The sequence below is a fragment of the Ideonella alba genome, from assembly GCF_018069875.1.
Taxonomy (GTDB): Bacteria; Pseudomonadota; Gammaproteobacteria; order Burkholderiales; family Burkholderiaceae_C; genus Ideonella; species Ideonella alba.
This window is the reverse complement of sequence record NZ_JAGQDF010000014.1, coordinates 1-56,022: the sequence shown is the minus strand read 5'-3', so window position 1 is coordinate 56,022 and position 56,022 is coordinate 1. Positions and strand designations below refer to the sequence as shown.

The 56,022-nt window shown below is 71.1% G+C and carries 51 protein-coding genes (1 of these 51 only partly in view); 27 read left to right on the top strand and 24 right to left on the bottom strand.

Features of this window, described 5'->3' with window-relative positions:
* From KAK07_RS20700 to KAK07_RS20675, 6 genes are all read left to right on the top strand, one after another.
* A protein-coding gene (locus tag KAK07_RS20700) for an adenosylcobinamide-GDP ribazoletransferase (protein WP_210863003.1) crosses the window boundary here: on the top strand, positions 1-749 show its 3' portion. 28 nt of this gene lie to the left of the window's left edge; 749 of the gene's 777 nt are visible here — the last part of the coding sequence; its start codon lies off the left edge, out of view; it ends in the stop codon at positions 747-749.
* Positions 740-1,300, top strand: a complete 561-nt coding sequence (gene cobC / locus KAK07_RS20695) for an alpha-ribazole phosphatase family protein (protein ID WP_210856684.1) — start codon at positions 740-742, stop codon at positions 1,298-1,300. The genes KAK07_RS20700 and cobC overlap by 10 nt, the downstream gene beginning before the upstream one ends.
* Positions 1,297-1,806 (top strand): bifunctional adenosylcobinamide kinase/adenosylcobinamide-phosphate guanylyltransferase, encoded by a 510-nt coding sequence (gene cobU / locus KAK07_RS20690; protein ID WP_210863001.1) that lies wholly within the window; start codon positions 1,297-1,299, stop codon positions 1,804-1,806. Before cobC ends, cobU begins: the two co-directional genes overlap by 4 nt.
* Before the next feature lie 5 nt (positions 1,807-1,811).
* On the top strand, positions 1,812-2,687 hold the full coding sequence (locus tag KAK07_RS20685; RefSeq protein ID WP_247664519.1) for a cobalamin-binding protein: 876 nt from the start codon (positions 1,812-1,814) through the stop codon (positions 2,685-2,687).
* 93 nt (positions 2,688-2,780) lie between these two features.
* A complete protein-coding gene (locus KAK07_RS20680; protein ID WP_210862997.1) occupies positions 2,781-4,274 on the top strand; it encodes a DUF1800 domain-containing protein in 1,494 nt (497 codons plus the stop codon).
* Between the two features lie 10 nt (positions 4,275-4,284).
* Entirely contained in the window at positions 4,285-5,502 is a 1,218-nt protein-coding gene (locus KAK07_RS20675) for a DUF1501 domain-containing protein (RefSeq protein WP_210862995.1), read from the top strand.
* 1 nt (position 5,503) lies between these two features.
* Here KAK07_RS20675 and KAK07_RS20670 read toward each other — a convergent pair whose 3' ends face one another.
* Positions 5,504-5,971 carry a hypothetical protein gene (locus KAK07_RS20670; protein WP_210862993.1) on the bottom strand — a complete coding sequence of 156 codons (468 nt, stop codon included), beginning with the start codon at positions 5,969-5,971 and terminating at the stop codon, positions 5,504-5,506.
* A 152-nt stretch (positions 5,972-6,123) separates the two neighbouring features.
* On the opposite strand from KAK07_RS20670, the gene KAK07_RS20665 reads away from it, so the two are divergent.
* Complete coding sequence (locus KAK07_RS20665) at positions 6,124-6,678, top strand: flavodoxin family protein (RefSeq protein ID WP_210856690.1); 555 nt, start codon at positions 6,124-6,126, stop codon at positions 6,676-6,678.
* Here KAK07_RS20665 and KAK07_RS20660 read toward each other — a convergent pair whose 3' ends face one another.
* Complete coding sequence (locus tag KAK07_RS20660) at positions 6,679-7,842, bottom strand: YbfB/YjiJ family MFS transporter (RefSeq protein ID WP_210862991.1); 1,164 nt, start codon at positions 7,840-7,842, stop codon at positions 6,679-6,681.
* The gene (locus KAK07_RS20655; protein ID WP_210856692.1) at positions 7,842-8,453 is read right to left on the bottom strand and encodes a 2-hydroxychromene-2-carboxylate isomerase; all 612 of its coding nucleotides are present in this window, start codon (positions 8,451-8,453) and stop codon (positions 7,842-7,844) included. The genes KAK07_RS20660 and KAK07_RS20655 overlap by 1 nt, the downstream gene beginning before the upstream one ends.
* A gap of 226 nt (positions 8,454-8,679) precedes the next feature.
* Here KAK07_RS20655 and KAK07_RS20650 point away from each other — a divergent pair, with 226 nt between their 5' ends.
* From KAK07_RS20650 to KAK07_RS20635, 4 genes are all read left to right on the top strand, one after another.
* Positions 8,680-10,137: a WD40/YVTN/BNR-like repeat-containing protein gene (locus KAK07_RS20650; protein WP_210862990.1), complete on the top strand. Its 1,458-nt coding sequence runs from the start codon at positions 8,680-8,682 to the stop codon at positions 10,135-10,137.
* A 71-nt stretch (positions 10,138-10,208) separates the two neighbouring features.
* Complete coding sequence (locus tag KAK07_RS20645; protein WP_210862988.1) at positions 10,209-10,823, top strand: hypothetical protein; 615 nt, start codon at positions 10,209-10,211, stop codon at positions 10,821-10,823.
* A 55-nt stretch (positions 10,824-10,878) separates the two neighbouring features.
* Complete coding sequence (locus KAK07_RS20640; RefSeq protein WP_210862986.1) at positions 10,879-11,118, top strand: ribbon-helix-helix domain-containing protein; 240 nt, start codon at positions 10,879-10,881, stop codon at positions 11,116-11,118.
* On the top strand, positions 11,115-11,435 hold the full coding sequence (locus KAK07_RS20635; protein ID WP_210862984.1) for a type II toxin-antitoxin system RelE/ParE family toxin: 321 nt from the start codon (positions 11,115-11,117) through the stop codon (positions 11,433-11,435). Before KAK07_RS20640 ends, KAK07_RS20635 begins: the two co-directional genes overlap by 4 nt.
* Positions 11,436-11,539: 104 nt before the next feature.
* Here the strand turns inward: KAK07_RS20635 and KAK07_RS20630 are convergent, their stop codons facing one another.
* On the bottom strand, positions 11,540-13,336 hold the full coding sequence (locus tag KAK07_RS20630) for an NAD(P)/FAD-dependent oxidoreductase (protein WP_210862982.1): 1,797 nt from the start codon (positions 13,334-13,336) through the stop codon (positions 11,540-11,542).
* A gap of 206 nt (positions 13,337-13,542) precedes the next feature.
* Complete coding sequence (locus KAK07_RS20625) at positions 13,543-15,447, bottom strand: sigma-54-dependent Fis family transcriptional regulator (RefSeq protein ID WP_210856699.1); 1,905 nt, start codon at positions 15,445-15,447, stop codon at positions 13,543-13,545.
* A 163-nt stretch (positions 15,448-15,610) separates the two neighbouring features.
* Between KAK07_RS20625 and KAK07_RS20620 the strand changes: the two genes are divergently transcribed.
* Positions 15,611-16,921 carry a flavin-dependent oxidoreductase gene (locus tag KAK07_RS20620; protein WP_210862980.1) on the top strand — a complete coding sequence of 437 codons (1,311 nt, stop codon included), beginning with the start codon at positions 15,611-15,613 and terminating at the stop codon, positions 16,919-16,921.
* A gap of 10 nt (positions 16,922-16,931) precedes the next feature.
* On the opposite strand, the gene KAK07_RS20615 is transcribed toward KAK07_RS20620, so the two are convergent.
* Positions 16,932-17,882, bottom strand: coding sequence for a PDR/VanB family oxidoreductase (locus KAK07_RS20615; RefSeq protein WP_210856701.1), 951 nt, complete (start codon positions 17,880-17,882; stop codon positions 16,932-16,934).
* Positions 17,883-17,903: 21 nt separating this feature from the next.
* The gene (locus tag KAK07_RS20610) at positions 17,904-18,599 is read right to left on the bottom strand and encodes a GntR family transcriptional regulator (RefSeq protein WP_210862977.1); all 696 of its coding nucleotides are present in this window, start codon (positions 18,597-18,599) and stop codon (positions 17,904-17,906) included.
* A gap of 70 nt (positions 18,600-18,669) precedes the next feature.
* Here KAK07_RS20610 and KAK07_RS20605 point away from each other — a divergent pair, with 70 nt between their 5' ends.
* Positions 18,670-19,713, top strand: a complete 1,044-nt coding sequence (locus KAK07_RS20605) for a Rieske 2Fe-2S domain-containing protein (RefSeq protein ID WP_210862975.1) — start codon at positions 18,670-18,672, stop codon at positions 19,711-19,713.
* A 56-nt stretch (positions 19,714-19,769) separates the two neighbouring features.
* On the opposite strand, the gene KAK07_RS20600 is transcribed toward KAK07_RS20605, so the two are convergent.
* The 14 genes from KAK07_RS20600 to KAK07_RS20535 all read right to left on the bottom strand — a co-directional run bounded on the left by KAK07_RS20600 (position 19,770) and on the right by KAK07_RS20535 (position 33,710).
* A complete protein-coding gene (locus KAK07_RS20600; RefSeq protein ID WP_210856704.1) occupies positions 19,770-20,900 on the bottom strand; it encodes an acyl-CoA dehydrogenase family protein in 1,131 nt (376 codons plus the stop codon).
* A 31-nt stretch (positions 20,901-20,931) separates the two neighbouring features.
* Entirely contained in the window at positions 20,932-21,606 is a 675-nt protein-coding gene (locus tag KAK07_RS20595; RefSeq protein ID WP_210856705.1) for an SDR family oxidoreductase, read from the bottom strand.
* Positions 21,599-22,147, bottom strand: a complete 549-nt coding sequence (locus KAK07_RS20590; protein WP_210856706.1) for a hypothetical protein — start codon at positions 22,145-22,147, stop codon at positions 21,599-21,601. The genes KAK07_RS20595 and KAK07_RS20590 overlap by 8 nt, the downstream gene beginning before the upstream one ends.
* A gap of 22 nt (positions 22,148-22,169) precedes the next feature.
* Positions 22,170-23,348 carry an acetyl-CoA C-acyltransferase gene (locus tag KAK07_RS20585; RefSeq protein ID WP_210862973.1) on the bottom strand — a complete coding sequence of 393 codons (1,179 nt, stop codon included), beginning with the start codon at positions 23,346-23,348 and terminating at the stop codon, positions 22,170-22,172.
* 15 nt (positions 23,349-23,363) lie between these two features.
* Complete coding sequence (gene can / locus KAK07_RS20580; protein ID WP_210856708.1) at positions 23,364-24,026, bottom strand: carbonate dehydratase; 663 nt, start codon at positions 24,024-24,026, stop codon at positions 23,364-23,366.
* Positions 24,027-24,195: 169 nt separating this feature from the next.
* Positions 24,196-25,116: a hypothetical protein gene (locus KAK07_RS20575; protein ID WP_210856709.1), complete on the bottom strand. Its 921-nt coding sequence runs from the start codon at positions 25,114-25,116 to the stop codon at positions 24,196-24,198.
* A 57-nt stretch (positions 25,117-25,173) separates the two neighbouring features.
* On the bottom strand, positions 25,174-25,641 hold the full coding sequence (locus tag KAK07_RS20570; protein ID WP_210856710.1) for a MerR family transcriptional regulator: 468 nt from the start codon (positions 25,639-25,641) through the stop codon (positions 25,174-25,176).
* A 234-nt stretch (positions 25,642-25,875) separates the two neighbouring features.
* On the bottom strand, positions 25,876-26,796 hold the full coding sequence (locus KAK07_RS20565) for a M48 family metallopeptidase (protein ID WP_210862971.1): 921 nt from the start codon (positions 26,794-26,796) through the stop codon (positions 25,876-25,878).
* Between the two features lie 20 nt (positions 26,797-26,816).
* Positions 26,817-27,572, bottom strand: a complete 756-nt coding sequence (locus KAK07_RS20560; protein ID WP_210856712.1) for a lysophospholipid acyltransferase family protein — start codon at positions 27,570-27,572, stop codon at positions 26,817-26,819.
* An 8-nt stretch (positions 27,573-27,580) separates the two neighbouring features.
* Positions 27,581-28,162: a D-glycero-beta-D-manno-heptose 1,7-bisphosphate 7-phosphatase gene (gene gmhB, locus KAK07_RS20555; protein ID WP_210856713.1), complete on the bottom strand. Its 582-nt coding sequence runs from the start codon at positions 28,160-28,162 to the stop codon at positions 27,581-27,583.
* A gap of 12 nt (positions 28,163-28,174) precedes the next feature.
* On the bottom strand, positions 28,175-30,316 hold the full coding sequence (gene glyS / locus KAK07_RS20550; RefSeq protein WP_210862969.1) for a glycine--tRNA ligase subunit beta: 2,142 nt from the start codon (positions 30,314-30,316) through the stop codon (positions 28,175-28,177).
* Between the two features lie 5 nt (positions 30,317-30,321).
* The gene (gene glyQ, locus KAK07_RS20545; RefSeq protein WP_210856715.1) at positions 30,322-31,263 is read right to left on the bottom strand and encodes a glycine--tRNA ligase subunit alpha; all 942 of its coding nucleotides are present in this window, start codon (positions 31,261-31,263) and stop codon (positions 30,322-30,324) included.
* Between the two features lie 63 nt (positions 31,264-31,326).
* Positions 31,327-32,832 carry an apolipoprotein N-acyltransferase gene (gene lnt, locus KAK07_RS20540; protein WP_310740755.1) on the bottom strand — a complete coding sequence of 502 codons (1,506 nt, stop codon included), beginning with the start codon at positions 32,830-32,832 and terminating at the stop codon, positions 31,327-31,329.
* On the bottom strand, positions 32,829-33,710 hold the full coding sequence (locus KAK07_RS20535) for a CorC family transporter (protein ID WP_310740754.1): 882 nt from the start codon (positions 33,708-33,710) through the stop codon (positions 32,829-32,831). Before KAK07_RS20535 ends, lnt begins: the two co-directional genes overlap by 4 nt.
* Positions 33,711-33,859: 149 nt before the next feature.
* On the opposite strand from KAK07_RS20535, the gene KAK07_RS20530 reads away from it, so the two are divergent.
* The 5 genes from KAK07_RS20530 to hslU all read left to right on the top strand — a co-directional run bounded on the left by KAK07_RS20530 (position 33,860) and on the right by hslU (position 39,530).
* A complete protein-coding gene (locus KAK07_RS20530; RefSeq protein ID WP_210862965.1) occupies positions 33,860-34,900 on the top strand; it encodes a CobW family GTP-binding protein in 1,041 nt (346 codons plus the stop codon).
* Between the two features lie 119 nt (positions 34,901-35,019).
* Positions 35,020-35,742, top strand: a complete 723-nt coding sequence (gene dksA / locus KAK07_RS20525; protein WP_247661326.1) for an RNA polymerase-binding protein DksA — start codon at positions 35,020-35,022, stop codon at positions 35,740-35,742.
* A 35-nt stretch (positions 35,743-35,777) separates the two neighbouring features.
* Positions 35,778-37,463, top strand: coding sequence for an STAS domain-containing protein (locus KAK07_RS20520; RefSeq protein ID WP_210862963.1), 1,686 nt, complete (start codon positions 35,778-35,780; stop codon positions 37,461-37,463).
* Positions 37,464-37,588: 125 nt separating this feature from the next.
* On the top strand, positions 37,589-38,140 hold the full coding sequence (gene hslV / locus KAK07_RS20515; protein ID WP_210856719.1) for an ATP-dependent protease subunit HslV: 552 nt from the start codon (positions 37,589-37,591) through the stop codon (positions 38,138-38,140).
* A 52-nt stretch (positions 38,141-38,192) separates the two neighbouring features.
* Positions 38,193-39,530 (top strand): ATP-dependent protease ATPase subunit HslU, encoded by a 1,338-nt coding sequence (gene hslU, locus KAK07_RS20510; protein WP_210856720.1) that lies wholly within the window; start codon positions 38,193-38,195, stop codon positions 39,528-39,530.
* Between the two features lie 13 nt (positions 39,531-39,543).
* Here the strand turns inward: hslU and KAK07_RS20505 are convergent, their stop codons facing one another.
* On the bottom strand, positions 39,544-40,656 hold the full coding sequence (locus KAK07_RS20505) for a GGDEF domain-containing protein (protein ID WP_210856721.1): 1,113 nt from the start codon (positions 40,654-40,656) through the stop codon (positions 39,544-39,546).
* A gap of 112 nt (positions 40,657-40,768) precedes the next feature.
* Between KAK07_RS20505 and KAK07_RS25470 the strand changes: the two genes are divergently transcribed.
* Complete coding sequence (locus tag KAK07_RS25470) at positions 40,769-41,602, top strand: potassium channel family protein (protein ID WP_247661327.1); 834 nt, start codon at positions 40,769-40,771, stop codon at positions 41,600-41,602.
* Here the strand turns inward: KAK07_RS25470 and KAK07_RS20495 are convergent, their stop codons facing one another.
* On the bottom strand, positions 41,603-42,373 hold the full coding sequence (locus KAK07_RS20495) for a type III pantothenate kinase (protein WP_210856722.1): 771 nt from the start codon (positions 42,371-42,373) through the stop codon (positions 41,603-41,605).
* A gap of 155 nt (positions 42,374-42,528) precedes the next feature.
* Between KAK07_RS20495 and icmF the strand changes: the two genes are divergently transcribed.
* The 3 genes from icmF to KAK07_RS20480 all read left to right on the top strand — a co-directional run bounded on the left by icmF (position 42,529) and on the right by KAK07_RS20480 (position 50,987).
* Positions 42,529-45,819 (top strand): fused isobutyryl-CoA mutase/GTPase IcmF, encoded by a 3,291-nt coding sequence (icmF, locus tag KAK07_RS20490; protein WP_210856723.1) that lies wholly within the window; start codon positions 42,529-42,531, stop codon positions 45,817-45,819.
* A gap of 176 nt (positions 45,820-45,995) precedes the next feature.
* Complete coding sequence (locus tag KAK07_RS20485) at positions 45,996-48,749, top strand: TonB-dependent receptor plug domain-containing protein (RefSeq protein ID WP_210862961.1); 2,754 nt, start codon at positions 45,996-45,998, stop codon at positions 48,747-48,749.
* Between the two features lie 213 nt (positions 48,750-48,962).
* Positions 48,963-50,987, top strand: coding sequence for a M13 family metallopeptidase (locus KAK07_RS20480; protein WP_210862959.1), 2,025 nt, complete (start codon positions 48,963-48,965; stop codon positions 50,985-50,987).
* On the opposite strand, the gene KAK07_RS20475 is transcribed toward KAK07_RS20480, so the two are convergent.
* Complete coding sequence (locus KAK07_RS20475; protein ID WP_210862957.1) at positions 50,988-51,251, bottom strand: hypothetical protein; 264 nt, start codon at positions 51,249-51,251, stop codon at positions 50,988-50,990.
* Between the two features lie 137 nt (positions 51,252-51,388).
* Here KAK07_RS20475 and KAK07_RS20470 point away from each other — a divergent pair, with 137 nt between their 5' ends.
* Genes KAK07_RS20470 through KAK07_RS20450 form a run of 5 tightly spaced genes read left to right on the top strand, consistent with a single transcriptional unit; the run spans position 51,389 to position 55,890 of the window.
* The gene (locus KAK07_RS20470; RefSeq protein ID WP_210862956.1) at positions 51,389-52,555 is read left to right on the top strand and encodes an ABC transporter substrate-binding protein; all 1,167 of its coding nucleotides are present in this window, start codon (positions 51,389-51,391) and stop codon (positions 52,553-52,555) included.
* Between the two features lie 23 nt (positions 52,556-52,578).
* Complete coding sequence (locus KAK07_RS20465) at positions 52,579-53,448, top strand: branched-chain amino acid ABC transporter permease (protein WP_210862954.1); 870 nt, start codon at positions 52,579-52,581, stop codon at positions 53,446-53,448.
* A complete protein-coding gene (locus KAK07_RS20460; protein WP_210856729.1) occupies positions 53,448-54,413 on the top strand; it encodes a branched-chain amino acid ABC transporter permease in 966 nt (321 codons plus the stop codon). Before KAK07_RS20465 ends, KAK07_RS20460 begins: the two co-directional genes overlap by 1 nt.
* Complete coding sequence (locus tag KAK07_RS20455) at positions 54,410-55,180, top strand: ABC transporter ATP-binding protein (RefSeq protein ID WP_210856730.1); 771 nt, start codon at positions 54,410-54,412, stop codon at positions 55,178-55,180. The genes KAK07_RS20460 and KAK07_RS20455 overlap by 4 nt, the downstream gene beginning before the upstream one ends.
* Before the next feature lie 2 nt (positions 55,181-55,182).
* Positions 55,183-55,890 (top strand): ABC transporter ATP-binding protein, encoded by a 708-nt coding sequence (locus KAK07_RS20450; protein WP_210856731.1) that lies wholly within the window; start codon positions 55,183-55,185, stop codon positions 55,888-55,890.
* Positions 55,891-56,022: the final 132 nt, after the last annotated feature.

Here is a 56,022-nt window from a genome sequence, read left to right as displayed (position 1 = left end):
CCGCACTGCAGTTCTTCACGCGGGTGCCGGTGCCGGCCTGGGTGGGCTGGTCGCCGGCGCAGCTCAATGCGTCGGCGCGGCACTTCCCCACCGTGGGCGCGCTGGTCGGTGCGCTGTGTGCGCTGGTGCTGCTGGCCGCGCTGAGGGTGTGGAGTGCGCCGATCGCGGTGCTGCTGGCCATGGCCACCGGCGTGCTGCTGACCGGCGCCTTCCACGAGGACGGTTTTGCCGACAGCTGCGATGGCTTCGGCGGCGGCTTCACCCGCGAGCGCGTGCTGGCGATCATGAAGGACTCGCGCGTGGGCAGCTACGCCACGATCGGTGTGGCCCTGCTGCTGGCGCTGAAGTACCAGCTGTTGCTGACCCTGGTGGCGCGGCTGGACGCGCTCACCTTGGCCGCGGCGCTGGTGGCCAGCCACGCCGTCAGCCGCCTGGCGGCGCTGGGCGTGATGGCGCGGCTGGACTACGTGCGCGACGACGACAGCGCCAAGTCCAAGCCGATCGCCCAGACGCGCCCTGGCGCCGGCGCCCTGCTGTTCGCCACCACCGTGGCGCTGCTGCCCTGCGTGCCGCTGGGCACGGCCGCCGGGCCCGCACTGCTCGGCGCGGCGCTGGTGTGGCTGGCCGCCGTGCCCTACCTGCGCCGCCGCCTGGGCGGCTACGTGGGCGACGCGCTGGGCGCCACGCAGCAGCTGGCCGAGATCGGCTTCCTGCTGGGCCTGAGCGCACGGGGCGGCGCATGGAGCTGATCCTGCTGCGCCACCCGGTGGTCGCCGCGCCGGCCGGGATCTGCTACGGCCAGGCCGACCTGCCCGCGCGCGAGCCGCTGGAGCCGCCGCCGGCGCAGGTGCTGCAGGCGCTGCCCGGCCCGGTGGACGCGCTGTGGACCAGCCCGCTGCGCCGCGCCCGCGTGCTGGCAGAGGCGCTGGCCGCCACGCTGGGCTGCCCACCGCGGGAGGACGCGCGGTGGATGGAGCTGCACTTCGGCGCCTGGGAGGGCCACCCCTGGTCGGCGATCGACCGCGCCGAGAGCGACCCCTGGGCCGACGATCCCGAGCACCGCGCCCCGCCCGGCGGCGAGACCCTGGCCGCGCTGCGCGCGCGGGTGCACGCGGCCATGGATGCCCTGGCCGCCACCCGCCTGCAGCGCGTGCTGGTCGTGGCCCACGCCGGCCCGATCCGCGTGGCCCTGGCGCGCGCCCGCGGCCAGGCCGCCACCGAGGCGCTGGCGCAGCCGCTGGCCTTTGGCGGTCTGACCGTGTTGCGCCACGATGGCCAAGGCTGGAGTCAGGCCGCATGAAGACCCTGATCCTGGGCGGCGCGCGCAGCGGCAAGAGTCGGCTGGCCGAAGAACTCGCGCACCGCAGCGGCCGCCCCGTCACGGTGATCGCCACCGCGCAGGCGCTGGACGCCGAGATGGCCCAGCGCATCGCCGCCCACCGCGCGGCGCGGCTGGCGCACTGGCGCTGTGTGGAAGAACCGCTGGCGCTGGCCGCCGCACTGCAGGCCGCCGATGCGCCCGGCGCGCTGCTGCTGGTCGACTGCCTGACGCTGTGGCTCAGCAACCTGCTGCATGCGGGCGACGAGCGCTTCACGGTCGAGCGCGCCGCGCTGCTGGACGCCATCACCCCCCTTCAGGCCGACCTGCTGCTGGTGGGCAACGAGGTGGGCCATGGCATCGTGCCGCTGGGACCGCTGAGCCGCCGCTTCGTGGATGAGAACGGCTGGCTGCACCAGGCGCTGGCCGAGCGCTGCGACGCCGTGCGTTTCGTGATGGCCGGCTGCGTGCTGCCGCTGAAGGGATGAAGGCCATGCGCCTGCTCGGGATCCTGCTGCTGGTCTGGCTTGGCGCGACCGGCGCCCAGGCCGCGGTCAGCGCACTGGACGACGAGGGCCGCACCGTCACGCTGCCGGCGCCGGCTCGGCGCATCGTCAGCGTCGCGCCGCACGCCACCGAGCTGCTGTTCGCCGCCGGTGCTGGCGCCCAGGTGGTGGCCACGGTGCGCTACGGCGACTACCCCGACGCCGCGAAGCAGCTGCCCGTGGTGGGCGACGCCAACCAGCTGGACCTGGAGCGCATTGCCGCGCTCAAGCCCGACCTGATCGTGGTCTGGGCGCATGGCAACTCGGCGGCGCAGCTCGACCGCCTGAAGGCGCTGAAGCTGCCGCTGTTCCACAGCGAGCCGCGCGACCTGGCGCAGATCGGCGACAGCCTGCGCCGCCTGGGCGTGCTGGCCGGCACCGGCGCCGCGGCGAACGCCGCTGCCGACGCCTATGCCACCGAGCTGGCCGCGCTGCGCCGCCAGTACGCCACGCGGCCGCCGCTGCGCGTGTTCTACCAGGTGTGGCACCAGCCGCTGCTGACGATCAACGACCGCCACCCGATCGCCGACATGATCCGCGGCTGCGGCGGCGTCAACGTCTTCGGCGCCGAGGCGCTGCTGGTGCCCACCGTCAGCCGCGAGGCGGTGCTGGCCGCGCGTCCGCAGGTGCTGGCCAGCAGCAGCGTCGAGACGCGCGAGGACGAGACCCTGTCGCCCTGGCGCGGTCTGTCCCGCTTCGAGCCGGTGGCCAAGCAGGCGGTGGTGATGGTGCCGGCCGACCTGATCAGCCGCGCCTCGCCACGCGCCTTGCAGGCGATGCGCCTGCTGTGCGAGGGCTTCGAGCGGGTGCGCGCGCGGCGCTGAGCCGCTGACGTCGGGCGTGGCGACACACGCCAGCAACATCCCGCGGCGACGCCGGTGCTACGCTGGGCGCCTTCACGCCCTGCGCCTGCTGTCATGCTTCTTCTGCGCCGCCGTTTGCTGCTGAGCGCACCGCTGCTGGTGCTGGGCGGCTGCGCCGACCTGGCGCGGCCGCGCGCCGAGCCCAGCGCGGCCGACACCGACCCCGCCCGCGCCCGCCGCTGGCTGGTGCGCCTGGCCTGGGGCGCCGATGCCGACACGCTGGCGCAGGTGCGCCAGATCGGCCTGTCGGCCTGGGTGTCGCAGCAGTTGCAGCCCAGCGCCAGCGCGCCGACCTTGCCCGCGCCGCTGCAGGCCCGCCTGGCCGAGCAGACCACCGCGCGCACCGACCTGGCCACCCTGGTCTGGCAGATGCAGGCGCAGCGCCGCGAGGCGGTCGGCCAGGCCGATCCGGACGCCCGCACGCGCGACTTCAAGGCCTGGCAGCAGGCCATGACCCGGCTGCAGCAGGAGGGCGCCCACCGCCAGCTGTGGCGCGCGGTGCATTCGCCCCGGCCGCTGCAGAGCCGGCTGGGCTGGTTCTGGCTCAACCACTTCAACGTCTACCAGGGCAAGCAGGACCTGCGCGCGATGGTGGCCGACTATGACGAGCAGCTGCAGGCGCAGGCGCTGGGGCGCTTTCGCGACCTGCTGGGCGTGGCGCTGATGCACCCGGCGATGCTGCGCTACCTGGACAACGACCAGAACGCCGCCGGTCGCCTGAACGAGAACCTGGGCCGCGAACTGCTGGAGCTGCACACCTTGGGCGTGGACGGCGGCTACACCCAGGCCGATGTGCTGAGCGCCGCGCGCGCCCTGACCGGACTGGGCCTGGCCAGCGCCCCCGAGGCCCGCGGGCCGGCGGTGCTGCGCCGCGGCCTGATGGCCTTCAACCCCGCGCGCCACGACAACGAGCCCAAGACCCTGCTGGGCGAGCCGCTGCCCGGCCAGGGCCTGGCCCAGGTCGAGGCCCTGCTCGACCGCCTGGCCCGCCACCCCGCCACCGCCCGCCACGTCACCCGCCGGCTGGCGCTGTACCTGCTGGGCCGGCCGGCGTCGGACGCGCTGCAGCAGCAGCTGGCGCGCCGCTTCCTGGACAGCGACGGCCGGATCGCCGAGGTGCTGCGCACGCTGCTGGCCCACCCCGAGTTCGAGGCCTCGCTGGGCCAGGGCTTCAAGGACCCGGTGCACTGGGTGGTGTCGGCGCTGCGCGAGCAGCGCCCGCCCGACGCCTGGCTGCAGCCCGAGATGCCACTGGGCTGGCTTGCCCGCCTGGGCGAGGCGCCCTACCAGCTCGGCACCCCCGACGGCTACCCGCTGGAGCGCACCGCCTGGGCCGCGCCGGGCCAGCTGGCGCTGCGTTTCGAACTGGCGCGCAGCATGGCGCTGCGCTGGGGCGCCGTCTGGGGCCAGCCGGCCGACACGCCGCTGCCCACCGAGGATCCGGCAGCGGTGACGTCGGGCAGCACCCGCGAGGTGCTGGCCTCCGCACGCCGACCGGCCGAGCGCCTGGCGCTGTGGTGGTCTTCGCCCGAGTTCATGAGCCACTGAAGGGGCCGCGATGCAACGACGCCGCTTCCTGCACACCGCCGCCGCGCTGGGCCTGACCGCGCCGCTGCTGCGCGGCTGGGCTGCCGCGCCCGAGCTGCCGCGCTTCCTGCTGGTCTTCCTGCGCGGCGGCTACGACGCCGCCAGCCTGCTGCTGCCGCAGGACGCGGGCAGCCGCGCCTTCTATGCCGAATCACGCCCGCGCCTGGCGATCGCGCCGCCGGGCAGCGAAGAGGGCGCGCGCGCCCTGGACAGCGACTGGGCGCTGGCCCCGTCGGTGGCCGACACCCTGCTGCCGCTGTGGCAGGCGCGGCAGCTGGGTTTCGTGCCCTTTGCCGGCAGCGAGGACAACAACCGCAGCCACTTCGAGACCCAGGACCGCTTCGAGCTGGGCCTGCCCGCCGGTCAGAGCGTCGGCAGCGAGGGCCGCAGCGGTTTCCTGGCCCGGCTGGCGATCGAGCTGGGCCTGGCCACGCGCGAGCAGGCCGGGCGCGAGCTGATGTCTTTCACCGAGCAGCTGCCGCTGGTGATGCAGGGCGCCGGACCGGTGGGCAATGTCTCGCTGCGCAACGTTGGCCGGCCGGCGCTGGACGAGAAGCAGATGGCCCAGCTGCAGCGCCTGTACGCCGGCCACCCGCTCGAATCCGCGGTGCAGGAAGGCCTGGCCACGCGCGGCGAGGTGATGCGCGAGATGGCCGCCGAACCCATGGACCCGGGTCGCCGCGCGGTGGCCGCCTCGGCCTTCGCCACCGAGGCGCGGCGCATCGGCCGCCTGATGCGCGAGCGGGTGGCGCTGGGCTTTGTCGATGTGGCCGGCTGGGACACCCATGCCAACCAGGGCGCCGCCACCGGCGTGCTGGCCACCCGGCTGGCCGAGTTGTCCACCGGCCTGAGCGCGCTGGCGGCCGAGATGGGCCCCGCCTGGCAGCGCTGCACGGTGCTGGTGGCCAGCGAGTTCGGCCGCACCTGGCGCGAGAACGGCACCCGCGGCACCGACCATGGCCACGGCAGCGTCTGCTGGCTGCTGGGGGGCGCGCTGCGCGGCGGCCGCATCGCCGGCGAACAGCGGCGGCTGTCGCCCCAGACCCTGCATCAGAACCGCGACTGGCCGGTGCTCAACGACTACCGGCCGCTGCTGGCCGGCCTGTGGGCTCGGCAGTACGGCCTGTCGGCCGAGCGGCTGGCGCGGGTGTTCCCGCAGGCGCGACCCGCCGACCTGGGCTGGCTGTGAGTCAGTCGGCGCAGAGGTCCTGGTAGAGCTGCGCGCCCAGGCTGCCCGCCTCCACCGGCTTGAGCTGCACCGGCCCCGCCTCGGGGCCGAAGTACATGCGCGCATCGCGGCAGTCGGCGCGCAGCAGGAACAGCCGCTGCCAGGCCGGCTCGGCGCGCAGCACCTGCACCGAGGCCTCGCGCAGACCGCCGTCCAGGCGGCGCACGAACTGCGCGGTGTTGGACGGGTCCATGAAGCTGAAGCGCAGGCCCTGCGCGGTGAACAACTCGCGGCGCGTGCCCGCGTCAGGCAGCGCGAGGCGCAGGCCGTCGCGCTCCAGCTGCGACGGTGCGCTGGGCGGCTTGATCTGCGTGGGGTCGCGCAGGTTGGGGTTGCTCTGCGCCAGGGCGGCACTGGCCATGCCGGCGCCGATCAGCGCCAGCCACGGCCAGGTGCGGGCGCCAGATCGAGCGCAGTGGCGGGTGTTCATCCAGGCCAGTATAGGCAGCCGCCGGCCCGGCGGCACCATTCAAGCGGCTTGAACGTCGCCGCCAAGCGCTTCGCACCACCCGGTCCGTCGCCTGGCCGACGATGCGTTCATTGGCAGCCCCGTCGGGCCGCCGCCCATCGAAAGGATTTCCCATGTCCCGCATCGTCATCGTCTTCCACAGTGGCTACGGCCACACCGCCAAGATCGCCCAGGCCATCGCCGCCACCGCCGGCGCCACGCTGCTGCCCATCGACGCCAACGGCGACCTGCCCGAAGGCGGCTGGGACACGCTGGCGGCCGCCGACACCATCGTCTTCGGCTCGCCCACCTACATGGGCATGGCCAGCTGGCAGTTCAAGAAGTTCGCCGACGCCTCCAGCAAGCCCTGGTTCACCCAGGCCTGGAAGGACAAGCTGTTCGCCGGCTTCACCAACTCGGCCACGATGAACGGCGACAAGCACAGCACGCTGCACTACATGATGACGCTGGCGATGCAGCACAGCGGCCTGTGGGTGGGCACCGGCATGATGCCCAGCAACAGCAAGGCCGCCACCCGCGACGACATCAACTTCGTCGGCTCCTCGGGCGGCCTGATGACCAGCACGCCGTCGGACGCCTCGGTGGACGAGATGGTGCCGGGCGATCTGGCCACCGCTGCCAAGTTCGGCGAGCGCCTGGCCGCGGTGACCCAGGCCATCAAGGGCTGATCACTCGGCCGGCAGCGTCGCCAGCAGCGCCATGCCCGCGGCCATCACCGCCGCGGTCAGCCACAGCGCGCCAGTGAAGCGGCCGCTGGCCTGCGCCATCGCCCCGGCCAGCGCCGGCGCCACCACCTGCGCGGCGCCGTAGCTCAGCGTCAGCCGCGCCATCGCCTTGCCGGGGTTGCGCGGCGCGCGCCGCCCGGCCAGCGCCAGTGTCAGGCTGACGATGCCGATGAAGGTGGCGCCGTAGCCCAGCGCGCCCAGCAGCGCGGCGCCCAGCGAGCCCGACACCGCCGGCGCGATCACCGCCAGCGTCTGCAGCCCGAAGGCCAGCAGCAGCGCGCGCTGCTCGCCCAGGCGGCGCGCCACGCGGTCCCACAGCGCCACCGCGGGCATCGCGGCAATGCCCACCAGCGCCCAGATGAAGGCCCCCTGCCCGGCCAGTGCCGGCTCGCGCTCGACGATGGCCACGGTGAAGGTGGCGTTGATCACGAAGCCCCAGCCGGCCGCGAAGTAGCTGCCGGCCATGGTCATCAGCCAGCGCCTGGAGGGGCCGCTGCCGTCATCGGCCACGCTGGCCGGCGCCGGCGGCACCGGCGGGCGCCAGCGCCAGGCCGGCACCAGGAAGACCGCGCCCACCACCGCCAGCATCAGCCAGGGCGGCCGCCAGTCGTCGGGCCACAGCCGCGTGAAGCCCCAGGCGCTGAGCGCCGAGACCACGATGCCCAGCCCGATGCCGATGAAGTACAGGCCCAGCTCCGGCCGCCGCCCGGCGCGCATCAGCCAGCCCAGCACCAGGCCCGAGCCCAGCAGCATGCCCGCCGCACCGCACAGCCCGCCCAGGTAGCGCAGCAGCAGCCAGCCCGGGTACCAGGCGGCCAGGCCGGTGGCCGCGGTGCCCAGCACCGCCACCCACAGCCCCCAGCCATAGAGGCGATGGCGCCACTGCGGCGAATCGATCCACGCGGCCAGCAGCGCGCCGCTCATGTAGCCCGCGTAGTTGACCGCCGCCAGCACGCCCGCGGCCGCATCGCCCAGCCCGGTGTGGGCCTGCAGCGAGGGCAGCAGCGGCGTGAAGGCAAAGCGCGCCAGGCCCAGGGTCAGCACCAGCGCGCAGATGCCGCCGACGATCACCTGCCAGGGCTGCAGGTGCCGCTCCTCGGCGGTCATCAGAACGGGCCGTCCGCCAGCCAGCGCTCGAGCTGCGGCTTGCGGTCGTTGCCCCAGAAGGGCTCGCCATCGACCATGAAGAAGGGCGCGCCGAAGACGCCGCCGGCAATGGCGGCCTCGTTGGCGCTGCGCAGGCGGTTCTTCCACAGCGGGTCGTTCCAGGCGGCCTCGGCGGCGTCGGCGTCCAGGCCCGACTCGGCGCACAGCGCCTTCAGCGCGACCGGCTCCGAGAGGTTGACGCCGCGGGTGAAGAAGGCGCGGAAGGCGCTGCGCGCCCAGCGCGCCGCGGCCTCCGGGCCGCCGTCGTCGTGCAGCCACCAGAAGACGCGGGCGGCGTTCTGCGTGGCGATCGGGAAGACCTCGGGCGGCACATAGGGCACGCGCTCGAAGCGCGCCGAGCGGGCGAAGTCGCGCAGCGAGTATTCGCGCTTGAGCGGATACGCCACCGGGCTCTTCAGCTCGGCCGCCTGGAAGGTGGCGCCCAGCAGGATGGCGTGGCGCTGCACGGTGCGGCCGTGGCGCGCGGCCAGCGCATCGATCCACTCGTTGGCAATGTAGGAGTACGGCGACGAGAAATCGAACCAGAACTGGATCGGGGCACGCAGATTCATGGCCCGCACCTTAGCGCGACACGGGGCCCTCGTCATGAGGGTCGGCCCCGCAGAGATGTTCAAAACGCCACACCGTGGCCGAGCCCCTGAACTGGGCGGCCAAGTCCGGCCTGATCGGCCGATCAGGCCGGTGGGCACTGGCCAAGATGGCTGGCCTGCTCGTTGCCCCCTTCACGCCCACCTTCGCGCCGCAGACCGTTGCGCACGCAGCCCCAAGGAGACTTCGTTGGACAGACTTCGCCCCACCCCTGGCGTTCGCCGCCCCGCTGGTCCCACGCTGCCGCGCTGGATCGCCCTCGTCAGCCTGAGCGTTCTGGCGCTGGCCGGATGCGGCGGCTCGGACGGTGCGCCGGCCGAGCTCAAGACCCTCAGCCGCGTCAGTGTCGAGCCGGCCGGCGAGCATTGCGCCACCGGTGGCACCCGGATCGAGTCCGGCCTCGATGCCGACCGCGACAACCAGCTGGACGCCTCCGAGGTCAGCACCACGGACTATGTCTGCCGCAACGCCGGCGTGAGCTGGGTGGACGTTGCTGCCAGCGCGGTGCAGGCCGAGGCCAACACCGGCTACCGGACCTCCGGCAGTGCGGACGTCACCATCACGCTGCCGCCCTCCGCCGAGCTCCGCGAAGGCGACCTGGTGTCGGTGGCGGGCGCGGGCACCGGCACCTGGACGATCGCGCAGAACGACGGTCAGACCATCTATGGCGGCGGCCTGGGCCACATCGGCGTCAGCTGGACGGCCAAGGACACCAACCGCAGCTGGCAGAGCGTGACCTCGTCCGCCGACGGCCAGCGCCTGGCGGCGGTGGAGTACGGCGGGCAGATCTACACCTCGGTGGACGCCGGCGAAACCTGGACGCCGCGCGAGACGGCGCGCCTGTGGTACGCGATCACCTCGTCGGCCGACGGCAGCAAGCTGCTCGCCGCCGTGCCGGGCGGCCAGCTCCACACCTCCGACGACGGTGGCGTCACCTGGACGGCCCGCGAGTCGGCCCGCAGCTGGTACAGCGTGGCCTCCTCGGCCGACGGCAACACCCTGATCGCCGCCGCCGGCGGCGAGCAGATCTACACCTCGACCGACGCCGGCGTCACCTGGACGGCCCGTGACGCGAACCGGCTGTGGTTCGCGGTGACCGTGTCAGCCGACGGCACCCACATGGTCGCGTCCGAGTATGGCGGCCAGGTCTACACCTCGATCGATGCCGGCGTCACCTGGATCCCGCGCGAGACGAACCGGGCCTGGGCCTCGCTGGCCACGTCGGCCGATGGCAGCAAGCTGGTCGCCGCGGTGTTCGGCGGACAGATCTACACCTCGGCCGACGCCGGGGTGACCTGGTTCGCCCAGGCGTCGGTCGGCAACTGGATCGGCGTCAGCGCCTCGGCCGATGGGCGCAGGCTTGCGGCCATCCAGGCCGGCGGGCAGATCTACACCTCCGACGACTGGGGCGCCACCTGGATCCCGCGCTTCACCGACCACAACTGGAGTTCGATCGACATGTCGGCCGATGGCCGCCAGATGATGGCGGTCGAGCATGGTGGGCAGATCTACAAGTCCAGCCCGTTCAGCACCACCGGCACCGGCGGCGGCGTCCAGGGCGGCCCCTTCGATGCCATCGAGCTGCAGTACCAGGGCAACGGCGTCTTCATGCCGCTCAGCCACGAAGGTCAGTTAACGGTGTTCTGAACCCCGCCACGCGGGGGCGGGCGATTGACAGCCGTCACGCCTGCGGCACGCCGCACCGCTAGCATCGCACGATGTGGCTGGAATTGCCGATCGCCGTGCTTGCGCTGGCCCTGGCGCTGTGGCTGCGCCCCTGGCGCGGCGTGGCCGCCGGCGGCCCGCCCTGGCCCTGGCTGGCCTGGTGGGCGGTGATGCCCTGGCTGTGGAGCGCCGACCATGTGGCGCGCATCCCGCTGGCCCAGCCGCTCTCAGGCGTCTGCCTGCTGGTGCTGATGGCCGGCTGGCCCCTGGCCATGCTGGGCGTGGCCGTGGTGGCCGCGGTGGCCGGCACCATGACCGGCCTCGGCCCCGAGGCCACGCTGGCCCGCGCCGTCTGGCTGGGCGTGGTGCCCGGCACGCTGGCGCTGGTGCTGGGGGCCGGCGTGCGCCGCTGGCTGCCGCACCACCTGATGGTCTACATCCTGGGCCGCGGCTTCTTCGCCTCGCTGTTCTCGCTGAGCCTGGCCGGCGCCGCCGCCATGGCCTGGACGGGCGTGCCCGACAGCCTCAGCGCCAGCGACCTGATGCTGGGCCGCTGGCTGGCCGCCTGGGGCGATGCCTTCCTCACCGGCATGGTGGTGGCGATCTTCGTGGCCTACAAGCCGGAGTGGCTGGCCACCTATTCGGACCGGCTGTATCTGCCGCGGTGAGGGCCGTCCGGGCGCCCGGTTTGCCAAAATTTGCCATCGTGTTTGGCATCAGGCCATGAGCACGATGAACATCTCCCTGCCCGAAGCGCTGAAGGCCTTCGTCGACGAGCAGGTCAGCAACCGCGGCTTCGGCACCAGCAGCGAGTACGTGCGCGAGCTGATCCGTCGAGACCAGGAGCGGCTGCAGCTGCGCGGCCTGCTGTTGGCCGGCGCCACAGCCCCAGTGGCCGCCGAGGCCGATGGTGCGTACTTCGCGTCGCTGCGCAAGCAGGTCGGGCGCCGCAGTCGCGCGTGAAGGTGCGTCGCGTCGTTCCGCGAACGCTGGCGAACCAGGACGTCCAGGCAGCGATCGACTTTGACCTGCAGGAAGCGAACGACCGGGTCGCGCTGCAGTTCATCGACGCGCTGGAGACCGCCTACGGACACATCGCCCGGCACCCGGCGACGGGCTCAACGCGTCATGCCCACGCACTGGGGTTGCCGGAGTTGCGCAGCTGGCCGCTGAGTCGCTCTCCTTACCTGGTGTTCTATGTCGAGCGCGAGGACCACATCGACGTCTGGCGCGTGCTGCACCAGCAACGCGACATCCCGGTCTGGCTGGACGAGGCGTAGGCGCTCCGTCCACCCGCGACAAGGCGCCACGCAGTGGGGGTGAACCTCGAACACGCCGTCACGCCGCCGCAAGTGCGGCGGCGTGACAGCCAGGCGGCAGGCCGTCAGCGCAGGTGGTGCACCGGCGCTTGTCCGTACACCGGCGTGTCCAGGCCTTCGTAGCGGGCCTTGAGCTGCAGGCTCAGGAACTGGCTGTAGTGGCGGCTCTGGTGCAGGTTGCCGCCGTGGATCCACAGGTTGGCCTGGTTCGTGGGCTTCCACATGTTGCGCAGCTCGCCTTCCCAGGGGCCGGGGTCCTTGGTGGTGCCGCTGCCCAGGCCCCAGACCTTGCCCACGCGGTCGGCCACCTCGGGGGATACCAGGTCGGCCAGGAACTGGTTCATCGAGCCGTAGCCGGTGGCGTAGACGATCAGGTCGGCCGGCAGTTCGGTGCCGTCGCTGAGCGTCACGCTCCTCGGGTTGATGCGCTCGATGTTGACCCGGCTCTTGAGCTTGATGCTGCCGTTGGCGACCAGCTCGCTGGCGCCCACGTCGATGTAGTAGCCCGAGCCGCGGCGCAGGTACTTCATGAACAGGCCCGAGCCGTCGTCGCCGAAGTCCAGCATGAAGCCGGCCTTCTCCAGCCGCGCGTACAGGTCGGCGTCGCGCTTCTTCATCTCCTCGTACACGGGGATGTGGAAGGTGTGCATGATCCTGTAGGGCACGCTCGCGAACACCAGGTCGGCGGTGTGGTGGTCGATGCCGTTCTTCACCGCCTGCTCGCTGTACAGGCCGCCCAGCGCCAGCTCCATCAGCGAATCGGAGGGCGCGATGTGCGTGCTGCTGCGCTGGACCATGGTGACGTCCACGCCCTGCTCCACCATCGCGGCGCAGATGTCGTGCGCGCTGTTGTTGCTGCCCAGCACCACCACCTTCTTGCCCTGGTAGCCCTCGGGCCCGGGGTGGCGACTGCTGTGGTGCTGCTCGCCGAGGAAGGTCTCGGCGCCGGCGATCTTCGGCACGTTGGCGTAGCCCGAAACCCCCAGCGCGAACACCAGTTGCTTGGGCCGCAGCACCACCTCCTGCCCGGCGCGATCCACCACCACGGTCCACTCGCCGGTGGCCTCGTCGAAGCTGGCCTTCTTCGCGGTGGTGCTGCCCCAGTAGTTCAGCTCCATCACCTTGGCGTACATCTCCAGCCAGTCGCCGATCTTGTCCTTGGGGGCGAACACCGGCCAGTCGTCGGGGAAGGGCAGGTAGGGCAGGTGGTCGTACCAGACCGGGTCGTGCAGGCACAGGCTCTTGTAGCGCTTGCGCCAGCTGTCGCCGGGCTTCTCGTTGCGTTCGACGACGATGGTCGGCACGCCCAGGCGGCGCAGCCGCGCGGCCAGCATGATGCCGCCCTGCCCGCCGCCAATGATCACCACATAGGGCTGTTCGGTGTAGCCCAGCGTGGCCTGCTCTTCCTGCCGGCGCTCCAGCCAGGTCTTGCGGCCGGGGTGCACGCCGTGCTCGGCGCCCTTGATGCGGCGCGGGCCCTTCTTCTCCTCGAAGCCCTTGAGCTCGACCATGGTGGTCAGCAGCGTCCAGGCCTGGCCATTCTTCAGGCGCAGGTGGCCGCGGCCGCGCGCCACCCGGGTCTCGAAGGTGAACCAGGCGTCGGTGATGCCATCGGCCGCGGTGGCCTCGCCGTCCAGCGCGAAGTCCGTGGGCGCGGTGTCGGCCAGCCGCGCAGCCAGCATCTCGCGGATGGCCGCCGGGCCTTCCTGGGTGCGGATGTTCCAGGTGAAGGCCACCAGGTCGCGCCAGTACGCGTCGTCGCCGAACAGCGCCGTGGCGGCGGTGAGGTCCTGGCGGGCCAGTGCGGCGCCAAAGTCGGCCAGCCAGCGGCGGGCGTCGGCGGAGGGAGTCGGGTCGGTCATGAAAACAGTCTCCGGGGCTTGTCGATCTCGGGATGGATCGATCCGCGCAGACCTACTCAAGACCCGTGCCGCGCCGCGGGACCATCGCAAGTGCTTGTCGGCATTGGCGCACCTCGGGCCAACCCGCATGTCACGTCGCGGGGCCGCTTAGCCACCTGTCACACCCGGGTGGCGTGACAGCTGTCACAGGCCCACGGGCCGTGTCCTCAGTCTCGCTGGTTGGGCGGGACGATGCCGGCGCGCTTCATGCGCCGGTACAGCGTCATGCGGGCCACGCCCAGGCGGCGTGCCGCCAGGGTGATGTTCCAGTGCGCCGCCTGCAGCTCGGCCAGCAGCGGGCCGCCGCTTGTGGCGGGTGCGGGCGACGGCGCTGGTGTGCGGTCCGCGGTGCCCAGCCCGGGCAGCTCCGGCAGGTCGGTCAGCCCGATCGGCCCGTGGGGCGACGCCACGCTGGTGGCGCAGTCCAGCACGTTCTTCAGCTCCCGCAGGTTGCCGGGCCAGCGGTAGGCCAGCAGCCGTGCGAGCGCGTCGGCCGCCAGGGCACGGCCCTGCAGGAGGCGCTGGATCAGGGCCGCCAGGTCGCGCCGCTCGCGCAGCGGCGGCAGGCTGATGTGGGCGCCGTTGATGCGGTAGTAGAGGTCGTCGCGGAAGCGGCCGGCGCGCACCAGGTCCTCCAGCGGCGCATGGGTTGCCGCGATGACGCGGATGTTCACCGCCACCGGCCGCGTGGCGCCCACCGGCAGCACCTCGCGTTCGGACAGCACGCGCAGCAGCCGCGCCTGCAGCGCGAGCGGCATGTCGCCGATCTCGTCGAGGAACAGCGTGCCGCCGTCGGCCTCCTGAACCAGGCCGCGCTTGCCCTTGGTGGCGGCGCCGCTGAAGCTGCCCGGCAGGTGGCCGAAGAGTTCGCTCTCGATCAGGGTCTCGGGAATGGCGGCGCAGTTCACCGCCACGAACGGCCGCGCGCGCCGCTCGCTGCTGGCGTGGACGGCCTTGGCGAAGTACTCCTTGCCCGAGCCGGTCTCGCCGGTGATGAGCAGGCTCACCGGCGAGTTCACCAGCCGCGCCGCGCGCTCGATCTGCCGGGCCAGCGCCGGGTCGCCCAGGTTCAGTGCCGCCAGCGGCGCCGGGACCGGGCGCTCGGGCTGACCCGGTGTCAGCGGCGGGCGTGGCGGCGGTGGCGTGGCCGACAGGAAGAGCAGCTCGCGGCCACCGGCGCGCATCACGGCGCGCTGGTCCGAGGGCTGGGCCATCACGAAGCGGCCAATGTCCTCGAAGCGCGCCTCGAACAGCGTGTCGAAGGCCTGCCCAACCAGCGGCTGCCGCGCATCGATCTGCAGGGCGTGCTGGGCGCGCCGGTTGTGGCCGATCACGCGCCCCGAGGCGTCCAGCGCGATCAGGTACTCGGGGTTGACGTCCAGGAACTGCGGCGCCGTGGACAGGCGCAGCACCCAGTCCCGGCTGAAGCGGTACAGGAAGTTGGCGTTCTCGATGTGCTGCGCATAGAGCTTGACCAGCTGCAGTGCCAGCGCCTGGCTGCCTTTGGGATCGGGCGAGCGCAGCGCGCTGATGTCCAGCACCGCCGTCAGCCGGCCGCTCGCGTCGTACACCGGGCTGGTGGTGCAGGTCAGCGGAATGTGCGTGGCGTCGAAGTGGTCGTCCAGATGCACCGTGAGTGCCTCGCCGGTGCTGATGCAGGTGCCCACGCCGCAGGTGCCGGCGTGGTGCTCGCTCCAGTCGGCGCCCAGGTACAGGCCGGCCTTGCGCAGGCTGGGCTCGATCTGCAGGTCGCCAATGAAGTCGACGGTCACGCCGCGGGCATCGGTCAGCAGCACCACATAGCCCAGCCCGGCCACATGCTGGTACAGCGTCTCCAGGCCATGCCGCGCGATGTGCAGGAAGGCCTCCATCTGGTCCTGGTGCTGGCGCAACTGGCTCTGCGGCAGGATCACCGCCTCCTGCATGCGCGTGGGGTCCAGCCCGTGCTGGTGAACGCAGCGGTGCCAGGAATCGCGGATGATCTGCTCGTGGTGCTGCGCCGCACGCGCATGCACGCCGTGGCCGGCCACTTCCATCACGGTGGCGATGTGTTCACGTTGCGTGGCGTGCATGGCGACAGCCTTTCGTCGGGCGCGGTGCGGACGGCCGGACCTTGGCGCCCCGCCGGGGGCCTGTCAACGCAGGGTTTGCACTGCCATGAGGCACGTGCCAGACGGACGCTGGGTGGTGCCATCCCCGAGCCGGACCGGCGGGCGCAGCAGGGACAATCCGCGCATGTCTGCAGATGCTGCTCCCTCGTCCTCCCACCGTCCGGTGCTGATCGCCGGCGGCGGCATTGGTGGCATGGCCACCGCGCTGACGCTGCACCAGATCGGCGTGCCCTGCGTGGTCCTGGAGTCGGTGCCTGAGCTGCAGCCGCTGGGGGTGGGCATCAACCTGCAGCCCAACGCGGTGCGCGAGCTGCACGAGCTGGGTTTTGGCAATGCGCTGCTGGACACGATCGGCCTGCAGGCGCGCGAGTGGGCGCTGGTGGGGCGCAACGGCAACGAGGTGTATGCCGAGCCGCGCGGACTGCTGGCGGGCTACCGCTGGCCGCAGTACGCGGTGCACCGGGGGCAGCTGCAGATGCTGCTGTTCGAGGCCGTGAAGGCCCGCCTGGGCCCTGATGCCGTGCGCCTGGGCCAGCGGGTGGTGGGCTACCGGCAGGACGAGGCCGGCGTCACCGCGCTGATCGAGACCCGCGATGGCCAGCACACCAGCTTGGCAGGCTCACTGTTGATCGCCGCCGATGGCCTGCACTCGGCCGTGCGGGCGCAGATGCACCCGACGCAGCCGCCGATCCAGTGGGGCGGCGCCATCATGTGGCGCGGCACCACGCCGGGGGTGCCGGTGCGCACCGGCGCGTCCTTCGTGGGGCTGGGTTCGCTGCGGCACCGGGTGGTGCTCTACCCGATCTCGCCGCCCGACCCGGCCACCGGTCTGGCCACGATCAACTGGATCGCCGAGATCACCGTGGACAACCAGGGTGGCTGGCGCCAGGGTGACTGGAACCGGCGCGTGGCGCTGGAGGCGTTCATCCACCATTTCGAGGGCTGGAACTACCCCTGGCTCGACGTGCCGGCGATGCTGCGCGGCGCCAGCGAGGTCTACGAGTACCCGATGATCGACCGCGACCCGGTGCCCACCTGGGTGGACGGCCGCGTGGCGCTGCTGGGCGACGCCGCGCATGTGATGTACCCGGTGGGCTCGAACGGTGCCAGCCAGGCGATCGTCGATGCCCGCGTGCTGGGCGCGCAGTTCCTGGCCCACGGCGTCGGCCCGCAGGCCTTGCGCGCCTATGACGAGCGCCTGTGCGCGGACATCTCGGCCCTGGTGCTGCGCAACCGCGGCGCCGGGCCTTTCGGTCTGCTGGGGCTGGTGGACGAGCGCTGCGGCGGCGTCTTCGAGCACATCGACCAGGTCGTCCCGCGTGAGGAGCGCGAGGCCTTCATGGCGCGCTACAAGGCAGCGGCCGGCTTCGCGATCGAGACGCTGAACGCGGCACCGCCGATCATCGCGCCAGGCCAGCGCGTGGCGCTGGCCTGACGACCGCGCCTCAGAGATCCACCACCAGCCGCGCGGTGCGCGAGCGCGACACGCAGGGCAGGAAGCAGTTGCCGGCGGCCAGTTCGTCATCGGTCAGGTAGGCGTCGCGGTGGTCGGGCGTGCCGCCCAGCACCGGGGTCAGGCAGGTGCCGCAGATGCCCTGCTCGCAGGAGGTGGAGACAGCCACGCCGGCGGCGTCCAGCGCCTGCACCGCCGTCTGGTCGGCGGCCACGGTGATCACTCGCTTCGAGCGCGCCAGTTCGATCTCGAACGGGCCGTCGGCGCTGTGGTTGATGACCGGCGGCGTGAAGGACTCGCTGTGCCAGCGGTCGTCAGACCAGCCCGCCGCCTGCACTGCGGCACGCGCCCAGGCGATGTAGCCGGCGGGGCCGCAGGCGTAGGCGTGGGTGTCGGGGCTGGCAGCGCGCAGCACGGCGGCGATGTCCAGCGCGGTGGCCGGCTCGTCATCGACATGCACCACCACCTGCGCCGCCCAGGGCACGGCCGCCAGGTGCGCGGCCAGCGGCAGGCGGTCGCGGGTGCGCACGCTCAGGTGCAGCTGGAACGGCCGGCCCTCGGCATGCAACTGCTCGGCCATCGCCAGCAGGGGCGTCAGGCCGATGCCGCCGCCCAGCAGCAGCGCGCCGCCGCTGGCGGCCAGCGGGAAGGCGTTGCGCGGTGCCGAGATCGTCAGCGTCTGCCCCGCCTGCAGACCATGCACGCCCACCGAGCCGCCGCGCGAGGCCGGCTCGCGCAGCACCGCCAGGCGGTAGCGGCTGCGGTCAGCGGGTGCGCCATACAGCGAGTACTGGCGGATCAGGCCGCCGCTCAGATGCACATCGATGTGCGCGCCGGCGGTGAAGGCGGGCAGCGGCTGGCCGTCGGTGGGCTGCAACTCGAGGGCGCAGACATCGGCGGTGACATCGGTCTTGGCGGCGATCAGGACGGTGAGCGTGGTCATGGCGTTGGGTGGGTGGGTCAGTCAGAGCAGGCGGCCGTAGCGCACGCCGATCCAGGCATGTTCGCGCATCAGGGCCTCGACGCGGGCGCCCTCGCGCTGGCGCAGCGCATCCAACACGAGTTCGTGGTGCACCTGGGCCAGGCGGAGTCTGTCGTATTCGCGGTCGAGCGCGCCGATGTCCAGCGTGATCGAGTCGGCCGAGGCGAACGGCAGGTGGTTGTTGCGCGCGATCGCGTCGGCGATCACCGGGCTGCCGGCGGCCGCCACCAGCGCCGCATGGAAGTCGCTGTTCAGCGCGCCCCAGGCGGCCACGTCGGCCGGCACCAGGTGGCCCTTGGCCAGCAGCACGCGGCCGCGCTGCACGGCCTCATCCAGCGCGGCCAGCAGCGCGGCATCGGGTCCGCGCTCGGCGGCGCGGCGGGCGGCCAGGCCTTCCAGCGCGCCGCGCACCTCCACCGCGCACATCACGTCGTCGGTGGAAAAGGCGCGCACCACCAGGCCGCGTTTGCCGGTCTTGGTCAGCAAGCCTTCCTGTTCCAGGCTGCGCAGCGCCAGCCGCACCGGCGTGCGCGACACGCCCAGCGACTCGGCCAGCGCGTCCTCGGTGACCCGGGTGCCAGGGGGCAGTTCGCCGCGGATGATGCGCTGGCGCAGCCGCGCCAGCACGCTGCCACCGGCAGGTTCTTCGGCCTCAATTGGATCCAATTGATTGGTCATATTGACGGATGATAGCTCACAAGTGCAGAATTGGATCCAATTCAAGCTGACAACCCTGGAGACAGCCCCGATGTTCCCGCTCAATGCCTGGTACGTGGTCGCCCGCCCCGACGAGATCGGCAGCGACAAGCCGCTCGGTCGCCGCATCTGCAACCAGCCGATCGCCTTCTTCCGCAACAGCGAAGGCGTGATCGGCGCGGTGGAAGACTTCTGCCCGCACCGCGGCGTGCCGCTGTCGCTGGGCTTCGTGCGCGACGGGAACCTGGTGTGCGGCTACCACGGCCTGGCCATGGGCTGCAACGGCCGCACGGTGAGCATGCCGGGCCAGCGCGTCAAGGGCTTCCCGCCGATCCGCAGCTACCCGGTGGCCGAGCGCTACGGCTTTGTCTGGCTGTGGCCGGGCGACGCCGCGCTGGCCAGGGAAGAGGACATCCCGGTGCCCGCCTGGCATGGCCGCAGCGACTGGGCGGTGGGCGGTGGCCTGTTCAACATCCGCTGCGACTACCGGCTGCTGATCGACAACCTGATGGACCTGACGCACGAGACCTATGTGCACTCGAGCAGCATCGGCCAGAAGGAGATCGACGAGGCGCCGGTGGCCACCCGCGTGGTCGACGGCCTGGTGGTCACCGAGCGCTACATGGAGAAGATCAAGGCGCCGCCGTTCTGGCAGATGGCCATGGAATCCAACGGCATGGACAAGACCGCCACGGTCGACCGCTGGCAGATCTGCCGCTTCCAGCCGCCCAGCAATGTGCTGATCGATGTGGGCGTGGCGCTGGAAGGCCACGGCGGCTTCGAGGCGCCGGTGGACAAGAAGGCCTCGGCCATCGTGGTCGACTACATCACGCCCGAGACCGACGGCAGCTGCTGGTACTTCTGGGGCATGGCGCGCCACTTCAAGGCCGACGACGCCGCGCTGACCGAAGCCATCCGCAACGGCCAGCACGTGATCTTCAGCGAGGACCTGGAGATGCTGGAGCGCCAGCAGCAGAACCTGCAGGCCTGGCCCGAGCGCGGCCTGCTCAAGCTCAACATCGACGGCGGCGGCGTGCAGGCGCGGCGCATCATCGACGAGCTGATCGCCCGCGAGCGCGCAGCCGCAGCCAGCTGAAGCACCGCTGAACACGGCGCCACCGCGGCAACCCTCTGGCGTGGCTGCTGAGCGGCCTAAGCCAGGGCGCGGCCGATCAGGATCTTCTGCACCTCGGACGTGCCCTCGTAGATCTGGCACACCCGCACATCGCGGTAGATGCGCTCGACCGGGAAGTCGCTGAGGTAGCCGTAGCCGCCGTGCACCTGGATCGCGGCCGAGCAGATGCGCTCGGCCATCTCGCTGGCGAAGAGCTTGGCCATCGCCGCTTCCTTCAGGCAGGGCTGGCCGGCATCCTTCAGGCTGGCGGCGTGCCAGATCAGCTGGCGTGCGGCCTCGATCTGCGTGGCCATGTCGGCCAGCTTGTGCTGCACCGCCTGGTGTTCAAAGATGGGCTGGCCGAAGGCCACGCGCTCCTTGCTGTAGCGCAGCGCCGCCTCGAACGCCGCGCGCGCCATGCCCACGCTCTGGCTGGCGATGCCGATGCGCCCGCCCTCCAGACCGCTGAGCGCGATCTTCAGGCCCATGCCCTCGTCGGCCAGCCGGTTGGCGGCCGGCACGCGGCAGTTCTCGAAGACGATCTGCGCGGTGTCCGAGCTGTGCTGGCCCATCTTCTCTTCGACCCGCGCCACGATGTAGCCGGGCGTGGCGGTGGGCACCAGGAAGGCGCTGATGCCCTTCTTGCCGGCGGCCTTGTCGGTCACCGCCATCACGATGGCCACGTCGCCGTGCTTCCCGCTGGTGATGAACTGCTTGACGCCGTTGAGCACGTACTCATCGCCGTCGCGGGTGGCGGTGGTGCGCAGGCCGCCGGCCTCCGAGCCCACATGCGGCTCGGTCAGGCAGAAGGCGCCCAGCATCTCGCCGCGCGCCAGGGGTTTGAGGAAGCGCTGCTTCTGGTCCTCGTTGCCGAAGGCCATCAGGATCGAGCAGACCGGGCAGTTGTTGACGCTGACCACGGTGGAGGTGCCGCCGTCGCCCGCCGCGATCTCTTCCAGGATCAGGCTCAGCGCCAGGTAGTCCAGGCCGGCACCGTCGTACTCGGGCGGCACGGCCACGCCGTAGCAGCCCAGCTCGGCCAGGCCCTTCAGTTCGTCGGCCGGGAAGTGGTGGTCCTTGTCCCAGCGCGCGGCGTTCGGCGCGATGCGGTCCTGGACATAGGCCCGCACGGCGTCCTGCACGGCACGGTGGTCTTCGCTGAGCAGCATGGGAAAGGTCTCCGTTGTCGGGGTGGGCGCGTCACCAGGCCAGGGCCTGGCCGTCCTGGTCGAAGAAGTGGCCGTGGTCGGCCGGGGTCAGGCCGGCCAGCACCGCGCGCAGGCCGGCCGCACTCTGCTCGACCGACAGGTCGGCGCCGGCGCCGCCCATGTCTGTGCGCACCCAGCCGGGATGGAAGGCGGCGCAGACAGCCCGGCCTTCCAGCGCGAAGGCCAGGTCGCGCAGCACCGAGTTGGCGGCGGCCTTGCTGGCGCGGTAGAGCCAGCCGTTGCCGTTGGTGCGCAGGCCGATCGAGCCCATGCGCGAGGTCACCAGGCCCAACCGGGCCTGCGGCGCCAGCGCGTCCACCAGCTGCGGCACCACCTGCATCGGGCCCAGCACGTTGGTGCGCATCACCTGGTCGAAATCCTCTCGGCCCGGCGCCTGCAGCGCGTTCAGGCCCGAGGGGCCGTAGACGCCGGCATTGACCCAGACCCGCTCGAAGGCCTGGCCGTCGATCTGCCAGGCCAGGCCGGCCACGCTGGTCAGCTCGGTCACATCGATGCGCAGTGCGTGCGCGCCCAGCGCCTGCAGGCGCGCCAGGCCGGCGTCGTCGCGCGCGGTGCCCACCACGGTGGCGCCGTCGGCGCGGTACTGGCGCACCAGCTCCAGCCCGATGCCGCGCGAGGCGCCGACCACCAGCACCGACTCAGCCACCACGCACTCCCCGCGCACTGGCGCCGCGCAGCACGCGCTGCGCCGCCACCACGCCCAGCACGCCCAGCGTCAGGCCGTAGACCACCCATTTCAGCTGGGTCAGCGCGCTGGCGGCCTGCACCAGGCCGGCGCTGGCGTTGTCCTGCAGCATCAGGTACCACAGCATCAGGTTCTCCAGCGTGTCCACCGCGGCGGCCAGCAGGCCCATGCGGGCCAGGCGCGGTGCGCCCAGCGCGCACAGGCTGCCGGCCAGCAGCGCCCCCAGCACCACCGGGAACAGCAGGTCCAGCAGGCGGTAGCGCAGGTAGGCGCGGTACTGCAGCGTGTCCATGCCGGCCATCACCGCCAGCGCCTGGCCGGGGTCATAGCCGTCGATGCGCTCGTCGAAGGGCCGCTGCAGCACGGTGGCACCGAAGCCGGCATCGGCGCCGCTCCAGCGCAGCGCCGCCAGCAGGCCCAGGCTCAGCAGCAGCAGCGCCACCAGGGTGCGGCCATGCACCAGCGTCGGGTGGCAGCGGCCGGAGCGCGGGTCGCGGATCATGGCTGCAGACGGGTCAGGCCGCTCACAGCATCTCCACGGCCAGCGCCGTCGCCTCGCCACCGCCAATGCACAGCGAGGCCATGCCGCGCTTCTTGCCCTGCGCCCGCAGCGCACCCAGCAGCGTGACAACGATGCGCGCACCCGAAGCGCCGATCGGGTGGCCCAGCGCGCAGGCGCCGCCGTGCACGTTGACGATCTCGTGGGGCAGCTGGAACTCGTGCATCGCGGCCATGGTCACCGCGGCGAAGGCCTCGTTGACCTCCCACAGGTCCACCTGCTGCGCGCTCCAGCCGGCCTTCTTCAGCGCCTTCTCGATCGCGCCGGCGGGCGCGGTGGAGAACCACTCGGGCGCCTGCGCATGCACCGCGTGCGCGACGATGCGGGCCAGCGGCGTCACGCCCATCGCGCGGGCGGTGCTCTCGCGCATCAGCACCAGCGCGGCGGCGCCGTCGGAGATGCTGCTGGCGTTGGCGGCGGTGATCGTGCCGTCCTTCTTGAAGGCCGGCTTGAGACCGGCGATCTTGTCGAGCTTGGCCTTGAAGGGCTGCTCGTCGTGCTTGACGAGCACCTCGCCGCCCTTGCCCGGCAGCGACACCGGGGCCATTTCCCAGTCGAAGCGGCCGTCCTCGTTGGCGGCCTTGGCGCGGGTGGTGGAGGCGATCGCGTAGGCGTCCTGCGCCTCGCGGGTGAAGCCGTACTTGGCCACGCAGGCCTCGGCGAACACGCCCATCGCCTTGCCGCGCTCGTAGGCGTCCTCCAGGCCGTCCATCGCCATGTGGTCGAACAGCTGGGCGGCGCCGTACTTCACGCCCTTGCGGGCGAACATCAGGTGCGGCGCGTTGGTCATGCTCTCCATGCCGCCGGCCACCATCACGGTGGCCGAGCCGGCGGCCAGCATATCGTGGGCGAACATCATCGCGCGCATGCCCGAGCCGCACATCTTGCTCAGCGTGACCGCGCCGGCGCTCTGCGGCAGGCCGGCCTTGAGCACCGCCTGGCGCGCCGGGGCCTGGCCCTGGCCGGCCATCAGGCAGTTGCCCATCAGCACTTCGTCCACCGCGTCACCGGGCACGCCGGCGCGCTCGACGGCGGCGCGGATGGCCACGCCGCCCAGCTCCCAGGCGGCCAGGCTGGCAAAGTCGCCCAGCAGGCCCCCGATGGGCGTGCGGGCAGCGGAGGCGATGACGATCGAATCGGCCATGGAGAGTCTCCTGGTTCAGGCAGCGTTGTAGCGGTTGATGATGCCGTCGAGCGCGGCGCGGTAGGCTGGGGCCACCTGCTCGGCGGTGGCGGCGGTGATGCGCAGGTCTTCCAGCAGGCCGTTGTGCAGGCCATAGACCCATCCGTGCACCACCACCGCCTGGCCACGCGCCCAGGCGTCCTGGACCACGGTGGTGTCGCACACATTGCGCGCCTGCTCCAGCACGTTGAGCTCGCACAGCGCGTCCAGCCGCTGTTCGGGCGCCACACGGTCGAGCAGGGCTTCGTGCTTGCAGCGCACGTCCTTGACGTGGCGGATCCAGTTGTCCACCAGGCCCAGGCGCAGGTCGTTCAGCGCCGCGCGCACGCCGCCGCAGCTGCTGTGGCCGACAACGATGATGTGCTGGACCTTCAGGCCCTCCACCGCGAACTGGATCACCGACAGCGCATTGAGGTCGGAGTGGGCCACGACGTTGGCCACATTGCGGTGGACGAACAGCTCTCCCGGCAGCAGGTCGACCAGCTCGTTGGCGGGCACGCGGCTGTCGGCACAGCCGATCCACAGGTACTGCGGGGTCTGCTGCTCCAGCAGCTTGCTGAAGAAACCGGGCTCGCGCTGCTCGGTGCGGCGCGCCCATTCGCGGTTGCTGTCGAACAGCTCGGTCAGCTGGGTGCTCACGAAACCATCTCCTGCCGGGCAGGACGCAGCCCATGCTGCATCGCATCAATCCCGCGCGGCAGTGTACGCAAGCGCACCCCGTGCCGGCGAGTGGCAACGCCGGGTGGCAGGGTCAACCGGCCCGCCCATTGACGTTGACGTAAACGTCAATTGTAGCGGGCTGGCGGCGTCAGGATCCAGCGGGCGGCATGGCCTTGGCCAGGCGGGCGGCGAAGGCGCCGGCCAGGGCCTCGAATTTCGGTCGCATCGCCTGCCAGTAGGCCAGGGTGTCCTTGCCGCCCGAGGGCACGGTGAAGTCGTCCTTGTTCTTCAGCAGCTCGGCGTACATCGGCACGTCGGCGTCGCGGCCCTTGACCTGGCCCCAGACGCGGGCCTGGAACTCGTGCAGGCCGAACACCTTCTTGTCGTTGTAGAACGCGATCGTCAGGTCCAGCGCGCCCGGGGCGCCCGCGGCCGCCCGGGCCTTGGGGTAGTAGTCGCTGTCGCCCATGCCCTCGAACATGCCGGGCTTGCGGTACTTCAGGCCGGCCACCGGCGTGCAGTAGAAGCCGTAGTAATAGGCCTTGCGGAACAGGCTGCCCTTGTCCTGCGCCGAGTCGGTGCTGACCTCGCTCTCGCCCTTGGCCTCGGCCATGAAGGGCGCGGCCGCCACTTTCTCCGGGCCGTCCACCGCGACACCGGCGGCGCGCAGTTTCTCGACCACGATGGCCAGCGCCTCTTCGCCGATGCGGCGCGCGTCGTCCTTGCTGAGGTGGTCCTCGATCGGCTCGCGGTCGGCGAAGTCGATGCCGCCGGCGCCGCCGATGCCGCCACCGGCCCGCATCGACAGCAGCGTGGCCGCGCCCGCCAGCAGGCCGGCGGTGATCTTCTTGTCCTCGTGGCCTTCACCGGAGATCAGCGTCAGCCGCTCCAGGCTGACCCCGACCTTGGACTGCACATTGGCCACGACCAGGCGGTTGACCGGGGTGCTGCTGTACTGCAGCGAGTTGCCCTGGTTCTGGAAATCGGCGGTCTGCGCCCGCAGCAGCGGCGTGGCGAGCAGCAGGGCGGCGGCAAGGGCAGCGGCGCGAACGGGGCGGCGGTCGGTCATGGCGAACTCCTGAGGGTCGGTCCTGGCTGTCTACGCAGCCCGGACGACCGCCAGAGCTCACCCGCCGCGCGGTGTGCGGCGGCGCCGGGCCGGCACGGCCAGCCCCAGCAGGCTGCGGCAGCGGGCCTCATGCTGGCCGATCTCGGCCAGGGTGACCTCGATGTCGCCCAGCTGCTGCTCCAGCTGTCGGCGGTGCTCGCCCAGCACCAGCAGGAAGGCTTCCAGCTGGGGGCGGTCGTCGGTGCCGGAGTCGTACATGTCGACCAGCTGCTTGATCTCCAGCAGGGACAGGCCCAGGCGCTTGCCGCGCAGCGTGAGCTTGAGCCGGGTGCGGTCGCGGTGGGTGTAGACCCGGTTGCGGCCGCTGCGGGCGGGCTCGAGCAGGCCGACATCCTCGTAGAAGCGGATCGCGCGCGGCGTGATGTCGAATTCCTGGGCCAGCTCGGTGATCGTGAAGGTGCGGGTGCCCGCGTCATCGACGGGAGCCCGGGGGCGGACGGCGGTGGCAGGGCGGGCTGGACTCATGGGCGCTGGTTGACGTTCACGTCAACGGAAGTCTACGCCATGGCCCCTGTGGCGTGCCGAGGCAAAAAAAACGCCGATGGGGTGACCATCGGCGTTGATGTGTGGTGTCACACGATCCTCCCTGGACCTCGCCCGCTCTTGGAGAGCTGATGACAGCGAATCAGGTGTCACTTTGCCAAGACATGCTGCGCTGCGCCATCCCTCTTTGGGGGGATGCGCCCGCCCGTGCCGGCCTCACAGCGGCGGTAACACCTCGGCGCGCAGGCTGCCGCGCACCTGCTCGTAGTCGGGCACGACCGAGCGCACCACCTCCCAGAAGGCCGGGCTGTGGTTCATCTCGCGCAGGTGGGCCAGCTCATGGGCGACCACGTAATCGATCACCGGCAGGCCGAAATGGATCAGGCGCCAGTTCAGCCTCACCGAGCCGTCGTGCGAGGCGCTGCCCCAGCGCGTCTGGGCGGCGCTGAGCGACAGCCGGCGCACCGTCACGCCCAGGCGCTGGGCGAAGTGGGCGCAGCGCTCCTCGAAGACCCGGCGCGCCTGGCGCTGCAGCCAGCTCTGCACCAGGTCGCGGATCTGCGCCGGCTCGGCCTGCTGCGGCAGGCCCAGGTGCAGCGTCAGCCGCGGCACGCCGGGCAGCGCCTGGCCCCCGGTATTGAGCTGGGCGCCGGCCACCCGCGGGTCCAGCACCAGGATCACGGTCTCGCCCAGGAAGGGCAGGGCGGCGCCGTCGCGCCATTCGACCCGGGCGGCCTCGACACGGCGGCGACGGTCACGCTGCTCGGCCAGCTTGCGCAGGATCCAGGTGGCCTTTTCGCGCAGCGCGGCCTCGATCTCGCCGAAGGACACCCAGCGTGGCGCGCTGACCACCAGGCCGTCGCCGTCGACGATGAAGCCGATGGTCTTGCGCCGCGCACGGCGCAGCTGGTAGGCCACCAGGCACTCGCCCAGGCGCAGCGAGCGATCGGCCTGGGGGTGGCGGTAGTCGGCGCTGGGCGCCGGAGCCGGTGCTGGTGCGGATGCGGGTGCAGCCCCCACCGGGGCGGGCACGGCGATGGGCCCGGCGGCAGCCGGCGCGGACGCGCCGGGCGCGGGCGCCGGCTCGTGGGCGTCGAACAGCGACAGCTGCCAGGCGTCGGCCATCGGGGTGGGCATGGCCGCCGATTCTACGAGGCTCAGGCGGCGTAGGCCTCGGGGTCGATGCGGCGCATCTCGGCCTCGATCCAGGCCTCGACCTCGCGCATCAGCTCATCGGGCTGGCGGCCCTGCACCGGGATCGGCCGGCCGATCGAGACCTCGATCACGCCCGGGCGCAGCAGGAAACTCTTGCGCGGCCAGCAGCGCGCCGAGGCCACCGCGATCGGCACGATCGGCACGCCGGTGGTGATGGCCAGGCGGCTGGCGCCGGTCTTGTAGTCACCCTGGCTGCCGCGCGGCGTGCGCGTGCCTTCGGGGAACATGATGACCCAGCTGCCCTTGCCCATGATGCGCTGGCCCTGCTCGGCCACCTTGCGCCAGGCCTCGGAGCGGCGGCTGCGGTCGATGTGGATCATGTCCAGGCTGCCGATGGCCCAGCCGAAGAACGGGATCCACAGCAGCTCGCGCTTGAACACATAGGCCAGCGGGTGCGGCATCAGCATCGGGAAGGCAAAGGTCTCCCAGGTGCTCTGGTGCTTGGGCGCCAGCAGCACGGCCGCCTGGCCATCGCTGGCGGGCGGCACGTTCTCCATGCCCTGCACGCGCCAGCGCACGCCGCAGATCCAGCGCGCCGCCCAGATCGCCTGGCGCAGCCAGCCGGCGCAGATCCAGTACAGCGTGGTGGAGCTGACGAACAGCGAGACCAGCACGACAAAGGTGGCCCAGGGGATCACCGTCACCACCAGCCAGAGAAAGAACAGCGACGAGCGCAGCAGCCAGGACAGACGTTGCATGACGGGATTCAGGAGGAAACGGGCGCTGCGCCACCGCCCAGCAGGTGCTCGGCCAGCGCCGCCAGGTCGGCATGCACCACGGTCCCGGGCACGGTCTGCTGCCACTGCGCCAGCTCGGCCTCGTGGACCAGGGCCGCGCGGCCGGTGCGCACCAGGTGCGGGCGGCAGCCGGCGGCCTGGGCGGCCTGCAGGTCGCGCAGGGTGTCGGCCACCATCGGCACCGTGGCCAGGTCGACGCCATAGCGCTCGCCGATCTCGCGCATCATGCCGGGCAGCGGCTTGCGGCAGGCGCAGTCGTCCTCGGGGGCATGCGGGCAGAAGAAGATCGCATCCAGCCGCCCGCCCTGCGCCGCCAGCAGCTTCATCATGTGGCGGTGCACCGCGTTGACCGCGGCCATGTCGATCATGCCGCGGCCGATGCCCGCCTGGTTGGTGGCCACCACCACATGCCAGCCGGCATGGTTCAGGCGGGCCACGGCCTGCAGCGCCCCGGGCAGCGGCTCGAACTCGGCCGGATCCTTGACGTGGTCGTCGCGGAAGCGGTTGAGGATGCCGTCACGGCCGATGATGATCAGCTTGGGCGCTTGCATGGCGGTGCGGTGTCAGGCCGCCAGGCGCGACAGGTCGGCCACGCGGTTCATCGCCTGGTGCAGGCGGTTCAGCAGCGCCTGGCGGTTGGCGCGCAGCGCGGCGTCGTCGGCATTGACCATCACGCCGTCGAAGAAGGCATCGACCGGCGCCTTCAGCGCGGCCAGGGCCTTGAGCGAGCCGGCGTAGTCGTGCTGCTCGAACAGGCGGTCGGCCACCGGCTGCACCTGGGCGATCGCGGCGGCCAGCGCCTGCTCGGCGGGCTCCTGCAGCAGCGCGTCGGTGACCGCGGTGGGCAGCGCGCCCTCGATCTTCTTCAGGATGTTGCCCACCCGCTTGTTGGCCGCGGCCAGCGAGGCGGCCTCGGGCAGCGCGGCGAAGGCGCGCACGGCCTCCAGGCGGCGCGGGATGTCGCCCAGGCGCTGCGGCGCCAGCGCCAGCACCGCGTCGACCTCCTGGGCGCTGTAGCCCTGGTCGCGCAGCGAGACAGCCAGGCGGTCGGCGAAGAAACCGGCCAGTGCCTCGCTCGGGTCCTGGATCAGCTCACCGAAGCAGGGCACGGCGGCTTTCAGCAGCTCGGACAGATCCAGCGGCAGGTTCTTCTCGACCAGGATGCGGATCACGCCCAGCGCGTGGCGGCGCAGCGCGAACGGGTCCTTGTCGCCGGTGGGCAACTGGCCGATGCCGAACAGGCCCACCAGGGTTTCCAGCTTGTCGGCCAGCGCCACCACGGTGCCGCTGTGGTTGCGCGGCAGCGCGTCGCCGGCGAAGCGCGGCTTGTAATGGTCCTCGATGGCGATGGCCACGCCGTCGCGCAGGCCCTCGGCGCGGGCGTAGTAGCCGCCCATGATGCCCTGCAGCTCGGGGAACTCGCCCACCATGTCGGTCAGCAGGTCGCACTTGGCCAGCGTGGCGGCCTCGCGCACCTTGGAGTCGAGCACATCGAACTCATCCTTGGCCTCGACCGTGAAGGGCACGGTGGCCATGCGCAGCTGGTTGACGATCGCGTGGCCGATGGCGCGCACGCGCTCCATGCGCTCGCCCTGGGTGCCCAGCTTGCCGTGGTAGACCACCTTGGCCAGGCCCGGCACGCGGCTGTCCAGCGTCCTCTTGCGGTCCTGATCGAAGAAGAACTTGGCGTCGGCCAGGCGCGGGCGCACCACGCGCTCATTGCCCTGGATCACCGCGCTGGCATCGGCCGGCGCGATGTTGCTGACGATCAGGAAGGTGTTGGTCAGCTTGCCGTGGCCGTCCAGCAACGGGAAGTACTTCTGGTTGGCCTTCATCGTCAGGATCAGGCACTCCTGCGGCACGTCGAGAAACGCCTGCTCGAAGTGGCAGGTCAGCACATTGGGCTGCTCGACCAGCGCGGTGACCTCGTCCAGCAGCGCCTCGTCCTCGATCGGGGTCAGGCCTTCCTTGGCCGCTGCGGCGGTGAGTTGGCGCACGATCTCGGCGCGGCGCTCATCGAAGCTGGCGATCACGGCGCCCTGCTCGCGCAGTTGCCGGGCGTAGCTGTCGGCGCTCTCGATCTGGACCACCGGCACCGTCGCCTCGAAGCGGTGGCCCAGCGTCTCGCGGCCGGCGCTCAGGCCCAGCGCCTGCACCGGCACGACCTGCTCGCCATGCAGCGCGATCAGGCGGTGCGCCGGGCGGACGAACTTGACGTCGCTCCAGCCGTCGGCCTTCTGATAGGTCATGACCTTGGGAATCGGGAGCTTGGCAATCGCTTCGTCCAGCGCCTTCTGCAGGCCCTCGGCCAGGCTGGCGCCGGGCACCACGCTGTCCAGGAACAGGGCCTCGGCCTTGCCGTCGGGCAGCCGCTTGAGCTGCGGCACGACCGACGCGTCGGCACCCACCGCGGCCAGCTTCTTGAGCAGCGCGGGCGTGGGCTGGCCATCGGCGGACAGGGCCACAGCCACCGGCATCAGCTTGATCTGCTGGGCCTTGTCAGCGGCCTGGCTCGCCACACCGGCGACCTGCACCGCCAGGCGACGCGGCGACGCGTACGAGGTGACCGCGGCATCGGCCGCCGCCAGGCCCTGGGCCTTCAGGCTGGCGGCCAGCACCGACGAAAAAGCCTCGCCCAGCTTCTTCAGCGCCTTGGGCGGCAGTTCTTCGACGAAGAGTTCAACGAGGAGGTTGGCGTGACTCATGGTGTTCAGGCTGCTTCTTTCTTGGCGGCCTTCTCGGCCTTGGCGGCCAGCTCGGCGATCACTTCATCGGCCCAGGCCTTGGGGGCCATCGGGAAGCCCAGGCGGGCGCGGCTGTCCAGGTAGCTGGCCGCCACGCTGCGGGCCAGGTTGCGGATGCGGCCGATGTAGGCCGCGCGCTCGGTCACGCTGATCGCGCCGCGCGCATCCAGCAGGTTGAAGGTGTGCGCCGCCTTGAGCACCTGCTCGTAGGCCGGCAGCGCCAGCTGCGCCTGCATCAGCTGCTGCGCATTGCCCTCGTGCGCGCCGAAGGCGTGCAGCAGGAACTCGACGTTGCTGTGCTCGAAGTTGTAGGTGCTCTGCTCAATCTCGTTCTGCAGGAACACGTCGCCGTAGCGCACGCCGGGGGCGTACTGCAGGTCATAGACGTTCTCCACGCCCTGCAGGTACATGGCCAGGCGCTCCAGGCCGTAGGTGATCTCGCCGGTGATGGGCTTGCAGTCGATGCCGCCGACCTGCTGGAAGTAGGTGAACTGGGTCACCTCCATGCCGTTCAACCAGACCTCCCAGCCCAGGCCCCAGGCGCCCAGCGTGGGGTTCTCCCAGTCGTCCTCGACGAAGCGCACGTCGTTCTTCTTCAGATCAAAACCCAGCGCCTCCAGCGAGCCCAGGTAGAGCTCGAGGATGTTGGCCGGCGCCGGCTTGAGCACCACCTGGTACTGGTAGTAATGCTGCAGGCGGTTGGGGTTCTGGCCATAGCGGCCGTCCTTGGGGCGGCGGCTGGGCTGCACGTAGGCGGCCTTCCAGGGCTCAGGGCCCAGCGCGCGCAGGAAGGTGGCGGTGTGGCTGGTGCCCGCACCCACTTCCATGTCGTACGGTTGCAGCAGGGCGCAGCCCTGGGCGTCCCAGTAGTCCTGGAGGCGGAGAATGAGTTGCTGGAAGGTGAGCATCGGCCGGTCGCGCACCGCGCGCCCGGGCGCACGGTGTCCATCGTGATGGGAAAACCCTTGATTCTACGGGGCGACCCGGCGGCGCCCGGCCAGCAGCGCGCCCATCCGCATCGTGACCAGCAGCGCGGCCGCCAGTCCCCACAGCGGCCACAGGCCCCAGGCGGCCAGCCAGCGCGCATAGGGCGTGTCGCCGCGGCGGCCCTGCACGGTGGCGTCGAGCGTGCCCTCCTGCCAGGCGGGCAGGCGCTGCGTGACCACGCCGCGGTGGTCGATCACCGCGGTGGCACCGGTGTTGGTGGCGCGCACCAGCGGGCGCTGGAATTCCAGCGCGCGCAGGCGCGAGAACTGCAGGTGCTGGTCCTGCACCATCCAGCGGCCGAACCAGGCCAGGTTGCTGGCATTGACCAGCAGCGTGGCGGCCTGCGGGCCGACCACCGCGTCGGCAAAGTCCTCGCCGAACAGGTCCTCGTAGCAGATCAGGGGCCGCACCCGCTGGCCAGCCACCGCAAAGGACGCACCATGGTGGCCGCTGGCCTGGTCGCCCAGCGGAATGCGCATCAGGTCAACGAACCAGCGAAAGCCCGGCGGGATGTACTCGCCAAAGGGCAGCAGGTGGCGCTTGCCGTATTCGTAGTCGGGGCTGGCGCCAGGCTGCACGCCAACCATCGCGTTGACGAAGCCGTCGCGCTCGTTGCCCACGAAGGTGCCGATCAGCGCCGCCCGGTCGCCCTGCCGGAAGGGCGCGGTCAGGCCCGCCCAGTAGCCCTCGTCCAGCAGGTCGCGCGGGATCGGCAGCACCGACTCGGGCGTCACCACCAGCGCGCCGCTCGCCGCATGCAGCTGCTGCTGCAGCGCCTGCATGTTGGCGCCCAGGCGCTCGGGGTCGAACTTCAGGTCCTGCGGCACCGCCGGCTGCAGCAGGCTGACCGTCAGCTCGCCGGCCGGCTCGGTGAAGTGCTGCGGCAAGGCCATCAGGCCCGCGAGCAACCCCATCGCCAGCAGGCGGCAGGCGTTGGCCGAGGCCCCTCGCCCCAGCACCAGCAGCGCGGCCAGCAGCGTCGCCAGCGCCCCCATCGCATAGACGCCGCCCCAGGGCGCCAGCGCCGCCAGCAGGCCGTCGGCATGGGCATAGCCCGAGGCGATCCAGGGAAAGCCGGTGAGGAACTGCGCCCGCGCCAGCTCGGCCAGCAGCCACAGGCCGGCCAGACCCGCCGCATCGGCCATCGGCCGGCCGCTGCGCCAGCGCGCCCAGGCCGCCATCGCCGCCGCCAGGTACAGCGACAGCGCCAGCGCCAGCAGCCCCACCGCGGCCGCCGCCAGCGGCGCCGGCAGGCCGCCGAAGTCGTGCATGCTGATGTAGAGCCACCACAGGCCGCTGGCCAGCCAGGCGCTGCCGAAGGCCCAGCCGCGCACAAAGGCCTGGCCTGGCGTGGCCGTGCGCAACAGCAGCACCAGCGCGGCCACCGCCAGCGGCTGCAGCCAGTACGCGTTCAGCGGGGCAAAAGAAGCGGTGTGGACCACGCCCGCCAGCGCCGCCAGCGCCAGGGCCTGCCGGGACGAGAGCGTCACGCGGTGTGGGCGGCGTCGGCCGGCAGGCGCCGCACGCGGAACCAGCGCACGGCGCCGCCGCGGGTGAGCATCACGTTGAAGTCCAAGCCGCCCAGCACCACCGATTCCCCACGCCGCGGCACCCGGCCCAGTTCATGGGCCAGCAGGCCGCCGATGGTGTCGAAGGCGTCCTCGGGGAACTGTGCCGAGAAGGCCTCGTTGACGGTGCGGATGTCGGCGTCGCCGGCCACCCGCAGGCTGCCGTCGGCCAGCGTGTAGACGCCGCTGGCGGCATCGGCCTCGTCGAACTCGTCCTCGATCTCGCCGACGATCTCCTCGAGCACGTCCTCGATGGTGATCAGGCCGGCGGTGGAGCCGAACTCGTCGATGACGATGGCCAGGTGGTTGCGGTTGGAGCGGAAGTCGCGCAGCAGCTCGTTCAGGCCCTTGCTCTCCGGGACGAACACCGCCGGTCGCAGCAGCGTGCGCAGGTTCAGCTCGGGCGCGCGCTGCAGCTTCAGCAGGTCCTTGGCCATCAGGATGCCGATGATGTTGTCGCGCGAGCCCTCGATCACCGGGAAGCGGGAGTGGCCGGTGTCGATCACCATGGCCAGCAGCTCCTCGTACGGGGCGTCGATGTCGAGCACGTCCATGCGGGGTTCGGCCACCATCACGTCGCCGGCCGCCATGTCGGCCATGCGCAGCACGCCTTCGAGCATGGCGCGCGACTGCGGCTCGATCAGCTCGCGCTGCTCGGCTTCGGCCAGGGTCTCGATCAGCTCGGCCTTGGAGTCGGGCCCGGGCAGGACGAACTCGACCAGGCGCTCGAAGAGGCCCCGCTTGTCAGCGGTGGCCGGACGACCACCGCGCGGCGGTCGTGGGGAAGGCGGTTCGGACACGTCGTGTGCCGGCAGTGGGAATGGTCCGAGAATACCCGATCCGTTTGACAGTGCTTGACAGCCCCATCCTGCGGGCTCAGAGTGGCGGCCCCTTGAACCCGTGCGGGGCGCCCCCATCTGCCCCGCCTGCCCACCTGATCCCCGACCCCATGTCCAACGGCCTGATCCCCGCCACCATCCTGACCGGCTTCCTCGGCTCGGGCAAGACCACCCTGCTCAAGCGCGTGCTCACCGAGGCGCACGGCCAGAAGATCGCCGTCATCGAGAACGAGTTCGGTGAGGAGAACATCGACAACGACATCCTCGTCGCGGACACCAACGAGCAGGTGATCCAGATGAGCAACGGCTGCGTCTGCTGCACGATCCGCGAGGACCTGCGCTCCACGCTGGCCGACCTGGCGATGAAGCGCCGCAAGGGCGAGCTGCAGTTCGACCGCGTGGTGATCGAGACCACCGGCGTGGCCGACCCCGGCCCGGTGGCCCAGACCTTCTTCATGGACGACGAGGTGGCCGAGAGCTACCTGCTGGATTCGGTGCTGACCCTGGTCGACGCCAAGCACGCCGAGCAACAGCTCAATGACCGCCAGGAGGCGCGCCGCCAGGTGGGCTTTGCCGACCAGATCTTCATCAGCAAGTCCGACCTGGTCGACGCCGACCACCTGGCCGCGCTGCAGCACCGCCTCAAGCACATGAACCCGCGCGCGCCGCAGCGCGCGGTGCATTTCGGCGAGGTGCCGATCACCGAGGTCTTCGATCTCAAGGGCTTCAACCTCAACGCCAAGCTCGACATCGACCCCGACTTCCTCACCGAGGGCCAGGGTCACGGCCACCACCATGACCACGAGCACGAGCACGGCGAGCACTGCGACCACCCCCACCATCACGCCCACGATGACGACGTGAAGTCCTTCGTCTTCCGCAGCGACAAGGCGCTGTCGCCGTCCAAGCTGGAGGATTTCCTGGGCGCGATCGTCCAGGTCTACGGCCCCAAGATGCTGCGCTACAAGGGCGTGCTGTGGCTCAAGGGGAGCGATCGCAAGGTGATCTTCCAGGGCGTGCACCAGCTGATGGGCTCCGACCTGGGGCCCAAATGGGCCCCCGGCGAAGCCAAGACCAGCAAGATGGTCTTCATCGGCATCGACCTGCCACGCGACATCCTGTTGCAGGGCCTGGAAGGCTGTGTGGCCTGATCGTGCGCCCCTCGGCTGCGTTGTCAGCTGCGTTGAAGTGCCGGATCGCTACAATCCGCGCGCCCGAACGTGGCGGTTGCACCACATCCGCCGGGCCAACAGGGGTATAACACCCCTCGATGTTCGAGCGACGTGGCGAGGAGACCAACGTGAGCAAGACCCCGGCCAAGAGCGCCAGCACAGCGGCAGCCAAGAAGCCTGCCGCCAAGGCCCCGGCCGCCGCCAAGAAGGCTGCGGCCGAGCCGGCAGTGCCTGCTGCCCGCCCCAGCGACCGAACCACCGCCCCGCCCGCCGTGTCGCGGGCGAGCTTCTCTGACCGTTTCTCGCCCAAGAAACCTGCCCCCCGGACCGACCCCGAACCGATGACTGCCCTGAAGCCCGCCGCCAAGGCGGACCCCAAGCTGGCCAACGCCTGGAAGACCAAGGCCGGCCGCGACCTGAGCGAGCCTGAGCTGCTGGCCATGCCCGACTCGGAGTACATGAACGACAAGCAGCTGGAGTTCTTCCGTACCCGGCTGCAGGCGCTCAAGGACGACCTGCTCTCCAACGCCGGCGAGACCACCGAGCACCTGCGCGAGGACACCTCGATCGTCCCCGACCCGGCCGACCGCGCCACGATCGAGGAAGAGCACGCCCTGGAGCTGCGCACCCGCGACCGCGAGCGCAAGCTGCTGAAGAAGATCAGCCAGTCGCTGGCCCGCATCGATGCCGGCGACTACGGCTACTGCGACGAAACCGGCGAGCCGATCGGCCTGGGCCGTCTGCTGGCCCGCCCGACCGCCACGCTGTCGCTGGAAGCCCAGCAGCGTCGCGAGCTCAAGCAGAAGATGTTCGGCGACTGATCGCCGGGCAGCGCAGCAGTTCAGGAGCGCCCACCATGGCCAGCCGCGACGAAGGCAAAGGCGTGCTGAGCCGGGTGGTGCGGATGATGTCCTCGCCCACCCGGGAGCTGGTCGGTCTGGGCGCCGACAGCGGCGGCAGCCAGTTCGCCGAGGCCGAGAAGGCCGAGCTCAAGGCGATGATCGAGCGCAAGCGGCGCAACGACTTCGTCCGCAAGCGCGAGCTCAACATGCTGCGCCGCATCCGCCGCGAGGGCCTGACGCCCGAGCAGGCGGCGGCGCTCGACGCCTCGTCCAACATCGACGATTCCGAGGTCCGGCCGACCCAGCCGCCCGGCGGCGCCGACGTCGGCGTCAAGGCCAAGATCGACGCCATCGAGCAGCAGATGGTGGGCAGCGCGCCGCCGGTGCGCCCGGTGCCGGCCCGGCCCGCACCCGCCAGCGCCCGCCGGGTGGACACCGCCAGTCCTGACGGTGCCGCCACCATCCCCGCCGGCATGGTGGTGGACGGCCTGGACGAGAACACCCGGCCGATGATGATGATGCCGGCCGACGAGGCCGCGCTGCGCTCGGCGCCCACGCTGACCGAGGCCGTCGCCCCCGCGCTGCAGGTGCGCCACGGCGACACCATGCCGCTGGTCGAGGTCTCGGAAGTCGTGCACGACCACGACCTGGACGAGGCGGTGATCGCCTTCGCCAACGCCGATTTCGCCCATGCCGAGCGCGCTCTGGTCACGCTGGTCGGCCCGGGCGGCGCCCGCCATGAGAACGCCGAAACCTGGCTGACCCTGTTCGACCTGTACCGCGCCACCGGCCAGATGCAGCGCTTCGAGACCCTGGTCGCCGAGTACGGTCACCGCTTCCAGACCTCGCCGCCGCAGTGGTATTCGCTGCCGCGTCTGGTGGCCGACGCCGCACAGAGCGGCATGCTGGCGCCCCAGCCCAAGGACAGCGAGATCGGCTGGGTCTGCCCGCCCACGCTGGACGCCGCGGCCCTGACCGACCTGACCAGCCGCTGCCTGCAGCTGCCCCAGCCCTGGGTGCTGGACTGGACCGCGCTGCAGCGCGTGCAGCCCGACGCCGCCAACCAGCTGACCCGGCTGTGCCGGGAGTGGGCCGCGCAGCCGCTGCAGATGCGCTGGCTGGCCTCCGACCGGCTGTTCGCGGCGCTGGGCGAAGCAGCGCCGGTGGGCGTGCGCGACGCCGACCCGGGCTTCTGGATGGCCCGCCTGGAGGCGCTGCGCCTGACCAACCGCCCCGACCAGTTCGACGAGGTGGCGATCGACTACTGCGTGACCTACGAGGTCTCACCGCCCAGCTGGGAGCCCAGCCGCTGCGTCGCGCGGGTGGGCAGCTCGGCGGCCAACACCCGCGCCTCGTCGCTGTCGGTGGTGGGCGATGCGGTCACCACCATCCAGGGCGGCGACCACCACCATGGCGTGGCGGTCACCACGCTGGACCTCTCCGGCCAGCTGTCGGGCGACCTGGGCGTGGTGCTCAAGACGCTGGACGCCAAGCTGGGCGGCGCGCAGGTGGTGCGCATTTCCTGCGCGCTGCTGATCCGCGTCGACTTCATCGCCGCCGGCGACCTGCTGAACTGGATCATCGCCCGCAAGGGCGAGGGCCGGCACATCAGCTTCATCGAGGTGCACCGCCTGGTGGCCGCGATGTTCGGCGCGATGGGCATCGGCGAGCACGCGCCGGTGCATCTGCGCGCGGCATAGGGCCCGCACGCGGCCGGCCGGTCGCGCCTGACCTCAGGGCCGGCCCCACCCCAGGCGCCGGCTGGAGGCGGGTTGGCAGCCTGTGACGGTCGGCGGGCCTTGCACTTCCCCTTACCATTTCACCCATGGATTCGTACCACGGCACCACCATCGTCAGCGTGCGACGCCAGCGGCCCGACGGCCGCTGGCAGGTCGCGCTCGGCGGCGACGGCCAGGTCACACTGGGCCACATCGTTGTCAAGGCCAGCGCCCGCAAGGTGCGCCGGCTGCACCACGACCAGGTCCTCGCCGGCTTTGCCGGCGCCACCGCCGACGCCTTCACCCTCTTCGAGCGCTTCGAGGACAAGCTGGCCAAGCACGGCGGCCACCTGGTGCGCGCCGCGATCGAGCTGACGCGCGACTGGCGCACCGACAAGGTCCTGCGCAACCTCGAGGCCATGCTGGCGGTGGCCGACCGCGAGGCCTCGCTGATCATCACCGGCAACGGCGACGTGCTCGAACCCGAACGCGGCCTGGTGGCCATCGGCTCGGGCGGCGCCTATGCGCAGGCGGCGGCGATGGCGCTGCTGGACCACACCACGCTGGACGCCGCGCAGATCGTCAAGCAGTCGCTGGAAATCGCCGGCACGATCTGCATCTACACCAACCAGCACCACACGATCGAGGTGATTGAATGAGTCGCGCACGGTCCTGGCCGCAGGTGGCTGCGCCCAGCGCCAGGAGGGCCCCATGACGATGACGCCCAAGGAGATCGTCTCCGAACTGGACCGCCACATCGTCGGCCAGCAGGCGGCCAAGCGGGCGGTGGCGATCGCGCTGCGCAACCGCTGGCGGCGCCAGCAGGTCGACGAGAAGCTGCGCGCCGAGATCACGCCCAAGAACATCCTGATGATCGGCCCCACCGGGGTGGGCAAGACCGAGATCGCGCGCCGCCTGGCGCGGCTGGCGGATGCGCCCTTCGTCAAGGTCGAGGCCACCAAGTTCACCGAGGTGGGCTATGTCGGCAAGGACGTCGACACCATCGTGCGCGACCTGGTCGAGGTGGCGGTGAAGCAGGAGCGCGAGGCCGCCCTCAAGCGCGCCCGCCTGCGCGCCGAGGACGCCGCCGAGGACCGCATCCTGGATGTGCTGGTGCCGCCGCCGCGCGGCGGCGCCGAGCTGGGCTTTGTCGCGCCGGCACCGGCGCCCGACAACACCGCCCGCCAGGTCATGCGCAAGCGCCTGCGCGAGGGCGCGCTGAACGACAAGGAGATCGAGCTGGAGCTCGCCGAGCCGCGCGCCAGCGTCGACATCATGGCGCCCGCCGGCATGGAGGACATGGCCGAGCAGCTCAAGGGCCTGTTCGGCCAGATGGGCGCCGGACGCAAGACCACGCGCAAGCTGCGCATCCAGGAGGCGCTGCGCCAGCTCGCCGACGAGGAGGCCGCCAAGCTGGTCAACGAGGACGAGATCCGCGCCCGCGCGGTGGCCAACGCCGAGCAGAACGGCATCGTCTTCATCGACGAGATCGACAAGGTCGCCGCGCGCGCCAACACCCAGGGCGCCGATGTCTCGCGCCAGGGCGTGCAGCGCGACCTGCTGCCACTGGTGGAAGGCACCACCGTGCAGACCAAGCACGGCCTGGTGCGCACCGACCACGTGCTGTTCATCGCCTCCGGCGCCTTCCACCTGGCCAAGCCCAGCGACCTGATCCCCGAGCTGCAGGGGCGCTTCCCGATCCGGGTGGAGCTGCAGCCGCTGTCGGTCGAGGACTTCGAGGCCATCCTGGGCAGCACCCACGCCAACCTGATCCGCCAGTACCAGGCGCTGCTGGCCACCGAAGGCGTGACGCTGGAGATCGGCGCCGACGCGATCCGCCGGCTGGCCGAGGTGGCCTTCGAGGTCAACGAGCGCACCGAGAACATCGGCGCGCGCCGCCTGGCCACGGTGCTGGAGCGGCTGCTCGACGAGATCAGCTACGAGGCCCCGGACCGCAGCGGGCAGACGGTGCGCATCGACGCCGAGATGGTGGCCGCCCGGCTGGGCGAGCTGGCGCGCAACCAGGACCTGTCGCGCTACATCCTCTGAGCGCCCGGCCCGCTCAGGCCGCGACGCGCACGCGGTTGCGGCCGTCGTGCTTGGCGGTGTAGAGGGCCTGGTCGGCGCGGCGCAGCCAGTCGTCCACCGTCTCGTGGCGGCCCAGCTGGGCGACGCCGACACTGACGGTGAGTGTGCGCGGCCGGCCGTCGATCAGCAGCGCCGAGCCGGCCAGCGTGCCGCGGAATCGCTCGGTCACCGCCACCGCTTCGCGCAGCTGGGTGTCGGGCAGCAGCAGCGCGAACTCCTCGCCGCCAATGCGCGCCAGCACGTCGTAGGGCCGCACCAGCGAGCGCAGGTGGCTGGCCAGGTGCACCAGCGCCTGGTCGCCGATGTCGTGGCCGTGGTGGTCGTTGATGCGCTTGAAGTGGTCGACGTCGACGATGGCCACCGACAGCTGGCGCCCCTCGCGCCGGGCGCGCTCGCTCTCGTGGCTCAAGGCCTGCAGGAAATGGCGGCGGTTGGCCAGGCCGGTCAGGCCGTCGGTGCCGGCCAGGGTCTGCAGGCGCGCCTCGTTCTCGGCCACCGCGGCCTCCGTCAGCAGCGTCATGGCCACCGCGATCAGCACGCAGGAGATCAGCATCGACAGCATCAGGCCCTCGTGCCAGGCGGCGGGCAGCAGCGCCATGTCCGGATGGGCGGGCCAGCCGACGAGGGCGATGACTGCATAGGCGCCCAGGTTGGCCGCCACCAGCAGCGCGATGCCCCAGCGCTCCTCGGTCGACAGGATGGTGGGCACCAGGATCGCGAACAGCAGGTAATACGCGTGGATGTGGGTGACCGAGCCCTGGCCACCGCCCATGCCCAGCAGCACATCCACCATCGCCAGCAGAATCACGAACCAGCGCGCCAGCGACAGCCGCCGCTGGGCATTGAGCCACCAGGTCAGCGGTGCCAGTGCGGCCGCCGGCAGTTGCCACAGGCCGGAGGAGATCAGCGCCGCATTGCCCGACACCCAGAAGGCCAGGTTGTAGACCACGATGGCCAGCACAGTCATCAGCGCGCCGGCGTTGACCTGCAGCATCTTGCGCCGGGTGGTGGCGCTGTCGTCGGGCCGCACGCCGGCCAGCAGCAGCCGCCAGACCAGGGACGGGCGCGGCGCTGCCGAGGCGGCCATGTCCTGGTTCGATACGGCTGGACCTGCTGCTGGCATCGTGACCACAGCATACGTCGCGGACGCGATTGCTTACCATCAAGCCAGGACCGCAAGGTCGTGCGAAGCTTGCTGGATGTCACGCTGGAGTCTCGATACCCACACGTTTGTCCGCCGCGCCGTGGCCTGGGGCCTGACCGGAGCGCCCCGCGACAACCCGGCCGCCGCCCGCACCGAGCGCCGCTGGCGCTGGCCGGTGCTGCTGGCGCTGTTGCTGACCATCCCGGCCTTCTACGCCGAGCTGCTGAACCAGCACCCCAGCTACTGGGCCGATGCGGCCTACCTGCTGGCGGCTGCGGTGGTGAGCGCCCACCTCTGGCAGGTGGCCCGGCGTTGCCGGCACGCCCCCAGCCACCTGCGCGCCAACCCGACCGACCTGCTGCTGGTGGCCGGCCTGCTGGCGGCGGCGGCGGCCCCCAGCAGCCTGCAGTCCACCCCGGCCCTGGTGCTGCGCATGGCGGTGGCCGGCCTGACCCTGCTGCGCATGGTCTGGACGGTCCAGCACCTGATCACCCGTGGCGGCCTGGCCTACATGCTGCTGAGCGCGCTGGGCCTGCTGCTGGCCTGCGGCTTCGGCTACTGGTGGCTGGAGCCCAGCACCCCCACGCTGGCCGATGGCCTGTGGCTGGCCTTCACCACCGCCGCCACCGTGGGCTATGGCGACATCGTGCCGACCACACCGGCCTCGCGCATCTTCTCGGTGTTCGTGGTGATGCTGGGTTTCGGCATGCTCTCGCTGATCACCGCCGCCATCGCCACCGCCTGGGTCGAGACCGAGGAGCGGCGCCTGGAGCGCGAGTTCCTGCATGAGATCCGCCGGGAGATGGCCGCGATGCGCCAGGAGGTGCAGGCACTGCGCGAGGACCTGGCCCGCGCCCGTGGCGCCGGCGACGAGCCGCCGCCGGGCTGATCAGAGCGCCAGCCGGTGCGACTGGATGTTCAGCAGCCCGTCGAAGATCAGCGACTCCAGCAACTCGTGCGGCATGTCCAGGTAGGGCGCCACCTTCCAGCCGGCGCCGCCGGTGATCAGCACCAGCGGCTCCTCGCCCTGGCTGCGCTCGCGCAGGTGGCGGCGCATCCGCTCGATCGCGCCGGTGATGGCGTAGGTGCCGCCGCTGGTCAGCGCGTCGGAGGTGTTGGCCGGGAAGGGCATGACCTCGCCGGTGGGCACGCGCAGGCCGGCCGTGCCGCTTTCCAGCGCGCGCAGCATGATGCCGTGGCCGGGCAGGATCAGGCCGCCCAGGAAATGGCCCTCGCGGTCGATCGCGTCCACGGTCACCGCGGTGCCGATCATCACCACCAGCGCCGGCCGCGCCGGCCCGCGCGCCAGCACATGGCCGCGCGCGCCGATCATCGCCACCCAGCGGTCGGCGCCCAGCCGGGCCGGGTGGTCGTAGCCGTTGACCAGGCCCGCCTCGCGCGGCGAGGACACCACCCAGCGCGGCGTCAGGTCCCACAGCTCCAGCTGTTCTTCCACGCGGCGGCGCACCGCCTCGCCGGCCACCACGCAGCCCAGCATCGAGTGCGGCGGCGCCAGCTCGCGCCATTCCTTCTCGGCCAGCTCGTCGATCGTCTCCAGGAACACCGCGCCATGGGCCAGCAGCGCCGCGCCCGGCTGGGGCGAGGCGTACTGCGCCCACTTCAGCCGCGTGTTGCCGATGTCGATCGCCAGGAAGCTCATGGGCCGCAGCGTACCAGCGGCATTGCATCGCAGGATTGACTACGGGTAAACCCCGTCTGCGCCAAGCATCCCGCTGTCAGCCACGGCGAAAGCGGACATGGCATCATCGCCGGATTGACGTTTACGTCAACGTCAACCAACGTGACGAGCCTGCCATGACCGACCTCTCCGCCGAACACCGCGCCCTCGCCCAGTACCGCCCGACCCACAAGGTGCGCTTCGTCACCGCGGCCAGCCTGTTCGACGGCCACGACGCGGCCATCAACATCATGCGGCGCATCCTGCAGAACATGGGCGCCGAGGTGATCCACCTGGGCCACAACCGCTCGGTCGACGAGGTGGTCACCGCGGCGCTGCAGGAAGACGTGCAGGGCATCGCCGTCAGCAGCTACCAGGGCGGCCACAACGAATACTTCACCTACATGGTCGAGCTGCTGCGCGCGCGCGGCGGCGAGCACATCCAGGTCTTCGGCGGCGGCGGCGGCGTCATCGTGCCCGAGGAGATCCGCATGCTGTCGCAGCATGGGGTGCGCATCTACAGCCCGGAAGACGGCCAGCGCATGGGCCTGCAGGGCATGATCGGCGAGATGGTGATGCGCTGCGACAAGAGCCTGTCGGCGCATGCGCCCAAGAGCCTGGCCGCGATCCAGGGCCAGACCGAGCCCGCCTGGCGGGCGCTGGCGCAGCTGATCACCGCGCTCGACAACGGCGACGCCGAGGCTGCGATGGTCGACGCGGTGCGCCAGGCCGCAGCCGCCTCCACCGCGCCGGTGGTGGGCATCACCGGCACCGGCGGCGCCGGCAAGAGCAGCCTGACCGATGAGCTGATCCGCCGCTTCCGCCTGGACCAGGACGACCGCCTGCGCATCGCCGTCATCAGCATCGACCCCTCGCGCCGCAAGAGCGGCGGCGCGCTGCTGGGCGACCGCATCCGCATGAACGCCACCGGGCCGTGGCAGAACGGCGCGCGGGTCTTCATGCGCAGCCTGGCCACCCGCGACACCGGCAGTGAAGTGAGCGCAGCACTGCCCGACACCATCGCCGCCTGCAAGGCCGCCGGCTTCGACCTGGTGATCGTCGAGACCTCGGGCATCGGCCAGGGCGATGCGGCCATCGTGCCGCTGGTCGATGTGCCGATGTACGTGATGACGCCCGAGTTCGGCGCCGCCAGCCAGCTCGAGAAGATCGACATGCTGGACTTTGCCGAGCTGGTGGCGATCAACAAGTTCGACCGCAAGGGCGCCGCCGACGCGCTGCGCGACGTGGCCAAGCAGGTGCAGCGCAACCGCGAGGCCTTCACCGTCATGCCCGAGCAGATGCCGGTCTTCGGCACCCAGGCCGCGCGCTTCAACGACGACGGCGTCACCGCGCTGTACCAGGCGCTCAAGGAGCGACTGCAGGCCAAGGGCCTGGCGCTGACCGAGGGCCGGCTGCCGCGCGTGGACACCCGCCACAGCACCCACCAGACCCCCATCGTGCCGCCGGCGCGCGTGCGCTACCTGGCCGAGATTTCCGACACCGTGCGCGGCTACAAGGCCCGCGCCCGCGCCCAGGCGCGCCTGGCGCGCGAGGTGCAGCAGCTCACCGAGACCGCGCGCATGCTGGCCGAGGACAGCACCGAGAAGAACGGTGCGCGCAACACCGTGCTGGCGCTGGCCGAGCAGCGCGCCGCGCGCCTGCAACCCGACGCCCGCCAGCTGCTCGCCCAGTGGCCCGACATGGTCAAGGCCTACGCCGGCAGCGAGTACGTGGTGAAGATCCGCGACAAGGAGATCCGCACCGCGCTGACCCACACCACGCTCAGCGGCAACACCATCCGCAAGGTGGCGCTGCCGCCCTACGAGGACCACGGCGAGATCCTGAAGTGGCTGATGCTGGACAACGTGCCCGGCAGCTACCCCTACACCGCCGGCACCTTCGCCTTCAAGCGCGAGGGCGAGGACCCGACCCGCATGTTCGCAGGCGAGGGCGACGCCTTCCGCACCAACCGCCGCTTCAAGCTGGTCAGCGAGGGCATGCCGGCCAAGCGCCTGTCCACTGCGTTTGATTCGGTCACGCTCTACGGCAATGACCCCGACGCCCGGCCCGACATCTACGGCAAGGTGGGCAACTCGGGCGTGAGCATCGCCACGCTGGACGACATGAAGGTGCTGTACTCGGGCTTCGATCTGTGCAGCCCCACGACCAGCGTCAGCATGACGATCAACGGCCCGGCGCCGTCGATCCTGGCGATGTTCATGAACACCGCGATCGATCAGCAGATCGACAAGTTCAAGGCCGACAACGGCCGCGAGCCCACGCCCACCGAGGCCGCCAAGATCCGCGAGTGGGTGCTGGCCAATGTGCGCGGCACGGTGCAGGCCGACATCCTGAAGGAAGACCAGGGCCAGAACACCTGCATCTTCTCCACCGAGTTCTCGCTCAAGGTCATGGGCGACATCGCCGAGTACTTCGTGCACCACGACGTGCGCAACTTCTACTCGGTCAGCATCAGCGGCTACCACATCGCCGAAGCGGGGGCCAACCCGATCAGCCAGCTGGCCTTCACGCTCAGCAACGGCTTCACCTTCGTCGAGGCCTACCTGGCCCGCGGCATGCACATCGACGACTTCGCGCCCAACCTGAGCTTCTTCTTCAGCAACGGCATGGACCCGGAGTACACCGTGCTGGGCCGCGTGGCCCGGCGCATCTGGGCGGTGGCGATGAAGGAGAAGTACGGCGCCAACGAGCGCAGCCAGAAGCTGAAGTACCACATCCAGACATCGGGACGCAGCCTGCACGCGCAGGAGATCCAGTTCAACGACATCCGCACCACGCTGCAGGCGCTGATCGCGATCTACGACAACTGCAACTCGCTGCACACCAACGCGTTCGACGAGGCGATCACCACGCCCACCGAGGATTCGGTGCGCCGCGCGATGGCGATCCAGCTGATCATCAACCGCGAGTGGGGCCTGGCCAAGAACGAGAACCCCAACCAGGGCGCCTTCATCATCGACGAGCTGACCGAGCTGGTGGAAGAAGCGGTGCTGGCCGAGTTCGAGAAAATCGCCGAGCGCGGCGGCGTGCTCGGCGCGATGGAGACCGGCTACCAGCGCAGCAAGATCCAGGAAGAGAGCATGCATTACGAGATGCTCAAGCACACCGGCGAGTACCCCATCATCGGCGTCAACACCTTCCGCAACCCGAAGGGCGATCCGGTGCCCGAGCACATCGAGCTGGCCCGCTCCACCGAAGAAGAAAAGCAGAGCCAGCTGCAGCGCCTGGCCGACTTCCATGCCCGCCACGCCGACGAGGCCCCGGTGCAACTGGCCCGGCTGAAGCAGGCGGTGATCGAGAACGGCAACGTCTTCGAGGTGCTGATGGACGCGGTGCGCTGCTGCAGCCTGGGCCAGATCACCAGCGCCCTCTTCGAGGTGGGCGGTCAGTACCGGCGCAGCATGTGAGGCCGGCACCCCCGGGGAACCCCGGAGCAGTGTTTCGTTAGGGCGACACTCGCCCGCAACACACCAGAAACTGCTTGGCAACACCCCGGGGTGCACTCCGAGAATCGGCGGCTTGAACCAGGCGCCCGGTCATGAGCCGGCCGCCTGGGCCCCTCGTCCCGACCCACGGAGGATCCATGTTCCATCGCACCCCTTTGGCGGCCAGCCTGGTCCTGGCCATTGGCAGCGGCCTGCTCGGTACCGCCGCGCAGGCCCAGACCGCCACCGACACCCAGCGTGTCGAGGTCACCGGCTCGTCGATCAAGCGCCTCGCCTCTGAAACGGCGTTGCCGGTCACGGTCATCAGCCGCGAGCAGATCGAGCAGTCCGGCGCGGTCAACGTGGAGGACGTGCTGCGCCGCGTCGCCGCGATCTCCGGCCTGGTGTCGGACAGCACCCAGGGCGCCGGCTACGCCACCTCCAACGCCAACATGCGCAGCCTGGGCCCGAACAGCACGCTGGTGCTGCTCAACGGCCGCCGCCTCGCGGGCCACCCCTTCGGCTCGATCGGCGGCTCGGTGGCGGTGGACCTGAACAGCATCCCCTTCGCCGCGCTGGAGCGCATCGAGGTGCTGCGTGACGGCGCCTCGGCCATCTACGGCACCGACGCCGTGGCCGGCGTGATCAACTTCATCACCCGCCGCGACTACGACAAGGGCGAGATCTCGCTGCGCTACGGCGACACCGAGGCCGGTGTGGGTGGCCGCGAGACCGGCGTCTCGGTCGCCTACGGCCTGGGCAACCTGGGCACTGACAAGTTCAACCTGCTGGTCACCGGCAACGTCAAGAAGCAGACCCGCATCAAGGCGGTCGACCAGGGCCTGTACCTGCGCCACGCCACCGAGGTGCCGGGCTCGCTGCCCCCCACCTCCTACCGCGCCTTCCCGGGCCGCCTGATGGATGTGGGCATCACCCCGGGCGCCTACGACAACCCGGGCGCCAACATGGCGGCCTGCGACCCGGTCAACTCGGTGGTCCAGGACACCGGCAACCTGGCGCCCAACGGCGTGGACACCATCAAGCGCTGCCGCGCGATCTACGCGGCGCTGGTGGACAACCTGCCCGACAGCACCAAGTCCGACCTCTTCACCCGCGGCACCTTCGCGCTGGACAGCAACACCACGCTGTTCGCCGAAGCCTCGTTCGCGCGCAACCACACCATCGGCCGCGTCGCGCCCACGCCGATCAGCGGCGACGCGATGAAGGTGCTGCCCAACGGCAACTACCCGAACGTGCTGATGCCCACCAGCAGCCGCTACTTCCCGCTGGCGCTGCTGACGCGCCTGGGCTTCACCGCGGCCGACTGGGATCCGGATGGCGACGGCTTCGCCGAGATCGCCACCCGCTCGCTGGACATGGGCAACCGGGTCAACGACAACACCAACGAGCAGTTGCGCCTGGTCACCGGCGTTTCGGGCCTGTGGAACCAGTGGGACTACGACGTCGGCCTGAGCGTGGCCCAGGCCCGTGGCACGCTGAACTACAGCGGCTACCTGCTGCAAGACCCGTACCTGGCCGCGCTGCGCAGCGGCAACGTCAACCCCTTCGGCCCGAACGACGCCACCGGCCAGCAGCTGCTGAAGGACGCCTCGCTGGTGGGCGTGGTGCGCAAGTCCAAGAGCACCGTGATCGGCGTGGACGCCAAGATGAGCCGCGAGATCGGCCGCCTCGCCGGTGGCGCGATGTCGCTGGCCCTGGGCACCGATGTGCGCCAGGAGAAGGCCGACGACCGGCCCACCAACGCCGACTACTCGGCCGGCGCCCACATCGGCGGCGAGGGCTCGGTGCCGCGCACCTCGGCCAGCCGCAAGGCCTATGCGCTGTTCTCGGAACTGGCCATGCCCTTCATGAAGGAGGTCGAGCTGACCGCCGCCGCGCGCTACGACAAGTACAGCGACTTCGGCAGCAGCTTCAACCCCGCACTGAAGCTGCGCATCCAGCCCGACCGCAGCTGGATGGTCCGCGCCAGCGCCGGCACGGGCTTCCGCGCGCCCACGCTGTGGGACGTCAACAGCCCGACGTCCAACACCAACACCGCCGACGTGCAGGTCGATCCGAACTGCCCGGCCGGCCACGCCGACGATCCGCGCTGCGAAACCCAGTTCAACGTCAAGCTGACCAGCGACCCCAACCTCAAGCCCGAGAAGAGCCGCCAGTTCTCGGTGGGCGTGGTGCTGGAGCCGGTGCGCGACATCAGCATGGCGCTGGACTACTGGTCGATCCGCAAGAGCGACCAGATCGGCGTGATCTCGGGTGACCAGCTGATGAGCGACCCGGCGCTGTACGCCAAGTACGCCGCCACCCGCATCACCCGCACCACCGACGGCTTCATCTCGTCGATCTCCACCCCGGTGGAGAACCTCGGCGGCCTGCGCACCTCGGGCTTCGACCTGGACGTGCGCGCCGGCTTCGGCCTGGGCGAGTACGGCAAGCTGGGTGTGAGCTTCGCCGGCACCTACATCAGCGTGTGGGAGCAGCAGAACGGCAAGGGCTCGGCCTACAAGAGCTATGTGGGCGTGTCCACCGGCGGCGTGCAACCCATCCCGCGCTGGCAGCACACGCTGGGCTTCGACTGGAGCCTGGGCGTGTGGGGCGCCACGCTGGAGAACACCTTCGTCAAGGGCTGGACCGAGTCCGCGGCGGTGGTGGATGCCAACCTGGGTGTCGCCCAGCCCTACAACGTCAACGACACCACGCGCTGGAACCTGGCCGTCAGCTACAAGGGCTTCAAGAACACGCGCCTGGGCCTGGGCGTGCGCAACCTGCTGGACGCCGAGCCGCCGTTCGTCGCCTCGTCGAGCTACGGCTCGCACTCGGCGGGCTTCGCCGGCTCCTTTGCCGATCCGCGTGGCCGCTTCTGGTACCTGACCGCGTCCTACCAGTTCAAGTGATCGGCCGCGGGCAGCGCCCGCGCTGACCTGACACGCCAAGGGGCTCCCACCGGGAGCCCCTTGTTCATGGCGGTGCCGGGCCAACCCCGAGCAGGCCGGGCCGGGCGTCGGGGCAGAATCGACGCTTTTCGTGGCCGGCCGCCCCACCCGGGTGGCTGGTTGGTGCCGGCGGCCTGATCGGGCCGCTGGCGGTATGGCCCAGGAATGATCCCGATGCTGAACTCTCGCGTGCGAACCCTGTCGCTGCTGCTGGCCCTGGCCGTGGCGACCCCGGCGCTGACCGCCGCTCCCCGCTCCGGCCTCGACAGCGCCGCTGCCGTCCGCGCCGTGCGTCCCCAGGACGACCTCTTCCGCGCCGCCAACGGCCAATGGCTGCGGCGCACCGTCATCCCGGCCGACAAGCCCGAATTCGGCACCTTCGTCGAACTTGGCGAGAGCTCCGACCAGCAGGTGCGCGCGATCATCGAGGAGATGGCCGCGCGGCGCGATCGGGCCCAGGGCCTGGAGGCCCAGATCGGCCACACCTACGCCGCCTTCCTGGACACCGCCGCGATCGACCGCGCCGGCCTGGCCCCGGTGCGTCCGCTGCTGGCCGAGGTCGATGCGATCGATTCGCCCAGCGCACTGGCCAGCTACCTGGGCCGCCAGGTGGCCGGCTCGGTCAGCCCGATCGGGCTGGGGGTCGAGGCCGACTTCAAGAACCCCCAGGTCTACCGCCTGCTGACCTGGCAGGGCGGCCTGGGCCTGCCCGAGCGTGACTACTACCTGAACCAGCGCGACCCCCGCATGGCCCAGGCCCGCGCCGCCTACCTGCGCTACCTGGGCGTGCTGGCGCGCGCCGCGGGCGAGCGCCAGCCGGCCGCGGCCGCGCAGCGCGTCTACGCGCTGGAGCGCCGCCTGGCCGAGCTGCACTGGGAAAGCGCCGAGCTGCGCGACCCGGTCAAGATGTACAACCCGGCCACCCCGGCCGAGCTGCCCGCCAAGGCGCCGGGCTTCGACTGGGCGGCCTTCCTGCAGGGCGCGGGCACGCCGGCGCCGGCCTCGGTGATGCTGTCGCAGCCCAGCTTCGTCACCGGCGCGGCCAAGCTGCTGGCCGAGCAGCCGCTGGCCGACTGGAAGCTCTACGCCAAGCTGCACCTGCTCGACGACCTGGCGCCGGCCCTGCCCAAGGCGCTGCGCGACGCGCACTTCGCCTTCCACGGCAAGGCCATCAATGGCACCCAGAGCCCGCGCCCGCGCTGGCAGCAGGCGGTGCGCCAGGTCAACAGCGCGCTGGGCGAGGGCGTGGGCCAGCTCTATGTGGCGCGCCATTTCCCGCCCGAGCACAAGGCCAAGATGCTGCGGCTGGTGAACAACCTGCTGGCGGCCTACAAGGACTCGATCGACCAGCTGTCGTGGATGTCCCCCGAGACCCGCGTGCAGGCCCAGGCCAAGCTGGCCAAGTATGCGGTGAAGATCGGCTACCCCGAGCGCTGGCGCGACTACAGCGGTCTGGAGGTGCGCCCGGGTGACGCGCTGGGCAACCTGCGGCGCGCCGCGCAGTTCGAGTGGGCGCGACAGGCGCGCAAGGTCGACCAGCCGGTGGACCGCAGCGAGTGGGGCATGACGCCGCAGACCGTCAACGCCTACTACAACCCGATGGCCAACGAGATCGTCTTCCCGGCCGCCATCCTGCGTCCGCCCTTCTTCGACCCCGAGGCCGATGACGCGGTCAACTACGGCGCGATCGGTGCGGTCATCGGCCACGAGATCAGCCACGGCTTCGACGACAGCGGCAGCCAGTTCGACGGCGATGGCGCGCTGCGCAACTGGTGGACCGACGCCGACCGCCAGGCTTTTGACGCCCTGGGCCAGCGCCTGGTCAGCCAGTACAGCAGCTACCAGCCGCTGCCCGGGCGCTCGCTCGACGGCAAGCTGACGCTGGGCGAGAACATCGCCGACCTGTCGGGCCTGCAGGTTGCCTACAAGGCCTACCGGCGCTCCCTGGGCGACCAGGCGGCGCCGGTGATCGACGGCCTCAGCGGCTCACAGCGCTTCTTCCTGGGCTGGGCGCAGGCCTGGCGCGAGAAGACCCGGCCCGAGCGCACGCTGCAGCTGCTGGCCACCGACCCGCACTCGCCGCCCGAGTACCGCGCCAATGGCGCCGCGGTGAACCACGACGGCTTCCACGACGCCTTCAGCACCCGCTCGGGCGACAAGATGTGGAAGGCGCCGGACGAGCGGATCCGGATCTGGTGATCAGCGGCTGGCCGCCGACGCGGCCGGCAGCAGCGTCACATTGGCCTGCCCACCGATGCAGTTCTGGGTCTGGCCGGCCTTGCAGGGGGCGGGCGTCACGCCCGGGATCGCGCGCGGGTGGGCGCCCGGACGCAGCAGCAGCAGGCTCCACAGCGCCACCACCACCGCCACGGTCAGGGCGATGATCTTCAGGCGCTGGCGGCGGTTGATGGGTCGGAACTTGTCGACCTGGGGGACCGGCTGGGTGGGCTGTTCGGGCGGCATGCGCCGATTGTCCGCCATGCCGGACGGCGATAGCAGCTATCGGTCGGCCATGCCGTCCGCTGCGGGTGGACCCTAGGGCCGGGGCGGGCGGGCGCTGCCCACAATCGGCGCTCCCCTCGCCTGACAGGAGTGCCGCCATGACCCGTCGTCGCCATCTGATCGCCCTGGCCTGCGCCACCGCGTTGGCCGCCCCACTGAGCGCCCATGCCCAGGCCGACACCGTGAAGATCGGTGTGATCCTGCCGATGACCGGCCAGAGCGCGTCCACCGGCAAGCAGATCGCCGCCGCGATCCAGCTGTTCCAGGCGCAGAACGGCAAGAAGGCCGGCGGCAAGACGGTCGAGGTGCTGATCAAGGACGACGCCGGCGTGGCCGACAACACCCGCCGTCTGGCCCAGGAACTGGTGGTCAACGACAAGGTGGTGGCGCTGGCCGGCTTCGGCCTGACGCCGCTGGCGCTGGCCACGGCGCCGATTGCCACGCAGAGCAAGACCCCGATGGTGGTGATGGCCGCGGCCACCTCGGCCATCACCGAGGCCTCGCCCTACATCACCCGCACCAGCTTCACGCTGCCGCAGGCCGCGGTGGCGATGGGCGACTGGGCGCCGAAGAACGGCATCAAGAAGGTGGTGACCCTGGTCACCGACTACGGCCCCGGCAACGACGCCGAGAAGTACTTCAGCGACCGCATCCTGCTCAACAGCGGCCAGGTGCTCGAAAAGCTGCGCACCCCGCTGCGCAGCCCCGACTTCGCGCCGGTGCTGCAGAAGGTGCGCGACGCCAAGCCCGACGCGCTGTTTGTCTTCCTGCCCTCGGGCCAGGGGGCGCAGTTCATGAAGCAGTTCGGCGAGCGCGGTCTGGACAAGGCCGGCATCAAGCTGATCGGCACCGGCGACATCACTGATGACGATCAGCTCAATGACATGGGCGACGTGGCGCTGGGCGTGGTCACCACCCAGCACTACTCGGCCGCCCACCCCAGCCCGATGAACAAGAAGTTCGTCGCCGACTTCCAGGCCATGCACAAGTTCCGCCCCAACTTCATGGCGGTCGGCGGCTGGGACGGCATGCGCCTGCTCTACAACGGCCTGAACGCCAGCAAGGGCGCCGGCAACGACGCGCTGATGGCGGCGCTCAAGGGCCAGGTCTTCGAGAGCCCGCGCGGCCAGATCCTGATCGACGCACAGACGCGCGAGATCGTGCAGGACATCTACACCCGCCGCGTCGAGAAGAAGGACGGCCAGCTCTGGAACGTCGAGTTCGACGTGCAGAAGTCGGTCAAGGACCCCGGCAAGACAAAGTGAGCCGCAGCGGCTGATCGCGCGCCATGCTGACCCTGCTGTTCGACGGCATCGCCTACGGCATGCTGCTGTTCGTGCTGGCGCTGGGGCTGGCCGTGACGATGGGGCTGATGAACTTCATCAACCTCGCGCACGGCGCCTTCGCGATGGCCGGCGGCTATGTGCTGGCGGTGCTGATGCACCACCACGGCTGGCCCTTCCTGGCCTGCCTGCCGGCGGCCTTCGTCCTGACCGCGCTGGCCGGCGCGCTGGCCGAGCGGCTGCTCTACCGCCACCTCTACGGCCGCCCCCACCTGGACCAGGTGCTGTTCTCGATCGGCCTGACCTTCATGGCGGTGGCGGCGGTGGACTATGCGGTGGGCTCATCGCCGGTGACGATCCAGACCCCCGAGTGGCTGCGCGGGCGCTTCGAGTTCGGCGACGGCGCCTGGCAACTGGGCATGGGCCACTACCGGCTGTTCGTGATCGCGGTCTGCCTGGTGCTGGCGCTGGCGCTGCAGGCGGTGCTCAGCCGCACCCGCTTCGGCAGCCGGCTGCGCGCCGCGGTGGATGACCCGCGCGTGGCCGCCGGCCTGGGCATTCCGGTCGACCGCGTCTTCCTGCTGACCTTCGCGGTGGGCTCGGGCCTGGCCGGCCTGGGCGGCGCGCTGGGCGCGGACCTGCTGGGGCTGGAGCCCAGCTTCCCGCTGAAGTACATGGTCTATTTCCTGATCGTCTGCGCGGTGGGCGGCACCAGCTCCATCACCGGCCCGCTGCTGGCCGCATTGCTGCTGGGCTGCGCTGACGTGCTGGGCAAGTACTACGTGCCCAAGCTGGGCGCCTTCATCGTCTATGTGCTGATGATCGCCATCCTGCTGTGGCGTCCGCAGGGCCTGTTCACGCGGGAGAAGCGCTGATGAGCGATCTGTCCGCCCGGCTGCTCGCCCCGGCCCGCTGGAAGCCCTGGGAGCTCGCGCTGTGGGTGCTGATCTGGGCCGCACCGATCGCGCTGCCCCAGCATGCCGCGCTGATCAATGACATCGCGATCACGGCCCTCTTCGCGCTGTCGCTGGACATCGTGCTGGGCTATGCCGGCATCGTGTCGCTGGGCCATGCGGCCTTCTTCGGCGTGGGCGCCTACGGCGCGGCGCTGTTTGCCAAGCACCTGCACCCCGACCCGCTGCTGGGCCTGGCGGTGGGCGCCGCATTGGCCGCGCTGCTGGGCGCGCTGACCAGCCCGATGATCGTGCGCGGCACCGACCTGACGCGGCTGATGGTGACCATGGGTGTGGCCGGCGTGCTGTACGAATTGGCCAACAAGTTCGACGGCCTGACCGGCGGCGCCGACGGCCTGCAGGGCGTGCTGATGGGCCCGCTGCTGGGCCAGTTCGAGTTCGACCTGGGCGCGCGCGTGGCCTCGTTCTACTCGCTGGCGGTGCTGTTCGTCGTCTTCGTGCTGGTGCGGCGGGTGCTGCAATCGCCTTTCGGCGTCTCGCTGGAGGCGCTGCGCGACAACCGCCTGCGCCTGGCCAGCGCCGGCATGAGCGTGCAAGGGCGGCTGGCCGTGGCCTACACGCTGGGCGCCGCGCTGGCTGGCCTGGCGGGTGCGCTGCTGGCGCAGACCACCGGCTTTGCGTCGCTGGACGTGCTCGACTTCCACCGCAGCGCCGACATCATGCTGGCGCTGGTGATCGGCGGCGCCGGCTGGCTGTGGGCCGGCCTGGCCGGCGCGATCGCCTTCAAGGTGCTGCACGATGTGCTGAGTGCCTTCACCGCCCAGTACTGGACCTTCTGGATCGGCGCTTTCCTGGTGCTGCTGATGCTGGTGGGCCGCGACCGGCTGCTGCGGCCGTGGCGCTGGTTCAGGAAGGGCAACGCATGAACGATGTGGTTCTGCAGACCCACGGCCTGGTGAAGCGCTTCGGCGGCATCACGGCCACCAACAACGTGTCGATGACGCTGCGGCGCGGCGCGCGCCATGCGCTGATCGGCCCCAACGGCGCCGGCAAGACCACGCTGATCAACCAGCTCACCGGCGTGCTGCCGCCCACCGAGGGCCGGGTGGAACTGGGCGGCCAGGACATCACCGCGCTGCCGGCGCACCGGCGCGTGGCGCTGGGCCTGGTGCGCACCTTCCAGATCAACCAGCTGTGGCCCTCGCTGACGCCGGCGCAGAGTCTGGCGCTGGTGGTCAGCCAGCGCCTGGGCCGCTCGCGCCGCTGGTGGCGGCCGCTGGGCGCCGACGACACCGTGCTGGCCGAGGTGGCCACGCTGCTGGCGCAGTTCCACCTGGACGAGCAGGCCCACCGCGCCACCCGTGAGCTGCCGTACGGCAAGCGGCGGCTGCTGGAGATCGCGCTGGCCGTGGCCCTGCAGCCGCGCGTGCTGCTGCTGGACGAACCCGCTGCCGGCGTGCCTGCGGCCGAGCGCGGCGAGATCCTGGCCACCGTGGCCGCGCTGCCGGCCGATGTGAGCGTGCTGCTGATCGAGCACGACATGGACCTGGTCTTCAGCTTCGCCACCACGATGACGGTGCTGGTCAACGGCACCGTGCTGACCGAGGGCACGCCCGAGGCGATCGCCGCCGACCCGCAGGTGCGCGCCGTCTACCTGGGCGATTCGATGGCCGGTATCCGGCCGGGACACTGAGCATGGCTGCGCTGCTGGACGTGCAACACCTGACCTGCGGCCACGGCGAGGCCGTGGTGCTGCAGGACGTCTCCTTCACCCTCCCCGAAGGCCGCTCGCTGGCGCTGCTGGGCCGCAACGGCACCGGCAAGACCACGCTGATCGACACGCTGGCCGGCGCCGCGCGCCGCCACGCCGGCACGATCACGCTGGCCGGTCAGGCGCTGCACGCCCTGCCCTCGCACCGCCGCGCCGCCGCCGGCATCGGCTGGGTGCCGCAGGAGCGCAACATCTTCAAGTCGCTCACGGTGCACGAGAATCTGACCGCAGTGATGCGCCCCGGCCCCTGGTCGCCCGAGCGCGTGTACCAACTCTTCCCGCGCCTGGCCGAGCGCCGCCAGAACCTGGGCACCCAGCTCAGCGGCGGCGAACAGCAGATGCTGGCCTTCGCCCGCGCCTTGGTGCTGAACCCCAAGCTGCTGCTGCTCGATGAGCCGCTGGAGGGCCTGGCGCCGATCATCGTGGAAGAACTGCTGCGGGCGATCCGCCGTGTCGCCCGCGACGAGGGCCTGCCCTCGATCGTGGTGGAACAGCACCCGCAGATGGTGCTGGGCGTCACCGACGACGCCATCGTGCTGGACCGCGGCAGCATCGCCTACCGCGCCACCAGCGAAGCCTTGCTGGCTGACCCAACGCCGCTGGATGCGTGGTTGGGGGTCGGGCAGCACTGAGGCGGCTCCTGCCCGGAGCGCCCGTTGGTCTGACTGCGTCGGTGTGGTGCGGCGTGCGAGGGGGAGTTCGCTTGTCCTCATGTCCCCCGGCCTGCGGCCTCCTCCTTGACTTCGGCCAAGCGAACTCCCCCT

Bases quoted from the DNA above. Each gene is read 5' to 3' on its own strand.
- cobC (WP_210856684.1), top strand. From the start codon at position 740: ATGGAGCTGATCCTGCTGCGCCACCCGGTGGTCGCCGCGCCGGCCGGG.
- cobU (WP_210863001.1), top strand. From the start codon at position 1,297: ATGAAGACCCTGATCCTGGGCGGCGCGCGCAGCGGCAAGAGTCGGCTG.
- KAK07_RS20685 (WP_247664519.1), top strand. From the start codon at position 1,812: ATGCGCCTGCTCGGGATCCTGCTGCTGGTCTGGCTTGGCGCGACCGGC.
- KAK07_RS20680 (WP_210862997.1), top strand. From the start codon at position 2,781: ATGCTTCTTCTGCGCCGCCGTTTGCTGCTGAGCGCACCGCTGCTGGTG.
- KAK07_RS20675 (WP_210862995.1), top strand. From the start codon at position 4,285: ATGCAACGACGCCGCTTCCTGCACACCGCCGCCGCGCTGGGCCTGACC.
- KAK07_RS20670 (WP_210862993.1), bottom strand. From the start codon at position 5,971: ATGAACACCCGCCACTGCGCTCGATCTGGCGCCCGCACCTGGCCGTGG.
- KAK07_RS20665 (WP_210856690.1), top strand. From the start codon at position 6,124: ATGTCCCGCATCGTCATCGTCTTCCACAGTGGCTACGGCCACACCGCC.
- KAK07_RS20660 (WP_210862991.1), bottom strand. From the start codon at position 7,842: ATGACCGCCGAGGAGCGGCACCTGCAGCCCTGGCAGGTGATCGTCGGC.
- KAK07_RS20655 (WP_210856692.1), bottom strand. From the start codon at position 8,453: ATGAATCTGCGTGCCCCGATCCAGTTCTGGTTCGATTTCTCGTCGCCG.
- KAK07_RS20645 (WP_210862988.1), top strand. From the start codon at position 10,209: ATGTGGCTGGAATTGCCGATCGCCGTGCTTGCGCTGGCCCTGGCGCTG.
- KAK07_RS20640 (WP_210862986.1), top strand. From the start codon at position 10,879: ATGAGCACGATGAACATCTCCCTGCCCGAAGCGCTGAAGGCCTTCGTC.
- KAK07_RS20630 (WP_210862982.1), bottom strand. From the start codon at position 13,336: ATGACCGACCCGACTCCCTCCGCCGACGCCCGCCGCTGGCTGGCCGAC.
- KAK07_RS20625 (WP_210856699.1), bottom strand. From the start codon at position 15,447: ATGCACGCCACGCAACGTGAACACATCGCCACCGTGATGGAAGTGGCC.
- KAK07_RS20620 (WP_210862980.1), top strand. From the start codon at position 15,611: ATGTCTGCAGATGCTGCTCCCTCGTCCTCCCACCGTCCGGTGCTGATC.
- KAK07_RS20615 (WP_210856701.1), bottom strand. From the start codon at position 17,882: ATGACCACGCTCACCGTCCTGATCGCCGCCAAGACCGATGTCACCGCC.
- KAK07_RS20610 (WP_210862977.1), bottom strand. From the start codon at position 18,599: ATGACCAATCAATTGGATCCAATTGAGGCCGAAGAACCTGCCGGTGGC.
- KAK07_RS20605 (WP_210862975.1), top strand. From the start codon at position 18,670: ATGTTCCCGCTCAATGCCTGGTACGTGGTCGCCCGCCCCGACGAGATC.
- KAK07_RS20600 (WP_210856704.1), bottom strand. From the start codon at position 20,900: ATGCTGCTCAGCGAAGACCACCGTGCCGTGCAGGACGCCGTGCGGGCC.
- KAK07_RS20590 (WP_210856706.1), bottom strand. From the start codon at position 22,147: ATGATCCGCGACCCGCGCTCCGGCCGCTGCCACCCGACGCTGGTGCAT.
- KAK07_RS20585 (WP_210862973.1), bottom strand. From the start codon at position 23,348: ATGGCCGATTCGATCGTCATCGCCTCCGCTGCCCGCACGCCCATCGGG.
- KAK07_RS20575 (WP_210856709.1), bottom strand. From the start codon at position 25,116: ATGACCGACCGCCGCCCCGTTCGCGCCGCTGCCCTTGCCGCCGCCCTG.
- KAK07_RS20570 (WP_210856710.1), bottom strand. From the start codon at position 25,641: ATGAGTCCAGCCCGCCCTGCCACCGCCGTCCGCCCCCGGGCTCCCGTC.
- KAK07_RS20565 (WP_210862971.1), bottom strand. From the start codon at position 26,796: ATGCCCACCCCGATGGCCGACGCCTGGCAGCTGTCGCTGTTCGACGCC.
- KAK07_RS20560 (WP_210856712.1), bottom strand. From the start codon at position 27,572: ATGCAACGTCTGTCCTGGCTGCTGCGCTCGTCGCTGTTCTTTCTCTGG.
- gmhB (WP_210856713.1), bottom strand. From the start codon at position 28,162: ATGCAAGCGCCCAAGCTGATCATCATCGGCCGTGACGGCATCCTCAAC.
- glyS (WP_210862969.1), bottom strand. From the start codon at position 30,316: ATGAGTCACGCCAACCTCCTCGTTGAACTCTTCGTCGAAGAACTGCCG.
- glyQ (WP_210856715.1), bottom strand. From the start codon at position 31,263: ATGCTCACCTTCCAGCAACTCATTCTCCGCCTCCAGGACTACTGGGAC.
- KAK07_RS20530 (WP_210862965.1), top strand. From the start codon at position 33,860: ATGTCCAACGGCCTGATCCCCGCCACCATCCTGACCGGCTTCCTCGGC.
- dksA (WP_247661326.1), top strand. From the start codon at position 35,020: ATGTTCGAGCGACGTGGCGAGGAGACCAACGTGAGCAAGACCCCGGCC.
- KAK07_RS20520 (WP_210862963.1), top strand. From the start codon at position 35,778: ATGGCCAGCCGCGACGAAGGCAAAGGCGTGCTGAGCCGGGTGGTGCGG.
- hslV (WP_210856719.1), top strand. From the start codon at position 37,589: ATGGATTCGTACCACGGCACCACCATCGTCAGCGTGCGACGCCAGCGG.
- hslU (WP_210856720.1), top strand. From the start codon at position 38,193: ATGACGATGACGCCCAAGGAGATCGTCTCCGAACTGGACCGCCACATC.
- KAK07_RS20505 (WP_210856721.1), bottom strand. From the start codon at position 40,656: ATGGCCGCCTCGGCAGCGCCGCGCCCGTCCCTGGTCTGGCGGCTGCTG.
- KAK07_RS25470 (WP_247661327.1), top strand. From the start codon at position 40,769: ATGTCACGCTGGAGTCTCGATACCCACACGTTTGTCCGCCGCGCCGTG.
- KAK07_RS20495 (WP_210856722.1), bottom strand. From the start codon at position 42,373: ATGAGCTTCCTGGCGATCGACATCGGCAACACGCGGCTGAAGTGGGCG.
- icmF (WP_210856723.1), top strand. From the start codon at position 42,529: ATGACCGACCTCTCCGCCGAACACCGCGCCCTCGCCCAGTACCGCCCG.
- KAK07_RS20485 (WP_210862961.1), top strand. From the start codon at position 45,996: ATGTTCCATCGCACCCCTTTGGCGGCCAGCCTGGTCCTGGCCATTGGC.
- KAK07_RS20480 (WP_210862959.1), top strand. From the start codon at position 48,963: ATGCTGAACTCTCGCGTGCGAACCCTGTCGCTGCTGCTGGCCCTGGCC.
- KAK07_RS20475 (WP_210862957.1), bottom strand. From the start codon at position 51,251: ATGCCGCCCGAACAGCCCACCCAGCCGGTCCCCCAGGTCGACAAGTTC.
- KAK07_RS20470 (WP_210862956.1), top strand. From the start codon at position 51,389: ATGACCCGTCGTCGCCATCTGATCGCCCTGGCCTGCGCCACCGCGTTG.
- KAK07_RS20465 (WP_210862954.1), top strand. From the start codon at position 52,579: ATGCTGACCCTGCTGTTCGACGGCATCGCCTACGGCATGCTGCTGTTC.
- KAK07_RS20460 (WP_210856729.1), top strand. From the start codon at position 53,448: ATGAGCGATCTGTCCGCCCGGCTGCTCGCCCCGGCCCGCTGGAAGCCC.
- KAK07_RS20455 (WP_210856730.1), top strand. From the start codon at position 54,410: ATGAACGATGTGGTTCTGCAGACCCACGGCCTGGTGAAGCGCTTCGGC.
- KAK07_RS20450 (WP_210856731.1), top strand. From the start codon at position 55,183: ATGGCTGCGCTGCTGGACGTGCAACACCTGACCTGCGGCCACGGCGAG.